Below are 53,720 nucleotides of genomic sequence, written 5' to 3' on the forward strand. Positions count from 1 at the left end.
TCCTCACGAACACGGGCAACGTCACGCTGACGGATGTCGGGGTGGACGAGGTCTCGTTCACCGGCACCGGCACGGCGCCGGTGGTGACCTGTCCCGCGGGGGCGGAGTCCCTCGCTCCGGGAGCGGAGGTGACGTGTACCGCGCCGTACGTCGTGACGCAGGCCGACATCGATGCGGGTGGCGTCACGAACACCGCTACCGGCACGGGGACACCGCCGTCGGGGCAGCCGCCGGTCTCGCCGCCCTCGACGGTCGAGGTGCCCTCGGACGGGTCGCCGGCCCTCACGGTGGCGAAGACCGCGGACCTCACGCGGATCAGCGCCGCAGGGCAGACGATCACGTACTCGTTCCTCATCACCAACACGGGCAACGTCACGATGACGGATGTCGGCGTGGACGAGGTGTCGTTCTCGGGGACGGGAACCGCGCCGGTGATCACGTGTCCGGCCGCGGCGGCCTCGCTGGCCCCCGGTGCGTCCGTGACCTGCACGGCGCCGTACGTGGTCACCCAGGCGGATGTGGATGCCGGGCGACTCACGAACACGGCCGTCGCGACGGGAGAGCCGCCGACCAGCGAGCCGCCGGAGACGCCTCCGTCGACGGTGGAGGTGCCCGGTGACCGGAACCCGGCGATCGCCGTGGTGAAGTCGGCCAGCCCCGACACGGCGGCGGCCTACGTCGTGGGCCAGGACATCACCTACTCCTTCGTCGTGACCAACACCGGCAACGTCACGCTGACGGATGTCGCGATCACCGAGGGCGACTTCTCCGGGACGGGTCCGCTGTCGGCGATCGACTGCCCGGCCGGGACCGCGTCGATGGCCCCCGGGGCCCAGCTCATCTGCAGGCGACGTACGTGCTGACGCAGGAGGACATCGACGCCGGCCAGGTGACGAACTCCGCGACCGCGACCGGTGTGCCGCCCGGGGACCTGCAGCCCCCGGTGTCGCCGCCGTCCGAGGCGCGCGTCCCCGCGCTGCCGACCCCGGGCCTCAGCATCGTGAAGTCCGCGACCCCGGCCGTGATGACCACCGTGGGGGAGACGCTGGAGTACTCCTTCGTCGTGACCAACACGGGCAACGTGACGCTGAGCGACGTGGCGGTCGAGGAGACCGAGTTCTCCGGAGAGGGCGACCTCTCGGCCATCTCCTGCCCCGATGAGGCCGCGCGCATCATCCCCGGGCAGACCGTGACCTGCACGGCGACGTACACGACGACGCAGGCGGACGTCGACTCCGGCCGGCTGACCAACACGGCCACGGCCACCGGCACACCGCCATCGGGCACGCCGCCGGTGTCGCCGCCGTCGACCGTCGAGGTGCCCTTCGACGGGACGAACGAGCTTGCGATCGAGAAGCGCGCGACGACCGTGGACGTGAACGGCAACGGGATCGTCGACCTCGGCGACCGGGTGGAGTGGACGATCGTCGTCAGCAACATAGGGGCGCAGACGGTCTCCGACATCGTCGTGTCCGATCCGACCGCGGGCCCGGTGACCTGCCCGGCGACCAGCCTCGCCTCCGGGGAGCGGATGACGTGCACCGTGCCGCCGCACACCATCGATGCCGCCGACGTGCGTCGCGGTGAGGTGCGCAACGTCGCAGCCGTGAGCGGGAACACGCCGGGCGGGCCGATCGATCCGCCGACCTCGCAGACGGTCACCCGCGTGGTGCCGACGCCGCCGACCGGGCTCGCGGTCACGGGTGGGACGCTCGCCGCCGGCGGCCTGCTGCTGGGCGGAGTGATGGTCCTCGCCGGCCTGGGTCTCGGCCTCACGCGGGTGCGACGGCGAGAGGAAGAGCAGGAACAGCGCTGACCGAGCGTCGTCCGTGGCGGGTGCGTCCACCCGCCACGGGCGATCCCGGTCGAAGGAGGAGCCCATGATGTCCACACGCCACCGCAGCACTTCGCGCCTCGCGGCACCGATCCTGATCCTCGGTCTCCTGCTCAGCGGTTGCTCCCCCGCCGCCGAGGAGCCGGCCCCGACGCGCACGGCCGCGGAGGGGGCGCCGCAGATCCCCGGTGAGGACGAGGGGGTCGTCGGAGCGACGAGCGTGCCGGAGGACGTGCCGGACGCCCCAGAGGTGCGCGCCGGGACCCAGATCACGACCTGCACCACGGAGGACGACGGCGGGACGGCGGAAGGCGTGGTCGGCAATCCCACGGACGCGGACGCGACCTACGTCGTGACCGTGTTCTTCACCACCGATGCGGCCACGGTCGTCGGGTCCGGTCAAGCGACGGTGGAGGTCCCCGCCGGCGAGGAGGCCGACTGGTCCCTCACCGCGGACTTCGTGCCGCCGAGCGACCTCCGCTGCGCGCTGCGCGGAGCGGGCGCCGCGTCCTGACCCGATCCCGGTCGCGGGGCCGCTACGACACGGGCACGTAGCGCGCGAGCGGCTCGAAGGGCGGCTGCGAGGAGAGGTCCGCGACAGCGGCCGCGCCGACAGCGCAGGCCGTCTGCAGGGCCGCTCGCGGGGAGAGTCCGCTCTGCAGGGCAAGCACGAGCGCGGCGCAGAAGGCGTCCCCCGCGCCCACGGTGTTGACGGCGCGGGTGGGCACGCCGTCCGCCCGGGCGATCTCCTCGCCGCCGCGGAACAGGGCCGCGCCCGCGGCGCCGTAGGTCACGGCGACGAGTGCGGCATCCGCCAGCTCCGGCATCAGCTCGCGCTCGGTCTCGTTCACGATGAACAGATCCACCCGCTCGAGCAGCGCGTCAGGGAGGGGCCGTGCGGGGGCGGCGTTGACCGCGACGAACCCTTCGGCGCGGGCGACCACGTTCTCGACGACGGACAGCGCGATCTCCAGCTGCAGCAGAACGGCCTCGTCCGGCGCGAAGGCGACGCCCTCGGGGGAGACGAGCTCGTTCGCGCCGGGACACACCGCGATCTGGTTCTCGGCCTCGGCGTCCACGACGATCAGCGCGGTCCCGGTGGGTGCGGCGACCTGGCGGAGATCGGTGGTGTCGACGCCGGCCCTCGCGAGCTCCTCGCGCATCCAGGCGCCGTCGGCGTCCGCCCCCACCGCGCCCACCATGCGGACCCGCCCTCCCAGCTTCGCGGCGGCGACGGCCTGGTTGGCGCCCTTGCCGCCGAGGTCGCGGGAGAGTCGGCCCCCGGCGACCGTCTCCCCGGCGGTCGGGAGCCGATCGACGAAGGCGGTGAGGTCGACGTTCGCGCTTCCGACGACGACGAGGGCGGGGGCGAGGACGGCGTCCGGCTTGACGTTCATGAGAAAGAGTGTAAACGTTTACGCACACCCGATTGCAAAGGAGCACCCCATGCCCGTCCCCGTCCTCCTCGACTGCGACCCCGGCCACGACGACGTCTTCGCCATCTGGCTGGCGGCCGGGAACGAGCAGATCGACCTCCGCGGCGTCACCACCGTCGGCGGCAACGGCTACCTGGAGCACACCACGAGGAATGCCCAGATCGCCCTCACGGTCGCGGGCGTGACCGGCGTGCCGGTCGCGGCGGGGGCCGACAAGCCGCTTCGCCGTGAGCTCACGCCGGGGGCCTGGATCCACGGCGACAACGCCCTCGGCGGACCCGTCCTCCCTGAGCCCACGGTCCCGCTCGACCCGCGGCACGCCGTCGACTTCCTCGCGGACACCCTGAACGCGTCCGCGGAGCCGATCACGGTGATCCCCACGGGGCCCCTGACGAACATCGCCCTGCTCCTCCAGCAGCACCCGGAGGCCGCCCGCAAGATCAAGGAGATCATCTGGATGGGCGGATCGACCGGGCGCGGCAACGTCGGCGCCTATCCCGAGTTCAACGCCTGGGCCGACCCCGAGGCGGCTGCGGTCGTGTTCGCGTCCGGTCTGCCGCTCACCATGGTCGGACTCAACATCTCCCATCAGGCCCTCATCACCGAGGAGGTCGTGCAGCGGATCGCGGCGGTCGGCAACCGCACGGCGGCGTTCGGTGTCGAGCTGCTGCGCTTCTTCTCCGCGTCGTACGACCGGGCCGAGGGGATGCCGGAGGGGCCGCTGCACGACCCGATCACCGTCGCCATCGCGATCGATCGCGCCGTCGCCACCGTGCAGCGCTGCCACGTCGACATCGAGACGGCGGGCGAGTTCACGGCCGGTGCGACCTGCGTCGACCTCCACGACATGCTGGGCAAGGAGCCCAACGCCGACATCGCGCTGACCCTGGACGTGCCGGCCTTCTGGAATCTGGTGACGGATGCCGTCGCAGCGCTGGCCTGACGATCACGCGCCCGGCGGGGGAGACGTCGACTCCGCCACGCGCAGAGTCGGCGTCACGCGCCGCAGGGCGTATGGCGTCTCCGGATCGTCCATCCGCCGCACGAGCGCTTCCACCGCTTCCGCGGCGAGCTCGTCGAACGGCTGGACCACGGTCGTGAGCCGCGGCTCGCACACGTCCGCCAGCATGGTGCCGTCGAACCCTGTGATGAGGATGTCGCCCGGGACGCGCAGGCCTGCGCGCTTCAACGCGGCGATCGCGCCCGCGGCGACCAGGTCGTCCCCCGCGACGATCGCATCGGGAAGCGGACCGCGGGCCCGCAGCCGCGCGACGGCGGACTCTCCGAAGGAGAGAAGGTACTCGCCGAACACGTTCTCCTCCACCGGCAGCGACCGCGCACGGACGATCGACTCGAACGCGGCGCGGCGCTCGCGGCCGACCGACGTCACGTCGTTGCCCGACACGAGGACGATGCGAGAGGCGCCGCGGGAGGCCAGATGGTCGACGGCGAGCCCGATGCCATGATCGTTGTCCACCCCGACAAAGTCGGCATCGAGGTCCAGCACCCGCCGGTCGACCTGGACCAGCGGGAGCCGCTGGGCGGTGTCGGCGACGGCGTCGAAGGACAGCTCCGCGTCGGACGGAACGACGAAGACCCCCTCGACACGGCGCTCGACGAGCATGCGCAGGCGGGCGCGCTCGCGGTCGACATCGCCGTGCGAGTCCGCGATGACGAGATCGAACCCGCGACGCTGCAGGTGGTCCTCGAGCCGGTGGACGAGTTCGCCGTAGAACGGGTTGCTGATCACCGGGACGACGACGCCGATGGTCGCGCCCGTGCCCTCGCGCAGACCGCGGCCGATGAGGTTGACCCGGTAGCCGAGCTGCTCGGCCACCCGCGCCACATGCTCCGCGGTGGCTCCGGACACGCGCTCCTTGCCGTTCAGCGCGCGGGACACCGTGGCGATCGACACCCCGGCCGCGGCTGCCACATCGTGCAGCGTCACCGACGGCTTCCTCATCCGCACCTCGACTCCCGACGGGCACCGACATCGGCGCCTCGACTCCCAAGATAAGCCGCGCGTAAAGGATTACGCATTCCGGCGCCCCCGCACCGACACGAAGAAGTGAGTACGACATGCACACCACCGCCCTCCGGCCCCGAACGGCCGTCGCGCCCCTGATGGTCGCCCTCCTCGCGGCCTGCCTCGCGTTCCAGCTCAACGCGAGCATGCTCAGCCCGGCGCTGGTCACGATGGAGCGCGAGCTCGACGCGACGGCCTCCGAGATCGCCGCCACCCAGACGGTGTTCTTCACCGCCGCCGCCCTGTTCACCCTCTTCCTCCCGCGGCTGGGCGACCTCATCGGACGGCGCCGGGTGCTCGTCGGCATGCTCGTGGTGATGGCGGTCGGCTGCGTGGTCGCGGCGCTCGCGACCAACGTCCCGATGCTCTTCGTCGGCCGCCTCATCCAGGGTGTCTCCGGTCCCGTCGTCCCGCTGTGTCTGATCATGCTGCGCGCGGCCGTCAGCGACCCGAAGATGTACGGCACCCTGCTCGGCGTCGTGACAGCCGTCAACGGCGGGATCGCCGGCGGCGACGCGCTGCTCGGCGGCTACCTCGCCACGAACCACGGTTTCGCCTCGATCTTCTGGACCATGGCCGGCGTCGCTGTGGTCGCGGCACTCGTCGTGCGCCTTCTCGCCCCGGAGACGATGGCGGAGGACCGCCCGCGCATGGACTGGTGGGGGTCGTTGCTCCTGGTCGTCTCCGTCGGATCGATGCTCATCGCCCTGAACGAGCTCGGGAAGCTCGCAGAGGCGGACGTGCTCCTGGTGGTCGTGCTGGCCGTCGTCTCCGTGGTGTCCTTCCTCGCGTTCTGGAAGCTCGAGGGTGCGCTGCGGGACCCGCTCGTCTCGCCCGCCCAGTTGAAGCAGCGTGCCACCTGGGCGCTCTCCGCGACATCGTTGCTGACACTCTCCGGGATCTTCGCGGTGATGAACGGCGTGGTCCCTGCACTGGCGCAGGACACCGCGATGGGACTCGCGATGAGCGCGGAGGAGGTGTCGTTCTGGATCCTGATGCCGTACGCGCTGGCGGGCCTGCTGATGGGACCCCTCACCGGACGGCTCGCCGCGACGGTGGGCTACCGGGCGATGCTGCGGATCGGGCTGGTCGGCACGATCGTGGTGCTCGTGCTGATGGTCGCGAACGTCGGAACCTCGTCGCGGATCATCCTGCTGTTCCTCTCGGTCGCCGCCGGCATCACCTACGCCGGCATCGGCAACATCATGTTGAACGGCCTGGGGGTCGTGCTGTCGCCCACGGAGAGGCCGGGCTCCCTCCCCGGGCTGAACACCGGTGCGATCAACCTCGGGGCCGGGCTGAGCTTCGTCGTGATCTACGCGGCCCAGACGTCGTTCGGCGGCAGCGGGGACGCGGCGGGTGGCTACGTCGCCGCGCTCCTCACCGGTGCCGTCGTGCTCGCCGGCGCGCTGACGTTCTCCCTCTTCATCCCGAAGCCCGTCCATGCCGAGCTGACCCGCTGAGGCGGCTCAGCTGAAGAGGATGAGGACGTAGACGGCGAAGGTCGCCAGGTGCGCCGCGCCGTGCATCGCGGTGACCCGCTTCGCCGCGAACGTCGTCACCGAGAGCAGCAGCGTCACGGCGAGCATGAGGAGGTTCGCCGGCGACTCGGCGAGCACCACCTCCTGGCCGGTGAGCATGCCGATCAGGAGGACCGCCGGGATGGTCAGGCCGACCGTCGAGACGAGCGCGCCGTGGCAGAGGTTGTTCACCCGCTGCGCCTCTCCGTTCAGGGCGGCGCGGATCGAGGTGATCGACTCGGGGAGGAACACGATGCCCGCGATCAGCAGTCCCGCCAGGGCGATCGGAGCGCCGAGCCGGCCGAGACCATCGTCGAGCAGGGCCGCCATGTCGTGCGAGAGCAGCACGATCGGGACGACCGTGACGACGAGGAGCACGAGGCGGGTCAGCACCTCGACGCGGTGGGCCGCGAGCACCTCGCGAATGGGGGTCCGGGGTGCTTCCCTCTCCGCCGCGTGGGCGGCCGGTCGCAGCCGCTCGTCCACCTCGGTGAAGTCATCGGCCTGCGCACCCATCTGCCGGAACAGGAAGAACGCGTAGAGGGCGAGGGTAAGCACGATGATCGGGATCTCCTGGCCGATCGTGTACGCACCGTTGTCGCCGATGAGGCCGGGGAGCCCGAACGCCAGGGCGACGAGGACCACGAGCATCGACAGGTACGCGGACGTGCCGGTGCGGTTGTGCGCCATCCCCCGATGGCGGAGGCCGCCGAGGAGGAGGGCCAGACCGATCACGAGGTTGAGGATGATCATCGACACGGCCATGACCGAGTCGCGCGCGATCGTGGCGTGCTCGCCCGGTCCGAGCATGACCGCCGAGATGAGGATCACCTCGATGAGCACGATCGACAGCGTCAGCACCAGAGAGCCGTAGGGGTCGCCCAGTCGGTGGGCGAGGGCCTCGGCCTGCTTCACGACCCCGAAGGCGCACACGAGGATGACGGCGACGATCGCGAGGAGGGCCACCACCAGGAGCGGCCCGGGCACGGGCGGCGCGAGCAGCGGGTGCAGGGCGAGCAGGGCGGCGAACGCCCCCCACCCCAGCGCCACGCGCAGCACATCGGTGCGGGTGATGAACGACCGGATCATGACGGACTCCTTCATGAGTCAGTCGTCGTGTGCGGGTACTGCTCCCTCGTCCGCTGCTCCGGGTGCCGGAGACACCTCCAGGATACCCGCGCTCCCGGAACAGCGGCTGAGCAGAGCCGGACTCAGCCCTGCGGGGCGTCGTTCCAGGACCAGATGTCGTCGCCGCGCAGCACCGCGTCGGCCCCGCCGTCACAGTAGATCGTCTGTCCCGCCATGTGGGTGTTGGCCGGGCTGGTCAGCCAGACGAGCAGCTCCGCGATGGAGGACGCCGGCTGGTGGTAGTTCAGCGGCATCGGCACGGCGGCGTCCACCATGGCCAGGCCCTCGGGCGAGTCGAGCAGGCCGGCCGTCATCGCCGTGGTGACGGTGCCGGGGGCGACCGCGTTCAGCGGGATGCCCGCTCCCGCCCACGCCGGGGTGACGCTCTCGCGACGGACCCAGCGCGACAGGGCGCGCTTGCTGGACGAGTAGTTGAGGAACCCGGCCTCGGGGGTCGCCGCCAGACGGTCGCCGATCTCGATCGCGCGCGCCTCGTCGCCGGCGAGGGCGGCGTCGACGAGCTCGGGCGACACCGGCTGCAGCGAGGCCATCGACGACACCACGGCGGCGCGCGGCGCATCGGCCAGGCTCAGCGTGGGCTGCAGCGCGGTCAGGAACTCCGTCACGCCGAAGAAGTTGATGGACACCGTCTTCGAGATCGGAGCCGAGATGCCGGCGCAGGCGATGACGGCGTCGATCCCGTCGTCGGCCGCCTCCACCACGGCGCTGGCCGCGGCCAGACGGCCCTCGTGGGTGGACAGATCCCCGTCGACCTCGGCGCCGGCGAGGTCGACGCCGATCACGGTGTGGCCTTGGGCACGGAGCAGCTCGGTGGTGGCGGCGCCGATGCCGGATGCGGATCCGGTGACGACATAGGTGCGGGTCATGAGGTTTCCTCCTTGATGGACACGACCGGCGGCGTGCCGGACAGTGCGGTGACGAAGCGGCCGAGCTGGCGGCGGAATCCGTCGATCTCGTCCGGTGACCAGCCTGCGAGCGCATCGTCGACCATGCGATGGCCGGCCTCGACCAGGCGCGCATAGGCCGTCCGGCCCGCGTCCGTCAGGCGCACCTCGACCGTGCGTCCCGAGCGCACGGGGTCGACGACGCCGTGCGTCGCCATGCGGGCGACGAGCTTCGACGTGGTCGGCCGCGACAGCGTCGCGTGCGCGGCCAGGTCGCCGAAGCCCATCGCACCCCCGTTCATCCCGAGCAGGTAGAGCGCGCGGATGGCGGACGGATCAAGGGCGACGTCGACGGCTTCGGCGACCTGACGTTGCAGGTCGCTCTCACTCCACTCCGACACCACCCGGACGAGGGCCAGGTGGATGCCGGCGACGTCTTCGCCGGTGGTCATGTGTCCAGGGTACGCCTCAAAGTTGCCTCAGGCAACAGTTGTGATGTACCCCGCGCTCGCCGTGTCCTCCACGAGCGCGAAGAAGTGGCGACCGCCCGCGCGCCGCGCGCGTCGCCACCGGCGCTGCTGCCCGTCGGCGTAGTCGAGCACGATCCACGCGGGCGCAGGCGTGCCCTGCGGGCCGAGCACGAACGAGCACGCCCCGAGGCCGGGGGAGGCGAGCTCGGCGACGAAGCGGTCGTCACCGGGCGCGAACGGCGCCGTGTCATGGAGCTCGGCCGGCTGCAGGCGGAGGACGGTGTCGGCGTGTTCCTGGGTCTCCGTGCGGAGCCGGCGCCTCATGCGGCACCGCCCTGGCGTGCCGCCCACTCCCGGGTGTCCCGAAGGCCGTGCGCATCGAGGTAGGCGCGGATCACGTCCGCGGTGAGGCGGATCTGCGCCTCCGTGCCCATCGCCGCCTGCATGACGCCGATCGCGGGCGCCGGCTTGCCGTCCACCCGCTCGAGCGCCTCCCAGACGATGTCCTCGCGGCCACCGCGGCCGAGGGCGTGCGGCATCGAGGTGAACTCCGTCCTTCGCTGATCAGTGGGTCGTGTCTCTGGCATGCGTGTTCCTCTCTCGGGGCGGATGGGCAGGCTCGCGCCGAGGGACGGGGGTCCCTCGCGAGGCGCACGTCGGACGGCGGGGTGGTCTCCCCGGGGTCGGTGCGCGTGGTGCGGTGGCGCGCGCTCCGCCGGCGGCCCGGTGAGGGGCGTGCGGAGCGGTCGGCCTGGCCGGTTGCTGTCCTTCGACGGTACCACGTTATTTTGAGTCATTCAAAAGAAGTGGCGAATCGTCCGCACGCCGGATGGGGTCCTGAGCGATTGCCGCGTGCGTTTTTCTCCCGTTCAGCGGCAAATTTGACTTCCCTGTGCTTCCGGGTATGGTCGGGGGTTACGCCAGCCAGTCACAAAGGGGAAGCGCCATGTCAGGAAAGTCCACACCGGGTCGCGCAGGGAAGAAGGCGCCGCAGCTCTCACTCAAGGAGAAGCGGGCGGCGAAGCGCGCGAAGAACGCCCCGGACGAGTTCCTCAAGCCTCGCAAGGGCGCGAAGAGCTGAGGACTCCGGCCCGGTGGGGGTGGCGATGCTCCGCCGCGCCCACCGGGGCTACCGGGGCGACGGCGACCTGTCAACGGGCCTTGTCCTCAGCGCGGATCCGACGCACTCTGGAGTCCCCGCCACGAGAGGAGCGCGTCATGTCGAATCCGGAAGCCTTCATGTACCCGGACGAGCCGTTGCTGTCGGAGGAGGCCCTGCGGCTCGCGGAGGAGGACGACGTCGAATCCGACGAGCAGCCTTCCCGCGAGGGCGTCGCGGCGCACCTCGCCGAACGGGGCGGCGACGACCCCGACGCCCTGCAGGACGTGCCCGCCGGTGGCGCCGGTGCGGACGCCGGGGCCGGAAACGCGGCCCGCGTCGACCCGTCGTCGAAGAACCCGCCGGAGCCCGCCTACGAGTCGACCCACAGCAAGGAGCCGGGCGTCGGTCCGCGCCACGAGGGCGCCTGAGCCGGCGCTCAGCGGAAGAGGCGGGTGATCCCGCTCTCCACCTGCGCGAGCTGGATGAAGACGAGGCCGCGCCAGAGCGGACGCAGCGGTGCCCGCAGTGCCCGTCGCACCGGACCGCGGGGCCTGGTCTCCCACGTCATCGTCGCGCGGAGCTGCGTCCCTCCCGCGGCCGGTTCGAGTGCCATCGTGAGGACGCGCGGATTGGCATGGGGCGCGTCGGGGTACTCGAAGCGCCAGGTGAGCGCCCCGTCCTTTTCGTCCCGGATCACGCAGAGGCGATGGAATTCGGGCTTGCGGCGCAGGGGTCGTCCGTCCGGCGCTGTGGTCGGGGCGAACGCCTCCCAGGGGCCGTCACTCCCGGCGGGGAGGACGCTGGCGACGCTCTGCTCCCACTCCGGGAGCCGTTCAGGATCGGCGAGCACCGCCCGGACCTCGGCGTCGGCGGCCGGCACGAACATCGAGCGGGACCCGGTGATCCCCCCGGCGGCCGGCTTTCGGCCCGGCTGAGGGGAGCGCGCGGTGCCCTCGACCTCGTCGAGCTGGGCCGTGAGGTCGTCTTCCGTCACGGCCAGCCGGCCGAGGATGGCGGCGATCAGGCCGCTGGGTTCCGCGAGCAGGGCGCGAAGCACGGCGGCGGAGTCCCCGCGGCGACCTCCTTGGGATGCGGCTCGGAGGACCGCGAGGGCACGCTCGGTCCAGTCGTAGCCGTCGGTCTCGTGGAAGACGATCCGACCCGGACCCACCGCCGGGGCATCGATCCCCATGGCGAGGAGCTGCCCCGCGTGCTGCGCCTCGACGGCGGCCCGGGCGGAATCGAGGCGGATCCCGGCCCTCCGGAGCACCTGCCCGCCGGTGTCCGCATCGAGCGTGAGAGCGAGCAGCAGATGATCGATGTCCGCGTCATGCACGCCGAGGCGCGACGCCTCCTCCATCGCCGCGAGCGACAGCGTGTGCATGGTGGCAGCCGCCTGCGTGAACCGGCTCATGCGTTCCTCCGCGGCACCGGGATGGTCGGATCGATGCGGCGGCTGTGCTTCTTGTGCACGGCCTGCCGCGTGACGCCGAGGGCATCCGCGATGGTCTGCCAGCTCATTCCGGCGCGGAGCGCGGCCTCCACCTGACGCAGCTCGAGCGCGTCGGCGAGGCTCCGCAGCGAGGCCACGGCGCGCAGCCCGGCACGCGGATCGGTCGTGTCCGCCGCGGTGCGGGCGATGTCGAGGGACTCCATGCTGTCAACCTACGTTGCTTGCCGAAGCCCTGTCAACCTAGGTTGCTCCGGGTCCCTCGACGGGCCCGTCAGGCGGCGGAGGGGTGCAGCACGACCTTGATGCAGCCGTCCTTCTTCTCCTGGAACGTCCGGTACAGCTCCGGGGCATCCTCCAGCGCCGCGTGATGCGTCGTCAGATCCATCACGCCGAGCGGGTCGGATGGGTCCTCGACGAGGGGAAGGAGGTCGTCGATCCAGCTCTTCACGTTGCACTGCCCCATCCGCAGGCTGATCTGCTTGTCGAACAGGGTCTTCATCGGCAGGATGTCGGCGTCGCCCGCATACACACCGCTCAGCGAGACTGTGCCGCCTCGGCGGACGGCGTCGATCGAGGCGTACACCGCCGCGAGCCGGTCGACACCGGCCTTGTCGAGCATCTGCCGCGCTGCGGGATCGGGCAGCAGGCCCACCGCTTTCTGCAGGAACTCCACTCCGCTGTTGCCGTGCGCTTCCAGCCCCACCGCATCCACCACGGCGTCGGCGCCACGGCCTTCCGTGGCATCGCGGATCTCCTCGACGGTCGTGTCGGTGAGGTCGAGCGTCTCGATGCCGTGCCGCTCGGCCATCGCGCGCCGCTCCGCCACCGGTTCGACCGCGATGACGCGGTGGCCGCGGTGGCGGGCGATCCGGCTGACGAACTGTCCGACGGGTCCGAGGCCCATCACCGCGAGGGTGCCGCCTTCGGGGAGCTGCGCGTACTCCACACCCTGCCACGCCGTCGGCAGGATGTCGCTGAGGAAGAGGTAGCGCTCATCGGGCAGGTCCGGCGCGACCGGGATGTGGTTGTAGTCAGCCAGCGGCACGCGGAGGTACTCCGCCTGCCCGCCGGGGACCTGGCCGTAGAGCTTGGTGTAGCCGAAGAGCGCCGCGCCGCTGCCGTACTTGCGCACCTGGGTCGTCTCGCACTGCGATTGCAGCCCGCGGAGACAGAAGAAGCACACGCCGCAGGCGATGGTGAAGGGGATCACCACGCGATCGCCCGGCTTCAGCTTCGTGACGTTCGCACCGACCTCCACCACGACGCCCATCGGCTCGTGTCCGAGGATGTCTCCACGGTCGAGGAACGGCCCCAGGAGCTCGTAGAGGTGCAGATCGGAGCCGCAGATGGCCGACGAGGTGATCCGGATGATGGCGTCCGCCGGCTGCTGGATCACCGGGTCGGCGACCTCCTCCACCGTCACGTTCCGCTTGCCCTGCCAGGTGAGTGCCTTCATCATGTCCTCCACGTCTCGATGTCCGTCGTCCCTCCACGCTCTCGGGCGCGCCGCAGCATGGCCACCCGGTTGACAGGCCCTGGACGACGTGCGACCCCGGGACTCAGTGGAACGGGCAGCCGCGCCCGGAAGCGGCGGCGCGCACCCGTGCTCCGGACGTGGGCTTGGTGGGCAGGCGGCGGCGATTCACGTCGAGCCCCTCGTCGAGCACCGTCAGCTCCGGGTCGCTCAGGACGGCGACGGCGGCGGAGAGCCCGGCGATGACGAGCTTCTCGCCGGGGCAGCGGTGACCGGTGGCGACGTCGCCCCCGCCTTGGGGGACTAAGGTCGTGATCTCCTCGTAGTCGTCCACATCGGTGAACCGCTCGGGGGCGAAGCGCTCCGGGTGGGACCACGACCGCTCGTCGGTGTTCGTGCCGAGGATGTCGAGGACGACCCGGCCGCCCTCCGGGATCGTGACGCCGTCGATCTCGACCTCGGCGACGGTGCGACCAGGCAGCATCGGCACGAACAGTCCGGTCCGCCGCACCTCCTGCGCGAACATCGTCGCGAGCGTTCCACCCACGAGCGATCCCCGCTCGGCGGTCTCGGCGGCGATCCGGGTACGCCACTCGGGGTGGTCGTGCAGCTGCTTCGCGGCGAAGGCCACGAACCGCGCGGCGGCGATCATCGGACGGATGCTGTTCTGCAGCTCGACCCCGGCGACCCGGGCGGGCAGCAGCTCGCCGTTCTCGTCGCGATGCGCGGCCCACAGGGCGAGCGCGGTGCCCTCCGGTGCCGTCAGATCGCCGGCGCGGACGGCTTCGATGAGGCGACGCGCGTGCCGGTCCGAGAAGATCCGGTTCGCGAAGGCCTCGACGTAGGCGGGGGAGTAGGGGGCGCCGAACCCGTCCACGATCTGCGCGAGGCGCGCGGCCCAGCGGGTCTGCGCCGCCGCCGTCCCCGGCAGTCCGGCCCAGCGCATCATGGCGCGCCCGAAGGCGCCGACGGCCGCGTCGTAAGCGCTGCGGGTGCCGCCGGCACGCCAGTCCTCACGCTCGGCCGCCCACTCCCGTTCGAGGAACGGTGTGAGCCGTTGGACCTGCGCATCCTCGTACGCGGCTTCGACGAAGGTGGCCTTGCGGTGGCGGTGGGCGGTGCCGTCGAGCGCGTGCACGGACCCGTGCCCGAACAGGGGCTCGCGGACGATCCCCGGCATGGCCCCGGCGCGGGCGATGCGGCTCTCGTCGTAGAACAGCTCCACCCCCTCGGCACCGCGGACGAAGGCCGCCGGGTGCCCGAGGAGGCGCATCGGGGCCGACCGGGCGCCGGGGCGGGCTCGGCGCCAGATGCGCTCGCCGAAGTCGTAGCCGCGGGTGAGCAGCGACGGCGAGTCCTCGTGCAGGACCGCGTCGACACCGTCGGACAGTCGGGAAGTCAGTCGCTGAAGCATGATCCGACCCTGACACGGGATCTCGACGGGGCCCAGGGGGAAGCATCCTCGAGACGCTTGTGCTAGCCGGACGGTCGGCTCTGCGGATGTCAAGCACCTGTCCGACCGTCTTCCGGAGCGCGCAGGATGAGGTCGGAACGGAGGAACCATGGCCACCAACACCCGCGACCTGACGTGCACCACCCATGACGTGTTCCGCGTGCTGGCGAACGGCTGGCTCTACCCCGCGTGGGTGGTCGGCGCCTCCCGCATGCGCGACGTGGACGACTCCTGGCCGGCGGCGGGCGCCCAGCTGCACCATTCGGTCGGCACGTGGCCCGCGCTCCTGGACGACACGACCGAACTGGTGGAGTGGCACCCGCCGCACCGTGCGGTCATGCGGGCGCGCGGCTGGCCGGTGGGCGAGGCGCAGGTGACGATCCGCGCGCGGACGACCCCGAGCGGATGCCAGGTGCGCATCGATGAGGAGCCGGTCAAGGGCCCGGCGACGATCCTGCCCCGGTTCCTGACCACGCCGATGCTCCGCTGGCGGAATGCGGAGACGCTCCACCGTCTCGGCTACCTGGCCGAGGGCCGCGCCTCCTGACGAGGGCTCTGCGCATCAGGCTCCGGCGCGCATGAACTCCTCGGCGGCGCGCACCTGCTCCGCCGAGGGGCGGATGCCGGTGTAGAGGACGAACTGCTCCAGCGCCTGTCGCGTCGCGACCTCGGCGCCCGTGATCACCGTCTTACCCGCGGCCCGACCGGCGGCGATGAGCGGCGTCTCGGCGGGCAGCGCGACGACGTCGAACACGACCGCGGCGGCGTCGATGGTCGGCTCCGGGAAGGCGAGGGCGTCGGCCTCCGCACCTCCGGCCATGCCGAGCGGGGTGACGTTCACGATCACGTCGGCCCTCGCGTCTCCGACCTCGGCGCGCCAGGCGAACCCGTACAGCTCGGCGAGGGCGCGGCCCGCCGTCTCGTTCCGGGCGACGATGGTCACGTCCGTGAAGCCGGCGTCGCGGAACGCGGCGGCCGTCGCCTTCGCCATGCCGCCCGAACCCCGGAGGAGGACCGACGACGCCGGGTCGAGGTCGTTCTCCGCGATCAGCTGCGCGATCGCCGAATAGTCGGTGTTGTGGGCCGTGAGGACGCCGTCGTCGTTCACGATCGTGTTGACGGAGTCGATGGCCTGTGCCGAGGGGTCCATGCGGTCGACGAGCGCGATGACGTCCTCTTTATAGGGCATCGAGATCGCGCACCCGCGGATGCGGAGGCCGCGCACCCCCGCGATGGCCTGCGCCAGATCGGTCGGCGCGAATGCCTTGTAGATCCAGTTCAGACCGAGGGCCTCGTACAGGTGGTTGTGGAAGCGCGTGCCGTTGTTGCTCGGCCGCGCGGACAGCGAGATGCAGAGCGTCATGTCCTTGTTCAGCATGGTCACCGAATCAGGCTACCCCTGCGTCTGTCAAGGTCCATGGCGGAAGATCGCGTCCTCCCCTATGGTGAAAGTGCATGCAAGGGGATCGATCGTCTACGCCTCTCCCCAGGAGGCGGAGGCCCTCCCCACGGGCCGGGCGATCCGTGCATGCGATTGGGCCCTCTCGAGTAGTTCAGTCCCCAATGAACTCCTCGAGAGGGCCGCTACCCGGCCGTCCGCCACGAAGATTTTCAAATTTGTCCCCCAAAAGGGGGACAAGAAGCGCGCGGAGGGGTTAGGCTGTTTCTGACGCACCCTCCGGTCGTCTTCGGCCCTCATCGCTCCCCCCGCGGTGAGGGCCACACCATTTTCCGGGCGCGTCCGCTCATGCAACATTTGGATTACCTTCTCGCAACGGCTATTCCGCCGGGGGTCCCCTCCACTAGCGTTAGCGATGTCGGTGCACCCCTGCGTCGGCTTCTACATCAGCAGAACAGGCAGTACATGAGCACCCAGGGCACGGTCAAGTGGTTCAACTCGGAGAAGGGCTTCGGCTTCATCTCCCCCGACGACGGAGGCGCTGACGTCTTCGCGCACTACTCCGCCATCCAGTCATCCGGCTACCGCTCTCTCGAAGAGAACCAGCGGGTCGAGTTCGATGTGGCGCAGGGTCCCAAGGGCCTGCAGGCAGAGAACATCCGCCCCGTCTGAGGCGGAAGCAACACCGGGAACTCCCCGTCGGATCCACGCGCAGGCGCTGACCCGGCGGGGAGTTTCGTCTTCCTGACGGCCTGGGGCCGGTCAGGGCAGCAGGAGTGCGCGCAGCTCGTCGACGCTCGTGACGCGGAACGCCGCGTCGTCGCCCTCGTGCGGGTCGCTGAATCCCCAGCCCACGAAGATCACGGGCACGCCGTTGGCGAGACCGCCCTCGACGTCGTGGTGCCGGTCGCCCACGAGGACCGGGCGTGAGGTGTCCGCACCGAGCGCGCGCAGCCGGCGCAGCGCCTCGGCCACGATGTCCGTCTTGGACGCGAGCGTGGCCTCGTCCGGCGTCGCGCCCACGGTCGTGAGGAACGACGGCCGGAGTCCGAAGTGATCGACCAGCGCGTCGACCTGGTTCTCGGGCTTCGAGCTCGCCGTCGCCTGGGGGACTCCCGCCGCGTGCAGGTCATGGATCAGCTCGGCGACCCCCGGATACGTCTGCACGTCGGTCGTGTACCCGTCCGCCTTGCCGAGGGTGCGGTAGAACGCCACCGCCTCGGCCGACTGCTCCGGCGTCATCCCCGCCTGGTCCTGGAAGGACTGGAACATGGGAGGGCCGATCCAGTGCACGAGCTCCTCACGCGTCGGCGCCGGGTGGCCGAAGTGCGTCAGGGCGATGTTCAGGCGACGCAGGATCCCGACCGAGGCGTCGACGATGGTCCCGTCGACGTCCCAGAGCACACACGAGTAAGGCGAAGAGGGCATGCCTCCAGCCTAGGGTCCCGCGAACGGGTGCCCGCCCGTCCTGCACAGGTGTGCACGAAACGGGTTCATCCACCGAACGCGTGAACACCCTTCACGCCGATCTAGAGTCGTGACAGCGGCGGGATCACGGGTGAGAATGGGGGCATGTACGTGTCGGTGGAAGTCATCACGATGCTGGCGACGGCCGCGACGACTCTCGTCGCGATCATCAGCGGATTCGGCTGGATGATCGGTCGGATGGACACGCGGTTCGCCGCGGTGGACGCGAAATTCGACCGGATCGAGCACGAGCTCACCGAGGTCAAGATCGCGATCGCGCGGCTGGAGGGTCCGCGGCCGCGACTGGTCTCGACGCGCTGAGGTCAGAAGAGGCGGGGGATGCCCGACTCGATGCCCTTCATGTCGTCGTAGTCGAGCACGAGGCACCGGATGCCGCGATCCTCGGCGAGGACGCGGGCCTGCGGCTTGATCTCCTGGGCGGCGAACACGCCCTGCACCGGGGCGAGGTGGGGGTCGCGTCCCAGGAGCTCGAGGTAGCGGGTGAGCTGCTCGACGCCGTCGATGTCGCCGCGGCGCTTGACCTCGACCGCGATCGCCACGCCGTCGGCGTCGCGCACCAGCAGGTCGACCGGGCCGATGGCCGTGGGGTACTCGCGCCGGACCAGGGTGGCGCCCTCGGCGACGCGGTCCACCTGTTCCGCGAGCAGGCGCTGCAGGTCGGCCTCGACGCCGTCCTTCTGCAGACCGGGGTCGATCCCGAGCTCGTGGCTGGAGTCGTGGATGACCTCGTAGATCTGCACGCGGAGGGCATCGCCGGTCTTCTTGTGGGTCACGCGCCACACCTCGACGACGCCGGCGCCGGCCTCCTCCTCGCCCGGTTCCTCGGTCGCGAGCACACACGGCGGGCTCATCCAGTTCAGCGGCTTGTAGCTGCCGCCGTCGGAGTGCACGAGCAGACTCCCGTCACCCTTGTGCACGAGCAGGCGGGTGGCGAGCGGAAGATGGGCGTTGAGTCGGCCGGTGTAGTCGACCGAGCAGCGGGCGATGACGAGACGCACCCGACGAGCCTACTTCGTCGTCGCCGGTCACGCGGTCAGAGGAACGCGTCGAAGAGTCCGAGCTCCGTCGCGGCCGAGCGGGCGATGAGGAAGCCGATGATGCCGATGATCCACGCCGTGTTCTCCGCGCCCGTCCGCTCCATCCAGGCGGCGAAGCGCTCCAGCGGACGCTGCACGAGCGGGGCCGCCACGAGTCGGAGCACGAGGAGCACGAGCGCCGGGGCGATCATCAGCGCGCAGTACCCGGCGAGGGAGAGCACCCGGAGCGGCGTGTCGACGCCGGCGTCCGCGAGCATCGTCATCGCCACGATGTACGGGAGCATCGTCGCGACCTCCACGAGCCCCGCGGCGATGGCGACGGCCATGACCGCGAACCCCCGAGTCTGCGGGTCGAGCAGGCGTTCCCGCCACCGAACGATCCGACCGGGACGCGCAGCGGCCGTCGCGGCGGCGGACGGAACGGCAGGGGATGCCGGGGCGTTCGGCCCGGACAGCGGTTCGCCGCCCGGTCCGCCGGGGCCGGTCGCCGCGGTGGTGGCCGCGGGCGCTCCGACCGGCGCCGCCTCCGCAGGCTTCGTCGGCATCACGAAGGCGGTGACGAGCAGCGCGGCACCGACGACGAGACGGGTGATCATGCCCGCGGGAGAGCTCAGGAAGTCGGAGGCGACGTCGACGAGGTTCACCAGCCCCCAGAGGAAGAGGAGCCCGACCACGAGATAGAACACGGCGATCGTCGCGAGATAGAGGAGGATCCGTCCGGCGCGTACGCGTCCGGGGTGCAGGAGGAGGAAGACCGGGATGAGCAGCGTCCCGACGCTCAGACCGTCGATGAGCGCGAGCACGGCGAGGGAGAGGGGCAGCGGCAGCCCGCCGAAGAGTTCCATGCTTCCACGATCCCGGCGGCACGCCGAGCGCGGATCGGGCGAAAGTCGGGGTCGTCCGGATGCCCTCATCCTTTGGTCGGATGCGACGCCGATCGCGCCGTGGTTGCATGAGGACATGCACGATCCGGCCGACGGAGGGCCCGCCGCCTGGTACCGGCGGCACCGGTGGTGGGTGGACCCGCTGGGCATGGCCGCTCTCGCGACGGTCATGGCGGCGCTCGGGTTCCACGGCATCTGGGGACCCTTCTCCCTTCTACCGGAGGACGTCTCGCCGTGGTGGGCCCTGGTTCTCGCGATCCCGGCCTGCGCTCTCGCGCTCGGCAAGCGGCGTCATCCGTGGACGGTGCTCGCGCTCGTCGCCGGGCTCTTCGTCGCCGACCTCCTCACCGTCGGCGGCGTCGGGACACTCGTGGTGCTGCTGGATGTGCTGTGGACGGCGGCCTTCCTCGCCGGCCCACGCGGGCGCCGCGTGCTGCTCGTGCTCCTGGGCGCGGCGACCGTCGTCCTCTTCCTCGCCGCCCTGCTCCTCTCGGCGGCGACGCCCGCGGTCGCGGTCCTGTTCGCGGTGCAGTTCGGCGCGATCTTCGGTACGGACTACTGGTGGGCGGTGGCGGTGTCGCAGGCGCACGAGTTGGCCGACCTGCACCGTCAGCGGGCGGAGGACGCCGCAGCGACCGCCGCCCGAGATCGGGCACAGGCCGTGCAGCGCGAGCGCGAGGCGATGGCGCGCGAACTCCACGATGTGGTGGCGGGGCACGTGATGGCCATGGCCATCCGGGCGGAGGCGGCGCTCGCCGCGCCCGCGGCACGGTCGGACGATCGCGCCGCGCTGCAGGCCGTGCGCGATGCCGGGCTGGACGCGCACGGAGCCCTGCGCACCATGATCGGGGTGCTGCGCCGCGGCGACGGGGCGCTCGCGCCGACCCCGGGATGGGCCGACCTCGAGGGCCTCGCCGCGGAGGCCCGACGCTCGGGCTTGGACGTGCGCCTCGCCGTCGAGGATCCGGGTGCGCTCGGCGGCGGCGGAGAGCAGGCGGTCGTGCGGGTGGTGCGTGAGGCGTTGGGGAACTGCGTCCGCCATGCGAACGGCGCCGTGGTCGACGTGGCCATCGGTCCTGTCGACGGTCAGGCGCACGTGACGGTGCGGTCGCGAGGCGGCGCGCCGACCGTCACCGCCGGGCAAGGCGGCGAGGGGTGGGGGCTGCAGATGCTTCGCGAGCGCATCACCGCGCTGGGCGGGACGTTCCGGGCCGGTGCGGAACCCGACGGCTGGCTGGTCGAGGCGCGACTGCCGGTGGGGGGCCGGGCATGACCGCACCGACCGTGCTGCTCGCCGACGACCACGGCGCGATCCGGGCCGGCCTGCGCATCATGCTGGAGACGCACGACATCACGGTCGTCGGGGAGGCCGCCGACGGCGAGGTGGCCGTGCGCAACGCCGCAGCGCTCCGGCCGGATGTCGTCCTCATGGATCTGCGCATGCCGGGACGCGACGGGGTCTCGGCCACCCGCGAGATCGTCGAGCGCGGACTGGGGGATGTGCTCGTCCTGACGAGCTTCGACGAGGACGAGCTCGTGCTCGCGGCGATCCGGGCGGGAGCGGTCGGATTCCTCCTGAAGACGGTCGACGCGCCGACTCTCGTCCAGGCGGTGCGTGCTGTCGCCGCCGGAGAGGGAGCGCTGGATCCGCGGGTCACACGCCGCGCGCTCGCCGCGGTGGCGGCGTCCACCCCGGAGCCGGCGCCGATGACGACGTTCGCGCTGCCGGAGCTGACGCCCCGGGAGCGCGACGTCCTCGACGGGATCCTGCAGGGGTGGTCGAACGCCCAGCTCGCCGCGCGCCTGCGGATCTCCGTCCCGACGGTGAAGACGCACGTCTCGAACGTCCTCACCAAGCTCGGCGCGCGCAGCCGGTCGCACGCGGCCGCGCTCGTCCGCGGGGTCGAGGACTGAGTCAGCCCTCGACGGTCGGAACCGCCGGTGCCTTCTCCTCCGCGCGGAGCGGGCGGGCGGCGCCGGAGAAGAGCCCCGAGAGCACCACGAGCGCGACGAGGATGAAGAGCGTGTTGAGCAGCCCGATGTGCTCGCTGATGACCCCGAGCACGGGCGGGCCGCCGAGGAACGCCACGTATCCGATGGTCGCCGCCGCGCTCACCCGTGCGGCGGCCTTGGCCGGATCGTCCGCCGCGGCCGACATGCCGAGGGGGAAGCCGAGCGACGCACCGATGCCCCACAGCGCCGCGCCGACGAGGACCAGCGGCAGCGTGGGCGCGAGGATGAACAGGAGGATTCCGGTGGCGGCGGTCGCGGCCAGGATGCGCAGCACCAGCACCCGGCCGAAGCGGTCGACCAGCGGTCCGCCGAAGAGGCGGACCACGGTCATGCCGACGGAGAAGACCGCCAGGGCGACGGCGCCTGTGCCCTCCGCGAAGCCGTGTCCCTGCTCGGTGCCCAGGGCGATCCAGTCGTTGGCGCCGCCCTCCGCGAAGGACATGCCGAGCATGACGGTTCCCAGCAGATACGTGCGCGGTTCGCGCCAGGCCTCGAGCGCGGTGTGCATGCGCTGGCGGAACGGGGGCTTCTCGTGGTCCTCGGGGTCGAGGGCGGCCTCGCGCACGGGCACCTGGAAGAAGCAGACGACAGCGATCACGGCGATGAGGACGCCCATCGACACCGCGTGCGTGCCGACGTCGACCTGGAGGGCCGCGGCGAGGGCGCCGATGCCGGCGCCGAGCACGGTGCCGAAGCTGAAGAACGCGTGGAAGACCGGCAGGATGGTGCGGCCCATCTGCTGCTCGATGGCGGTGGCCTCGACGTTCATCATGACGTCGACGCAGCCGTTGCCGAAGCCGAAGAGCACCATGCCGATGAGGACGACCGGCACGGAACCGAAGACGGTCGCGCCGAGGCCGACGAGCGCGATGCCCGTGGCGAACGTGAGCATCGCCAGGAGCATCCCGCGCCGCGCACCGGTCCGGGCCATGACGGCGGGGCTGGTCGAGATGCCGAGGATGGACGCCACGCCCATGCCCAGGAGGATCAGGCCGACCTGCGCATTGTCGAGGTCGAGCGCCTCCTTGATCCCGGGCACGCGGGAGGCCCAGGTCGCGATCGAGAGGCCGCTGGCGAGGAAGATGGCGAAGATCGCGGTGCGCCAGCGCACGAACTGCGAACGGGAAAGGGCGGTGTCCATGGCGGACAGCCTATCGAATCGATTCGACCTTGCGCGACCGAACCGGGCTATCCTCGGAGTATGACCAGGGAGACGCCGCGCCGGCCCACGATCGCCGATGTGGCTCGCGAGGCGGGGGTCGCCACCTCGACCGCGTCGGTCGTCTTCAGCGGCAAGGCCAAGGTCGCACCCGCCACCCGCGACCGGGTGCTGGCCGCCGCGACCGACCTCGGCTACACGGGGCCCGACCCGCGCGCCGCCTCCCTCCGTCGCGGACGCAGCGGCATCGTGGCGGTGGTCCTCGAGGGGCATCTGCGCGCGGCCTTCCTCGACCCCGTGACGACCGCCATGATGGACGGCCTCACCGACGGCCTGGCCGACCTCAGCGCCGGAATCCTCCTCATGCGCGACGAGCCGGGCGAGGACGGCTCGGCCATCGCGAGCGCCCCCGTCGACGCGGTGGTGCTCATCGGCTGCTCCGGCCGCACCCGCGCGTCTCTCGAGATCGTGCGCGGACGGGGCCTCCCGGTCGTCGTCATCGAGGGGGACGCGGGGCTCGACGTCCCGCGCATCACCCTGGACAACGTCGCCGCCTCCGCCGAGATCGCCCGGCACGTGCGCGACCTCGGACACCGGGACGTCGCGCTCGTCACGCTCTCGCTGGACGCCGAGCGCGAGCGCACCCTCATCACGCCGGAGCGTCTGGCCCACGCCACCGTCGACGTGACGGTCGACCGCCTCGCCGGCATGCGGGAGGTCTTCCCCGACGCACCGGCGATCTCGGCCTCGGGCAGCCTCATCGACGAGGGCATCCTCGTCGGGCGGATGCTGCTCACGGATCCCGACACCCGCCCGACCGCGGTGCTCGCGCAGAGCGACCTGCTGGCCGTCGGTGTGATCCGCGCCGCGGAGGAGCTCGGACTCCGCGTTCCCGAAGACCTCTCGGTCGCGGGTTTCGACGGCATCCCCCTCGATGGCCTCGGCGATCTCACCCTCACCACGAGTGTGCAGCCGGCGGTCGAGAAGGGGAGGGCCGCGGGAGAGCAGGTCGCCAGGATGCTGCGCGGTGAGCCGGGCATCACGCAGGACCTGCACTGCGTCTTCCGCGCCGGCACCACGACCGCGCCGCCTCCGTCGCGCTGACCGCGCGCACCCGTCAGGAACGCGCCGGCCCGAGCGGAAGAGTCAGTGGCGCGTAGTCGAGGATGCGGTAGCGCCCGCACGCGACGACGGCCGTAGGCGCCGCGACGGTCGGCAGATTCCACGCCACCGTCTGCGAGTCCTCGATGAGGAACGACACCTCGCCCACCGCGAAGTCGCGGCGGTCCACCAGCCAGGCGTACCCGCGGAGCTCGTGATCGACCTGCACGAGCCGGGCCGGATCAGCCGCGTGCAGTTTCGGGAGCCGGACCGTCCAGAACTGTCCGGCGCCGGTGCGCCCCGACGAGTCCACCCAGTCCGTGACGCAGGCGAGGTCGGCGTCGGGAGCGCTCGTCGCCTGCACGATCCGCGGGACCGCCACGGCGCCACCGACGAGGAGGACGACGGCGACGCCGGCAGCGGCGACGCGGGTGCGCACGGAGGATCGCGAGCGGACGGACGGGAGGGCCACGAGGGCGAGGATGGGGGCGAAGACGAGCGGCTGCAGGTATCGCGCCGCGTGGGTTCCCGCCGCGATGCCGCCGACGAGCACGATGAGCGGGAGTGCCCAGGCGGCCGTGGCCACCAGGCGGTCACCGGCGTCCGACGCGTGAGCCGTCCGCAGGACCGCGAGCAGCGTCAGCGCCAGGACGGCGACCGTGCCGAGCACCCCGCCGGGGGGCGACAGCCGATCGATCGCGAGGTCGGCGTAGTACGCGGCGGAGTGGATCCATTCCGCGGGCTGGATGTAGCCCGCGCCGGAGTTCGCGATCCATGCCGAGAAGGGAATGCGAACGAGGAAGCCGAGGATGCTGCCCCCGACAAGCGAGGCGATCAGCGCGAGACCCCGGCGCCGGACCGCGAGAGTGGTGAGACAGAGGCCGCCCAGGACGAGGGAGAGCGGCACCGTGGCCCAAGCGGCGAACAGCGGATTGCTCAGGGTCGCCACCGTCGCGACCATCCCCAGAGACACGGGCAGTGCCGCACCCTTGCGGGGGCGATCGAGGAAACGCCGACACAGGCCGACGGCGAGCAACACGCCCACGACGGTCGCGGAGTAGTACGTGGTCGTCAGCATCAGCGATGCGAGTTCGAGCGCGTCGCGGGACGGCGAGGACTCCGTGACGATGAGGAGACAGAACACGGCGAGGGCGCCGACCGACCAGGCGACCGGTGCGCGACCCTCGACGCGCCGCCCGGCGACGAGCCGGATCGCCCCGTAGAGCGCGAGGACGTTGACCACCGCATTGACCGCCAGCACGCCGTTCACGTCGAACGGCAGCACGGCATCGAGGGCCGTGAACACCGCGATCTCGGGGAGGAAGAGCACGCTGGACAGCGCCCAGTCACCTCCGCCCCCGTCCAGGATCGATCGGCCGACGAGGGCAACGATCAGCGAGTCCCCGTCGTCGAACATCAGGATCGATCGGGGTGACGTCGCCAGGTGTCCCACGGCGAGGAGCGCCAGCGCCAGCGCGGCCGCCCACCCCGCCAGCTCGCGCCCCCAGACCCGCCGCATGCGACCACTCTGACACGCGATCTCGAAGCTCGCGGGGCCGACAGGCGCCTCGGCCCGGTAAACTGTACGGAGACCGCCCGCCTGAGCCACACGGCCGACGAGCCCCGAGGAGCCGCGTATATGCTGATGCTCCTCGCAGTGTTCCTTCTCGGGTCGCTCTTGATGCCCGTCCTGGTGCGCTGGCTGGGAGCTCAGGCTTTCGCCGTCGCCGCCCTCGTCCCGGCCGCCGCGTTCGTGCACGCGCTCGTGCTCACGCCGCAGGTGCTCGACGGTCCCGTGCCGTTCGTCTCCGTGCCGTGGATCCCGCAGCTCGGACTGAACCTGTCCATGAACATGGACGTCCTCGGGTGGGTTCTCACGCTCATCGTCACGGGCGTCGGCGCGCTCGTGCTCCTCTACTGCCGCTGGTACTTCCACGACGAGGCCGCCGGCATCGGGCAGTTCGCGGGCGTCCTCCTCGCGTTCGCGGGGGCGATGTACGGTCTGGTCCTCACCGACGACCTCGTGATGCTCGTGATGTTCTGGGAGGCCACGAGCATCCTCTCCTACCTCCTCATCGGTCACTACCGCCGCCGTGCCGCCAGCCGACGCGCCGCGCTGCAGGCGCTCCTCGTGACCACCCTGGGCGGACTGGTGATGTTCGTCGGCGTCGTGCTGCTCGTCGTCGACACCGGGACGTCGAGCATCCGGGAGATCCTCGCCATCGCGCCGACCGGCCCGATCGTCGATGCGGCGATCGTCATGCTCCTGATCGGCGCCATCAGCAAGTCGGCGCTGTTCCCCTTCCACTTCTGGCTTCCCGGCGCCATGGCGGCCCCGACCCCGGTCAGCGCCTACCTGCACGCCGCGGCCATGGTGAAGGCCGGCATCTACCTCATCGCCCGTTTCGCGCCCATCTTCGCCTTCAGCCCGACGTGGCGGCCGATCGTGCTCACGCTCGGCATCCTCACCATGCTGCTCGGCGGCATCCAGGCGCTGCGGGAGACCGACCTCAAGCGCGTGCTCGCGTTCGGCACCGTGAGCCAGCTCGGCTTCTTCGCGGTCGTCGTCGGCTACGGCACGCAGGCGGCGGCGCTCGCCGGCATCGCCCTCGTGATCGGGCACGCGCTGTTCAAGTCGGCGCTGTTCCTCATCGTCGGCGTGATCGACCGGCAGCTGTCCACCCGTGACGTGACGGAGCTCTCCGGCGTCGGCCGCCAGGCACCGGTCATGGCCACGGCCGCGTTCATCGCCGTGGCGTCGATGGCCGGTGTGGCCCCGACCATCGGGTTCGTGGCGAAGGAATCGACGCTCACGGCGCTCCTGGACGACGCCCTCGGCGGCTCGGTGTGGGGCCTCGTCGCCCTGATCGGCGTCGCTCTCGGATCCATGCTCACTGCGGCATATGGCGTCCGCTTCCTCTGGGGGGCGTTCTGGATCAAGCGCGATGCCGAGGGACAGCGGCAGCCGGACACGGTCTGGCCCGACCCCCCGGTGGGTTTCCTCTCCGCGCCGATCATCCTCGCCGGAGTGACGCTCGCCGCGGGTATCGGCGCCCCGGCCCTCGACGTCGCCCTCCAGCCGTATGCGCTGACCGCGACCCCGGGACTGGACCACGAGGGGGAAGCCGTCGAGGGACCTGGTCACCTCGCCCTCTGGCACGGCCTCGAGCCCGCTCTCGGCATCTCGATCCTGTCGATCCTGCTCGGCATCGGACTCTTCCTGCTCACGCGCCGGACCGGGTGGGACCGCCGCCCCCGCCTGCTGCCGTTCACGGCCGCCGACGCCTATTACGTGGTGATGCGCGGCATCGACCGGCTCTCGGTGCTGAGCACGACGCTCACCCAGCGGGGCTCGCTGCCCGTCTACGTGGGGACGATCTTCGTCGTCTTCGTCGCCGCCGAGGTCACCGCGCTCGTGGCGAGCGACATCGACCGCTATCAGCTCTCGCTCTGGCACACGCCGGCCCAGCTCGCCGTCGCGCCGATCATGGCCGTCGCCGGCGTCGTGGCGGTGCGGGCCCGCAAGCGCTACACCGGCGTCGTGCTCGCCTCGGTCACCGGCCTGGGCATGGTCGTGCTCTTCGCCACCAGCGGGGCACCGGACCTCGCGCTCACCCAGATCCTCGTCGAGACGGTGACGATGGTGACCTTCGCGCTCGTCCTGCGCCGACTGCCGGCGCGCATGGGCGAGCACAACGCCTCCGTGAGCCGCATCCCGCGCGCTCTCCTCGGCATCGGCGTCGGCCTCACCATGGCGTTCGTGGCCGTCGTCGCGACCCAGTCCCGCGTGGCCGACCCGATCTCGGCGATCTTCCCGGAGATCGCGTACGAGATCGGCCACGGCAAGAACGTCGTGAACGTGGCGCTCGTCGACCTCCGCGGCTGGGACACGATGGGCGAGCTCTCCGTGCTCGTGCTGGCCGCGACCGGTGTCGCATCACTCGTGTTCGTCACGCACCGCGCCGATCTCCTCGCCGCCACGAAGACACTGCCCCGCTCGGTGCGGAAGTCCGCGCGCAGTCGGCCACTCGTGGAGACTACGGACGGCGTGCGCTTCCAGACCGCGGAGAACCGCTCGGCGCCGCGCGCCTGGCTCGTCGGTGGCCAGAAGATGAAGCCCGAGAACCGGTCGATCCTGCTCGAGGTCATCGTCCGCATCCTGTTCCACACGATCATCGTCGTGTCGATCTTCCTGCTCTTCGCCGGGCACAACCTCCCCGGCGGCGGCTTCGCGGGCGGGCTCGTCGCCGGCATGGCGCTCGTCATGCGCTACATCGCTGGAGGGCGCTGGGAGCTGGGCGCTGCGGCGCCGACCGATGCCGGTCGCCTCCTCGGCACGGGTCTGATCCTCGCCGTGGGCACCGCGGTCGTGCCGCTGTTCTTCGGCCTCGCGCCGCTCACCAGCACCTTCTGGGAGTGGGAGATCCCCGGCATCGGGCACATGGAGTTCGTCACCTCGACCATCTTCGACATCGGCGTGTACCTCGTCGTGATCGGACTCGTCCTCGACGTGCTCCGCAGCCTCGGTGCGGAGGTCGACCGGCAGGCGGCGCTCCGCCCCGGCGAGAGCACCGCCGTCGACTTCTCCTCGCGGACCGGGGGGAACGGCTGATGGACGTCTCGCTCGCCCTCATCGCGATCATGGCCGTGCTCTTCGCGTGCGGCGTGTACGCGATGCTGGAGCGCAGCCTCACCCGCGTCCTCATCGGCTTCCTCCTGCTCGGCAACGCCACGAACCTGCTGCTGCTCATCGTCATGGGCGTGCCGGGCAACGCGCCGTTCTTCGGCACCGAGGGCGACCTGAGCGACCCGCTGCCGCAGGCCCTGACGCTCACCGCCATCGTCATCACGTTCGCGGTCTCCGCGTTCCTGCTCGCGCTCATCTACCGGTCGTGGCAGCTCGGCCAGGCGGACACGGTCGAGGACGACGAGGCCGACATCGCGCTGCGCGAGCGCACCGACGCCGACGAAGACCTCATGGACGACGAGTCCGAGTCGGGCGACGACGACGCCACCACCGACTTCGTGGGCGTGCAGACCGCTCCGATCACCGTCCTGCACATGCGCGACAACCCGGCGATCCACGATGACGCGCCGTACGACGCGCCCTTCGTCCCCGAGCCGGAGCCCGAACCCGATGGCGCCGCCGACGGCGCTGCAGACCGGGACGACGACACGACAGACGGGGAGGGCAGGCCATGACCACGCTCGTCCCGCTCCTCGTCGCCCTGCCGCTCCTCGGTGCGGCGATCACCCTGGTCTTCGGTCGCAATGCGCGCCTGCAGGTGTTCGTCACCGTCGCGACACTCGCGGTCGTGTCCGTCATCGCGGCGGTGCTGCTCGTCGTCGTCGACGCGGGCTCCCCGCTGGCGGTCTCGGTGGGCGGGTGGCCGGTGCCGTTCGGGATCGTCCTCTACGTCGACCGTCTCGCCGCGCTCCTGGTGCTCGTCTCCAGCGTGGTGCTGCTCGCGGTCCTCCTCTTCTCCATCGGTCAGGGCGTGGCCGACGGGGCGGACGAGACCCCGATCTCGATCTTCAACCCCTCGTACCTGATCCTCGCCGCCGGCATCTTCAACGCCTTCATCGCCGGTGACCTGTTCAACCTGTACGTCGGATTCGAGATCCTCCTCGTGGCCTCGTACGTGCTCATCACCCTGGGCAGCACGGAGTCGCGCATCCGCACCGGCGCGGTCTACATCGTCGTCTCGCTCGTGTCGTCGATCCTGTTCCTCGCGTCGATCGCGATGATCTACGGCGCCCTCGGCACGGTCAACATGGCGCAGATCGCCGAGCGGATGGCGGAGCTGCCGCAGGACACGCAGCTCGTGCTGCACCTCATGCTCGTGGTCGCCTTCGGGATCAAGGCCGCGATCTTCCCCGTGTCGTTCTGGCTGCCCGACTCCTACCCGACGGCCCCCGCGCCCGTCACGGCCGTGTTCGCCGGACTGCTGACCAAGGTCGGCGTGTACGCGCTGATCCGGACGGAGACGCAGCTCTTCGCCTCGAACAGCATCGACACGCTGCTGCTCATCATCGCGCTGGCGACGATGATCGTCGGGGTCCTCGGCGCCGTCGCGCAGGCCGAGCTCAAACGGATCCTGTCGTTCACGCTCGTCAGCCACGTCGGCTACATGATCTTCGGTCTCGCGATCGCGACCCCGGCGGCGATCGGCGCGACCGTGTACTACATCGTCCACCACATCGTCGTGCAGACCACCCTGTTCCTCGCGGTGGGACTCATCGAACGTCGGGCCGGCAGCACCTCCATCCTCCGGGTCAAGGGTCTGCTCAAGATCGCTCCCGTGATCGCCCTGCTGTACTTCATCCCCGCGATCAACCTCGGTGGTCTGCCGCCGTTCTCCGGGTTCATCGGCAAGTTCGCCCTGTTCGAAGCGGCCGCGTCCGTCGGCACCCCGCTCATGATCGTGCTCATCTTCGGCGGCATCATCACGTCGCTGCTCACCCTCTACGCGCTCATGCGCGCCTGGAACCTCGCGTTCTGGCGTGAGGAGGAGGACTCGACCGAGACCGAGGGGCGCATCTCGTACCTCACCGGAGCCCCCGCCGCGGATGAGCAGCAGGAGCGCCGGCACATCCCCAAGATCATGACCGTGGCCACCGCCGGGATGGTCACCGTCACGGTGGCCCTGACGATCTTCGCCGGACCGCTGTACGCTCTGTGCGACCGTATCGGGGCGGGCCTGCTGCAGCCGGTCAACCTCGTTCAGCTGGAAGACGAGGTGGAGGGATGAGCCCCGAGACCAAGAGCGTCTGGCGGGACATCGGCATGCAGCTGCCGTTCCTCGCCTGGCTGATCGTGCTGTGGATGCTGCTGTGGGCCCAGTTCACGGTGCTCTCCTTCCTCACGGGGCTCGTGGTGGCGATCTTCGTGACGCGGGTGTTCCGCCTGCCCACGGTCGAGCTCTCCGGGCGCATCAACCTCTGGTACGGCGCGCTGTTCGTCGTGCAGTTCCTCTTCGCGATCCTCCGTGGCGCGCTCTCGGTGACCGTGCAGGTGTTCGACTTCCGCCGTCAGCCCGGCACCGCCATCATCGCGGTGCCGCTCCGCTATGCCGACGACCTCGTCATGACGCACGTCGCCGTGGTGTCGTCGCTTATCCCGGGCTCCCTGGTGGTCGAGGCCGATCGCGACCGCGGGATCCTCTACCTGCACGTGATCGGCGTGCGCAGCCGGGAGGACGTCGAGAAGCAGCGGCAGGGCGTGCTCGGCTGGGAGAAGCGCATCGTCCGGGCGCTCGGCAATCCGACCCAGTACCGGGCGCTCAAGGCCGACGAACGTGCCGGCCGCATCGACCCCGCGACGATCGGCGGTGCCCGATGAACACCCTGCTCCTCATCATCCTCGCCGTGTTCGGTGTGGCCGCGATCCTCGCCGTCATCCGCATCGTGCGTGGTCCGTCGATCCTCGACCGTGCCGTCGCCGCCGACGTGCTGCTGACCGAGGTCATGTGCGTGCTCGGCGCCGAGATGGCCATCAACGGCCACACCCGCAACATCCCCGTGCTCCTCATCATCGCGGCGGTCGGTGTGTTCGGATCGATCGCGGTCGCCCGGTTCGTCGCGAGAAGGGACAACACGACACCATGAACGTGTTCGGTCTGATGATCCCTGACGCCGTCGTCGACGTGGCGGTGCTCGTGCTCATCCTGCTCGGGGCGATCCTCTGCCTCTCCGCCTCCGTGGGGCTCCTGCACTTCCGCGACGTGCCCACGCGACTGCACGCCGCGACGAAGCCGCAGGTGCTCGGGCTGCTGCTGATCTGCGTGGCGATCGCGCTGTCGCAGCGGTCCGTCGGCGGTGTGCTGTTCGGCCTCGTGCTCGTCGCCCCCGTGGTGCTCATGCAGTTCGCGACCGCACCCCTGTCCGCGCACATGGTGGGCCGGCAGGCGTACCGCAACGGCACGATCGAGCAGCGCGGTCTCGTCGTCGACGAGCTCGCCGAGTCGAAGCAGACCCCTCCCGCCGCCGGCTGACCGTTTCGAGTCGCGCACTGTGCTCCATTTCGGCCGCAGATGCCGCACAGTGAGCGATTCGAAGGGCTAGGTGCGGGCGGCGAAGGCCTCGATGAGGCGGGCGGCGGGCTCGGAATCGCTGATGAGGGTGCCGTGTCCGTGGTCCGGGATGACGGCGAGCTCCGCCCCCGGGATGGCGTCGAGGATGTCCTGGCACCAGCTCATCGGGGCCAGCGGGTCGTCCTCGCCGCGCAGCACCAGCACCGGGCAGGCGATACGCACGAACGCCTTCTCCGGCTGATGCACGATGGTCGCCCGCATCTTGCGGATCAGGTGCGGGCCGCCGCGGAGGTACTCGCGGGCACCGCGCCAGATCACGAGGGGGCGCTCGCCCAGGAGGTCCTGGAGGAGGTAGCGGGCCTGGGCGCCGATGTTCCGTTCGGCCTTGTCGACGGTCGGGCCCGCCAGCACGACCCCGGCCACGAGGGACGGATGCCGGGCGGCGAGTTCCGCCGCGATCTGACTGCCCATGGAGTGCCCGATCACCACGACGGGATCCGCGTCGACATGCCGGAGATAGGCGGCCACCAGGTCCGCGTGCCGCTGCATCGTCAGCGTCCGCGTGGGCTCCGGGGCCTCGCCGAAGCCGGGGAGGTCGAGCGCGATCACCCGCCCCTGCAGCCGCTGGGTGAGGTCGAGGTAGACGCTGCGGCCCATGCCGATGCCGTGCAGCAGCAGATAGGTGGGCGGGCCGTCGCCGAAGGTCTCGGCGATCAGGGTCGCACCGCCGTGCTCGAACTCGAGGAGGGTGGCCGGCGTCCCCTTCGGGGCGAGGTAGCTGGTGGGCATCTGTCCACGCTAGCCGAGCACCCTCCACCCGCCTCTCAGCCGGCGGGCGTGAGTGTCAGGGTGTCGACCGAGGCCGCCTTCACGGCCTTCGGCGTGAACGCCCAGCGACGCTGGACCCCCGTCGACCAGTCCTTCGTCTGATCGACGTAGTGCGCGTGGAACGCGTGACCGGAGGCGCCGGTGAGGTGGATCCAGGTCGAGTCGTCGAAGTCGGCGAGGTCGACGACCATGCGCATGGAGGGGACGGTGGTGGTGGCGTACGAGACGCCGAGCTGCCACCCCGTCGCATCGACCACGGAGGCCCCGCCGCCCACCGGATAGGGCCCACGGTTGAAGAGGGCCTCGATCGGGGCGATGCCGGAGGAGCCGAACGTGTCGCTCGTGAGGGTGAGGGCGTGCAGGTCGCCCCAGTTCCAGCGCGCCACGTCCGTGCCCTGGATCCCGGACAGCTCGTCGTACGCCTCCTCGGCCGACAGCGCGAGCATCTCGTCCCGGCCGTCGACATCGAGCTCGGGGTTGCTCCACAGCGGGTCGTCCGGGTCCTCCAGCATCGCGCCGACGACGGTGAACAGGCGGCCCTGGCCGTCGATCGGGAGAGGCTGCTCCCGCTCGGCGAAGATGTTCTGCACGAGGTTCGACCACAGCACGTTCGCGTACGCGGCCCCGGCGGACGACGCGCTGTTCTGCCCGTCCCACCCGCGCAGCAGCTCGACCGCGCGCTGCGGACCCGCTCCCTCGACCTCGACGTCGGCCATCGCGACCACGAGCTGCGTGCCGATCCACATCTCGCCGTCCATCTGGATCTCGCGCATGTCGTCGGCCGTCAGTGGCCCGGCGGCGGCCCGGCGCTCGATGAGATGCGCGATGCGGGCGGCGCGGTAGCCCTGGTCCCAGTCCCGCGAGAGGAAGTGCTCGTAGTCGTCGGTGACGATGGCGTTGTTGGCCGTGACGATGTATCCGGAGCGGGGGTTGTAGGACACCGGCAGCTCCTCGAACGGGATGTACCCGGTCCAGTCGTAGCTGCTGTCCCATCCGGGCTGCGGCATCCAGCCGTCGCCGGCCCCGCGGATCGGCAGGCGGCCGGGGGTCTGGTAGCCGATGTTGCCGTCGACGTCGGCGTAGATGAGGTTCTGCGCCGGCACGTCGAACAGGGAGGCCGCGCGGCGGAAGTCCTCGAAGTCCTGGGCGGTCGACAGCGCGAAGATCGCCGTCGCCGTGGTGCCGGGGTCGAGCGCCGTCCACCGCAGGCTCACGGCGTACTCGGCATCGTCGGACCCGGGGGCGTCGGGCACGGTGCCCTCCGCTGTGAGCCCGGGCGTCGGGTCGTCCGCGATCGCGGTGAAGTCGTCCGTGAGGCCGGAGATGATCGGTCCGTGCACGGTGGAGCGGATGGTGAGCTCGATGTCGTCCCCGCCGGCGACCTCGATGGTCTCCGTGCTCTCCTCCAGCGGCACGAGTTCGCCGTCGCGCCAGTAGGAGTCGCCCTCGATGCGCTCGACGTACAGGTCGGTGACATCGGTGGTGAGGTTGGTGAAGCCCCAGGCCACGCGCTGGTTGTGGCCGATGACGATGCCGGGCAGTCCGGAGAAGGAGAACCCGCCGACGTCGAACGGGCAGTCCTCGTCCACCGTCGAGCACTTGAGCTGCACCTGGTACCAGACCGACGGGAGCGAGGCGCCGAGGTGCGGGTCGTTGGCGAGCAGCGGCATCCCGGACTCGGTGAGGTCACCGGAGACCACCCAGGAGTTGGAGCCGATGCCCTCGCCGACGTCGCCGACGAGCATGCTCGCCGCTTCGATGACGGAGGACGTCTCCTCCCACTCCACCGTGGTGAGCGCCTGCTGCGCCTCGCCGTCGCCCTGAGGCGTGGGGAAGGCCGCAGGCTCGGCGCCGGGCTCCAGCGGCGGGACGGTGGAGATGGTGGGCACGATCACCGGGTTCCGGTCGAAGGGGTAGTCCGGGTAGAGCGTGCCGAGCAGGGCCTCCACGTCGGCGTCCGGGTCGTCGGCGAGCTGCCCGGCGAGCAGTGCGCGCTCGGTCTCGTCCTCGACGTTGGTGCGGAGATCCCAGGCCATCGCCTTCAGCCACGCCACCGAGTCCGCCGGCTCCCACGGCTCCGGCTCGTAGTCGGGGTTCTGCAGTCCGAGGACCGCGTACTCGAGCGACAGCTCCGCGCCCGAACGCGAGGACAGGTAGGCGTTGACGCCGGCCGCGTAGGCCTCGTAGTAGCCGCGGGTGACGTCGTCCATCGCCTCGACCTCGGCCTCGGCGGTGGTGCGCCAGCCCAGGGTGCGCAGGAACGCGTCGGTGCCGGCCTGGGAGGCGCCGAACAGCTCGGCGACCCGCCCGGAGGTGACGTGGCGGCGGAAGTCCATCTCGAAGAACCGGTCCTGCGCGTGCACGAAGCCCTCGGCGAAGAAGAGGTCGTCCGAGGAGTCGGCGGTGATCGTAGGCACCCCGCTGGCGTCGCGCTGCACGGTGACCTCCGCCTTCAGGCCGTCGAGCGTCGTGGTGCCGGAGGTCTGCGGGAAGGAGCGCTGGATCGTCCACGTCACGAAGAACGCGGCGGCGACGGCCACGATCACGATGGCGGCGACCACGAGGAACGCGATGCGTCCGATGCGGGCACCCAGGGAGGGGCGCGGGGGAACGGCGGACGCCGGCGAATCGGTCATCATCGTCGAGAACTCTTTCGGGTAGCCAGGTGGGACTCAGTCCCACCGAGCCCCAGTACGCGTTTCACGGGTACGCGCTCTCGCATCATAGCCGTCCCGCGCTCGCCGCGGGACGGACCGCGGCGAGCGGGAGGCTCAGCCGATGAGGCTGGGCTGCAGATCCCGCAGCGTGCGGCGATGCGTCATGCGGGTCACCCCGATCATCGCCAGCAGCAGCGCCCCCGCCAGCCAGGCGCCCAGCACCGCCAGATCCCAGCCGGCCCGGGCGTAGTCGCCGCCGTACATGAGCTGGCGCATGGCATCGACGACGTAGCCGAGGGGCAGCACGTGATGCAGTGCGGCGAGGGGAGCGGGCAGGGTCTGCCACGGGAACGTCCCGCCCGCGGTGACGAGCTGGAGCACCATGAGGACGAGCCCGAGGAACTGCCCCACGGAGCCGAGCCAGACGTTGAGGGCGAGGATGATCGCGGCGAACGTGGCCGAGGCGAACATCATCACCCCGAGGGTGCCCAGCGGATGATCGAACGTGAAGCCGAGTGTCAGCGCCAGGATGCCCATCAGCCCGAGCATCTGCACCGCGCCGAGCATCGCCGGCGTCAGCCAGCCCGCGAGCGTGATCCGGATCGGGGAGTGCAGCGCCGTGACGGCGCGGCGGGAGATCGGCTTCACGATGAGGAACAGCGCATAGATGCCGATCCACGCGGAGAGGGCGGCGAAGAACGGGGCGAGGCCCGCGCCGTAGTCCTCGGCGGAGGCGACCTTGTCGCTGGAGACCTTCACCGGGTCGGCGATCGTGTCGGCCTGCAGTGAGCGCAGGTCGGGGGTGGAGGCGGGGATGGCCTGCACGCCGTCGGCGAGGCCGTCCCGCAGCTCCGCGGTCCCGGAGGACAGGGTCTGCAGACCGTCGCGGAGCTGGGCCGCGCCCGCGTTCGCCGCGGCCGCGCCCGTCGCGAGGGTGCCGGCGCCGCCGGCGAGATCACTCGCCCCCGCGGCCAGCGAGGCGGAACCGGCGGCGAGCTGATCGACCTTGCCGACCGCGTCCTGCACCTGGGCGTTGCCCTCCTCGATCCGGGTGCCGAGAGGATCCAGGCGCGCGAGCACCGCGTCGATCTCCTCAGGCGCGAGTCCCTGCTCGGTGAGGACGTCGGTGATGTCCGCGCGCACCTGCGGCAGCGCATTCGTCGCCTCCTGCACTGCGGCTCCGGCCCGGTCGGCGACGTCGGCGAGTTGGCGGTTGCCGGCACTCACCTGCTGGGCGCCGTCGGCGAGGGTCTGCGCCCCGGAGGCGAGCTGCGCGGAGCCCTCGGCGAGCTGCGCTGTGCCGTCGGCGAGCGACGTGCTGCCGGAGGCCGCGGTGCTCGCGCCGTCGGCGAGCTGCGTGGCGCCGTCCGTCGCGGAGACCAGGTTGTCGCGCACGTCGCTGAGCCCGGTCAGCAGTCTCTCCGCGGCCTCGCTGCCGACCATCTCGGCGACGGAGCTGCGGATCTTCTCCACGGCCTGCGAGCCCATCGACGAGGCGAGGTAGTTGTTCGCGTCGTTCGTCTCCAGCTCGATCCGGGCCTGGTGCGGGTCGTCGCCCGCCGCGGAGGTGAGGGCGGCGGAGAAGTCGGCCGGGATCGTCACGGTGAAGTCGACCACGCCGTGGCGCAGGGCGTCGGCGGCCTCGTCCTCGGTCATGCGCTGCCAGTCGAAGGCGTTGCCCTCGATGAGGTTCTCCGCCACGTCCTCGCCGTAGTTGACGGTCTCGTCGGTCGCCGGCTCGGTACCGGTCGTGGGGGCGGGAGCGCCCTCGTCGTCGACCACGAGGGCCACGGGGACCTCGGAGAACTTGGCATACGGATCCTGGTTCGCCCAGAGGTAGAGGCCGCCGTAGAGGATCGGCACGCAGATCAGGGCCACGAGGGCGAGGATGCCCATCCGGCTCGCGGTCAGGCGGCGGAGCTCGGCGGCGATCATGGCGGGAACCTTCATCGCGCTTCTCCTTCCTCGTCGGTCGTGGGTTCGCCCTGGTCTGGGGCGTCATCGTCGGTCGCGGATTCGTCCGCCGCCACGCTCTCCTCCGGCGCGTCCGCCGCGGGTTCCGGACGTTCGAGCACCAGGGGCTCGATCGGTCCGGACGCGTTGATCGCATCGAACTCGTGCATCCGCTCGAGGGCGACGGCGGCGGAACCGCCGACGATCACGAGCATCGCGTACCCGCGGTCCGCGAACTCGGCCGCGATGCGCCACCATCCGTCCGGGCTGCCGCCGTGACGATCCGGGGCGACGAGGACGATGCCCTCGACGCCCTCGCGGAGCACCGCGAGCTCGCACAGGATGCGCACGCGCGCGGCCGGGTCGACCGAGCCGATGGGGACGGAGGCGAGCTCCTGGTACCCCACCCGGCCGAGCCAGCGCCGGGCGTGGAGCGGGGTCGCGCCGCGTCCGGCGAACATCAGCTCCTCGCCCACCACCCCGGCGACGGTGATGTCCGGGTGCGGGTCGCTCACGTCCGGGGCGTCCACGAGCGCGATGCGGCGGCGCAGCTCCTTCGGGCTCGCCGCCGCATCGATCGTGACGCGGCCCGTGTCCGGACGCATCCGCCCGCTCGCGATGAGGCCGAGCACGGTCGGCCGCTGCTCGGTCTCCGCGAGGGCGTAGCGGACGGCGCCGGAGTGGAACTCGAGACTCATGGACGGAAGCGCCTGGCCGGCGCGGCCCTTGCTGACCTCGTGCAAAGTGATCCTCATGCGCGGACCTCCTGGTCCTCGGCGGTGATGTCCTGGTGAGTGGAGAGCAGCTCGTCGGCCTCGCGCCAGGAGAGCCCCGCGATGCTGAGCACGGCCCGGACGGCGACGTCGCCCGCGCCGCGGCTCTGCGCGTCGGTGCGGGAGACGACGGTGCGCGCCATCTCCTCGATCAGTCGGGCGAGCGTCGGGGCGGCGAGGTCCGTGCGGAAGCTGCCGTCCTCCTGTCCCCGTCGTACGAGGGCGGCGACGCTCCGGCGCAACGGCGCAAGGGCCGCCGCGGTGTGCTCGACGTGCGCCTCGTCGAGGGCGAGCGCGGCGGCGACCTGGATGTGCCCCGCCTCCTCCCAGAGCCGGGCGGCCAGTCGGGCGAGAGCGAGGCGGGCGTCGGGGTCGTCGATCGAGGCGGCGATGGCGTTGAAGCGCTGGGCGCCGGTGGAGACGAGTTCGCGGATCAGGGCGTCCCGATCCTCGAAGTGCCCGTAGAGGGTGCGGCGGGACAGGCCGGCGGTGCGGGCGATCGCATCGAGGGAGGCGTGCGGGTCGGTGGCAAGGGCGCTGCGAGCCGCGGACAGGATGCCGGCGCGGTTCTCCGCAGCGTCGCGACGAAGGGCGCGAGTGGTCATCCCTTCATGGTAATAACGTGCACAGCTCTGTGCAAGATAACTCAGCAACCTCGCAGCGTTCCGGCCGTGCGGGAGGACGCGGAGGTTCCTCCGGGCCGCGCCGTGTTATGTTACGCGTCGCGCTTCGGCGCATCTCAGCGGAGAGACCGGTCCGGACCGGAACTCCGGCGGGATCGGTCCAGGGAACGGCGGGGGGACGCCATGATCGAGAAGAAGGATGATGTGCGCGCGGGGAGTGCGACATCGGTGGCAGGGGATCGGCACCGCAGTCTGCAGGACAGGCTGACGGACGCGATCGTCTCGGGGGCGCTCGCGCCGGGGACACGGCTGGACGAGCGAGACCTCGCTGTCGCACTCGACGCCCGGCCGGCCGAGGTGCTCCGCGCCCTCGACCGCCTCGCCGCGGTCGGGCTCGTCGCGGTGCGCCGCGATGGCACGCGGTGGGTGACCGCGCTCGACGGAGACCGGGCGCGTGACGTGGTGGCCTTGTTCGGCGACGTCTGGATCGGCTCCGTCCGGCGCACGATGACGGTGCTCCACGCCGACGACCTCGCCTACCTGGACGAGCTCGTCGACGATGTGGCCCTGGCTGTCCGGTGGCGGGACGGAGCCGCGTTCGGCGGAGGCCTGCGTGCTCTCGCCGTGGCCTTCGCCCGGATCGAGGGCAACACGGAGCGTGCCGAGCTGGTCGGGAACCTTGGCACGCTTCTCGCGTGCGTCGCCCGTCGCGCGGGAAGTGTCTTCGACTGGACGGATGTGCGCGCCGCGGTCGCACGGATCGCCGTCGTGCTCCCGGGACGAGACGCCGCGGCGATGCGCGCCGCCCTCATGACGCTGTTCGATGACGTGCTGCCGGGGATCGTCGACCGCGCGGTGGCACCGACGCGTCCGCTCGCCGCCGCGTCCTGATCGCGGCCCCAGGAAGGGGCGCCCGGTGAGCCGCGGCGCCCCGTGCGCTCAGTCGGTGCCGGAGTCGAAGGCCGCGCGCTCGGAAGCGGTGTCGACCGCGTCCGCGAGATTCTCGTCGGCCTCCGAGATCGAGCCGTGCACCGATTCGGTGATCTCGGCCGACTCGCCCGCGGTCACCCGTCCGACGAGCTCGCCCGTCGCGCCGCCGACGAGGCCGAGGCCCGCATACTGCTCCAGGCGGGCGCGGGAGTCGGCGATGTCGAGGTTGCGCATCGTGAGCTGGCCGATCCGGTCCACCGGGCCGAACGCGGCGTCGCCGACGCGCTCCATCGACAGCTTCTCCGGCCCGTACGACAGGTTCGGCGAGACGGTGTCGAGGATCGTCCAGTCGTCGCCGCGGCGCAGGCGGATCGTCACGGTGCCCGAGATCGTCGAGCCGACCCAGCGCTGGATGGACTCGCGGAGCATGAGCGACTGCGGCTCGAGCCAGCGGCCCTCGTACATGAGGCGACCGAGGCGGCGACCCTGCTCGTGGTAGGTGGCGAGGGTGTCCTCGTTGAGGATGCCGTTGACGAGGCGCTCGTACGCGATGAAGAGCAGCGCCATGGCCGGAGCCTCGTAGATGCCGCGCGACTTCGCCTCGATGATGCGGTTCTCGATCTGGTCGCTCATGCCCAGGCCGTGGCGCCCGCCGATCGCGTTCGCCTCCTGAACCAGGGCCACCGGGTCGCTGAACTCGACGCCGTTGATCGCGACCGGACGGCCGCCCTCGAACGTCACCGAGACGTCCTCGGTCTCGATGGCGACGGACGGGTCCCAGAACTTCACGCCCATGATCGGGTCGACGGTCTCCAGCGACACGTCGAGGTGCTCGAGCGTCTTCGCCTCGTGGGTCGCGCCCCAGATGTTCGCATCCGTCGAGTACGCCTTCTCGGCCGAGTCGCGGTACGGGAAGCCGTGCGCGACCAGCCATTCGCTCATCTCCTGGCGACCGCCGAGCTCCGTGACGAAGTCCGCGTCGAGCCAGGGCTTGTAGATGCGCAGGCGGGGGTTGGCGAGGAGGCCGTAGCGGTAGAACCGCTCGATGTCGTTGCCCTTGTAGGTCGAGCCGTCGCCCCAGATGTCGACGCCGTCCTCGCGCATCGCACGCACGAGCAGGGTGCCGGTGACCGCGCGACCGAGCGGCGTGGTGTTGAAGTAGGTCTTGCCGCCGGAGCGGATGTGGAAGGCGCCGCAGGAGAGCGCGACGAAGCCCTCCTCGACGAGCGCCGTCTTGCAGTCGATGAGGCGCGAGGCCTCGGCGCCGTACTCCAGCGCGCGCCCGGGGATCGAGGCGATGTCGTCCTCGTCGTACTGTCCGAGGTCACCCGTGTAGGTGAAGGGGACGGCGCCCTTGTCGCGCATCCAGGCGACGGCGACGGAGGTGTCGAGTCCTCCGGAGAAGGCGATGCCGACGCGCTCGCCGACGGGCAGGGACTGGAGGACCTTGGACATGGCTCCCAGTCTATCGGCGGCGGCGTGTCGTCCCGTCTCGCCTCAGACGAGCCGCGTCATGACGCCGAGCACCGCATAGGTGCCCAGCGCGCGGCGATCGCACGTGACGAGCGGGACGCCGGCATCCCGTGCGGCGAGGCCGACGAGGCCGTCATAGACCGCCCCGCCGGAGATCCCCGCATCGGCGAGAACATCGACGGCGGTGAGCGCGGTGTGCCCCGCGAGTGACGCCGAACGGGGAAAGGCGGTGCGGATGGCGAGCGCCGCGGCCGAGGGGGTCAGTCGATCGGGGGGCGGCAGGCGGGTCAGGACGGAGTACGTCTCTGCCGAGGCGTGTCCGGCGAGACCGAGGGCCGCACCGGCGCAGAAGGTCTGCACCGCGCCGTGCGCCGTGTGGTCTTCCACGAGAAGAGCGACCGCCGCACTCGTGTCGAGGACGAAGTCAGCGCTGGTCGGCAAGGCGGAGCTCGCGAACGTCATCAGGTGTGAGGGTGGTGCCGGAAGAGCGGACGACGAGGCGGCCGTCTTTCTCGACGAGGTTGTCGGGGGCCTCGATCTCGATCCGGATGCCGTTGCCGTCGAGGACGAGGTCCACCGGCCCGGGAACCAATCCGACACGCTCGCGGAGTGCGGCAGGGATCACGATTCGTCCTGCCTTGTCCATGGTTGCCTTCATGCCGAGAGAATACCATTCGGGTGGGTGGCACGAGTCTCAGCTGCGGGAAGTGAGAGAGTGGGCGCACGGGAGGTCGGACATGGGTGGAGCGATTCTGTGGGGAGCCGTCGCGGCGGCTCCGCTGTTCGTCGGCGCGGTGCTCGCGATGCTGCGCAGCTGGCCGCCGCGGTGGCTGGGCATCGTGCTGGGTTTCGGCGCCGGAGCGCTGATGGCCTCCATCGCCTTCGAGCTGTGGGAGGAGGGGCTCGACCGGGGTGGTCCGATCCCGCTCGTCACCGGCGTCGCCCTCGGAGCCCTCAGCTACTACATCGCCGCCCGCATCCTCGACGCCAGGGCCGCGAGGAAGAAGGGCGAGGCCGGGGGAGGCCAGCTCGCGGTGGGCGCCCTCCTCGACGGGATCCCGGAGCAGCTCGTCCTCGGCATCGGTCTCGCCTCGGGGGAGCCGGTGAGCATCGCGCTCGTCGTCGCCATCCTCGTCTCGAACCTCCCGGAGTCCATCGGCTCCGCCGCCGACCTGCTCGACGGCGGCATGCGACGGTCCAGAGTGCTGCTGCTGTGGGCCGGCGTCGCCGTGGTCTGCGCGCTGGCGACGGTCGCCGGCTTCGCGCTGGCCAGCGTGACCGGCGAGGTCTTCCGTTCGGGGGCGAGCGGTTTCGCCGCGGGCGCCCTGCTCGTCATGCTGGTGGACTCGATGGTCCCGGAGGCGCAGTCGAAGGCGAAGGAGTCCACGGGGCTGGCGACCGTCCTCGGATTCGCGCTCGCCGCCGGTCTCGCCTTCGCGTCCTGAGCGGAACGCGCGCTCGGCGGCTCAGACGCCGCCCGTGCGGGCGTCGCGGCGGACGCTGCGTCCGGTGATGCGCTCGATGCGGAACGACAGCGGGAGGTCGCGGTCGTCTCCGGCCCACGGATGCACCCGCGCCGCCGCCCCGGCCGCGTCCTCCTCGGGTACCTGCGACAGGACACCGTGCATCAGCACGCTCCAGCCCAGGCCGCCGATCGGATCGTGGTAGTCGACCTCGAACGACACCTCGGCCGACTCGCGGGAGAGGGCCGCCAGGTGGCCATCCGGAGATGTGCGCAGGAGCAGCTCGTGCCCCGAGACGACGAAGTTCACCGGATGGATCTGCACCAGGCCCTCGTCGACGAATCCGATGCGGCCCACCGTGGTGGTCGCCAGCAACTCGTAGGACTGCTGCTCGTCGAGTTCGTGGATCATGCGGACGCTCCCTCCCCCTGTGCCGCCAGTGTAGCCACGGCGCGTCGGATCATCGAGGGCGTCCGACCGGAATCACCCGGTGAGCGTCAGTCCGACCACCGCTCCAGCTCGGCGGTGAGCGCAGCGAGGTACGCGGGAGGGCCGGCCTCCGCGAACCACAGCCACAGCTCCGCGGCGTGCACCGGGTACCACGCGCGGACCCGGGCGGGATCGGCGCCGTAGCCGTCGATGAGCGCCCGCTCCGACCGCGGATCCTTCCGGGCGGCTCCCCACGCGGCTCGCGCCAGCTCCCGCAGCGGATCGCCACGGTGGGACGCCTCCCAGTCGACGATCCCGGAGATGCGGCCGTGCTGCGCGAGCAGGTTGCCGTCGGTCCAGTCGCCGTGGCAGAAGACGGTCCCAGACGACGGCGGGATGCGCAGCGGGAGGGGAGGCGCACCGGCGGCGCGATACCGCTCGATGATCATGGCGTCGTCGGGTGCCGGAAGAAGGTCGTCGGGTGGGTCGAGCCGATGCAGGGCGCGGAGCAGCGGTGCCGACGAACCGAGGCCCAGGATCCGGGCGTCGGCGGCGGCGTCGTCGAGGCGGGTGCCGGGGAGCGCCGTCATGAGGATCGCCCCCGGCCGCTCCTCGACCACCTCGGGCACCGGGAGCGCGGAGCCGACGAGTCCGCGGAGGGCCCGCAGCTCGTTGTCGTGCCGTGCCGGATCGGCGAGGCGCTTCTCGACCAGCCGGCGTCCGCCGTGCTCGACGAGCCGCACCGCGCCGACCGCTCCCTGCCTCATCCCGTCATCCTCGCACCGGGCGGGTGGTCACTCGAAGCCGGGATAGTCCTGCAGCCGCTCCTCGAACTCCGCGCGGTCGGCCTCGCTCAGCACCTTGCCGGCGATGACCACGAGCTGGAGCCCCTCGACCGGCTCGCCGGTGCGCGCACTCTGCGCCTCTCGCGAGGTGCGGAAGCCGCCGTCGGCATCGTTCGACAGGTCATAGATGTTCGCGTAGAAGCGCAGCGGGTCGGGGTAGTTCTCCGTGTAGTACTCCCACGTCGTCTGCGTGCGCGGGTCGTCACTGCCGTAGAGCTTGGCGATCATGGACGGGTCGATTCCGGAGTTCGCCGGGTCGTTGAAGGAGTACAGGTTCCACAGGCCGTGCGCGGCCACCACCTCGTCGATCGCGGCCATCACCTCGAGCTTGCGCGCGTAGCCCTGCACGGGCTGCTCGGTCGCCCAGGCCGCCGAGGTGTACTCCGACAGCATCGACTCACCCCCGTACCCGTTCCGCTCCGGTCGCACGTCCTCCTCGCCGACCTGGACCCAGGTGAACCCGAAGTCGGCGCTGAGCCGCTCGCGGATGTCGGCGAAGAGAGCCTCGGCCTCGGCGCGCACCTCCTCCATGGACTGCTGGGTGAGCGCTTCCTGCGGGGCCGTGCCCTTGATCCCGGGGTAGGCCTCCGCATGCCGCTGCTCCGCGGTCTTCACGCCTTCGTAGTTGCCGGACGCCGAGGTGCGCAGTGCGCTGAGCGCCCCGACGGTTGCGACGTTGAACAGGATGGTGAGGACGAGCGCGATGATCCCGAGCCGCCGTCCGCCCGGCGTGAAGAGCGCGGCCACGATGACGGCGAGCACCACGAGCTGCAGCGTGATCATCGTCACGCCGTAGAGCAGGTCCGTGCCGCCGACCACGAGCGTGCCGAACAGGATCAGGACGAAGAGGATCGCGGCGACCAGCGCGATCCAGCCCAGGGCATTCGCCGAGGGCTTCTTCTCCTCGGGCGGCAGCGGGGAGAGGGCGGGCGGCGTGGGACCCACCTGCTGCTGCCGCCGGGCGCCGCGATAGCCTCCGGGCGGCGGGACCGGCGGGGCGCCCTCGGTGCCGCCCACATACCGGGCGCGCTGTCGCTCGTGATCGCTCACCATGGCTTGTCCGCCCCGGTGCCGCCGGGCTCATCGCCCTGCTGCTGATCGCGTTCCTGCGTCCCCTGCTCGAGCTTGTCCTGAAGATCCTGCAGCTTGTCCTCCGACGGCTGCGGCTCCTCCTGCTCGTCCTGCGGCTCCTGCGGCTGCTGTTGCTGCTCCTGTTCCTGCTGCTTCTGCTTGAGGCGGTCCTCGGTGCTGTCGAGAGTGTCCGTCATGTCGCGCTCGGGATCGGGCGACTGCTGCTGCGCCTCCTCGCTGTGGCACTCCTCCGGGGTCTCGACGGTGATCGTCAGCGCCTCGCCGTAGAGGGCGGTCGCCCCGGCACCGTCGCCCTCGGCCCTGGCGGCATCGCCCATCCGCTCGACCACGAGGGCGAGATTGATCCGGACCGGGCAGACCTCGAGCCCGGTGGCGAGATCCAGGGCACGCTCCAGTTCTGCGCGGGAGGCGGGGAGTTCATCGGCCCCGGCCAGTGCGGTGCCGATGTTGTACGGCGCCTTGAACGGCTCGAACCAGTTCAGGACGTCCTGTCCTCGCGCCGAGGACTCGGAACCCGCGAAGTCGTCGACGACGTAGGCGGTGATGGCCTGATGGGCGAACGCGTACATGCTGAGCAGCTTGCCGACGAAGAGCAGCGCGGCGAGGGTGAGCGGGATCGTCCCGATCGCGACCCAGCGGCGGATGAGCCGGCGACGGCGGTTCGAGCGGAGGAGGTCTGTGGCGGCCTCGTCCCGGGCAGGCATCACGACGCACCTCCTCCCCTGTCGTCGGCGTCTGAACATCCTATCCGCGACGATCGGGCGCGACGGGTACGGCGAAACGACGGACGCCGACCCCGGCTGATCGAGGTCGGCGTCCGTCGCGCGCGCGGTCGGTTACTGCGCAGCCTTGACGCGGAACGTGTCGAAGGCCACGCCGAGCGGCGCGGTCGCGCTCGCGGAGCGGCTGCCGCTCAGCCCCACGCCACCCGCCGGCAGCGGGGCGGTGTCGGTCGCTCGGAGCTGCCAGTCGGCGGGCTCCGCGGCATCGCTCGCCCAGAGCTTCGCGACGAGGGAGACCTTGTCCGTCCCCGTCACGGCCGCCTTGAGGGTGTACGCGGTGCCCGGGGTGACCGTGACGCCGTTCAGAGTCCGGGTCGCGAGGACGGTGCCGTCGCGGTGCGCCACGAGCCAGACCGTGCCGTCGGGGCGGAGCCAGGCGCGCACGAGATACCGGCCGGCGGACGAGTCCCGGGCGATGACCCCGATGTAGGAGCCTCCCGTGCTCGACGGCTGATCGACGCGGAAGGTCGTCTCCAGCGCCGGGTTCGGCACCGACGGGGCGTTCAGCGTGGCGTGGCGGGTGTCTCCCGCGGCCAGCTTCAGCTGCCCCGAGCCGTCGGCGACGCTGGTCGCGGCGGCGGATCCGCCGGCGATCTTCCAGGCGCCGCCGGCGAGGGCTTCGCCCCAGCCGGGACCGGCCGTGCGGTCGAACTCGTCGCTCGCGAGCGGCGCGGGCTCCGCCACCACGGCTTCCCGGGTGGTCGTCGCCGAGCCCCCGACGTCGTCCGTCACGGTGAGGGTGACCGTCCGCGTGCCGGCGGTCGCGTAGGTGTGCGTCGCCGACGCGCCTTCGCCGGTCGTGCCATCACCCCAGTCCCAGCGGTAGCTGCGGACGGCGCCGTCGGCGTCCGTCGATGCCGACGCGTCGGCCGACACCGTCAGCCCCGAGGTCGAGAGCGTGAACGAAGCCGTGGGCAGCGCGTTGGCGCCCTGGACGACGACCGGTTTCGTGACCGATCCCATGAGGCTCTGGCTGTCGGTGATCGTGAGCGTGACCGCGTACGTGCCGGGCTTCGCGTACGTGTGCGTCGGCGTCTTGCCGGTACCGGTGGAGCCGTCACCGAAGTCCCAGCGGTAGCTCGAGATCGTGGCGGATCCTGGGGGCACGGAGGTGCTCGCATCGAACGCGACGTCGAGCCCGGTAGCGGTGGCCGTGTACGCGGCGACCGGGGCGATGGAGCCCGTGCCGACGGCGTAGTGGGTCTTGACCTGGGCGGCGCTCAGTCCGTACGGGTACACCGCGAACTCGTCGACGGCGCCGGTCAGAGAGACCGACTTCGGGATGTTCGGCCAGTTGGCGAGCTTGCCGCTGCCGATCTTCCAGAAGCCCTGGTAGTCCTGACCCTTGGTCACACCGGTGATCTGATCGTTCAGCTGCCCGTCGACGAAGAGCTTCATCCCTTCGGGACTCACGGATGCCACCACGTGGTGCCACCGGTTGTCGTTGTAGGCGGCCTTGGTCGTGATGACCTTCGTGCTGCCGTCGTAGACCCCGAAGTTGAGGCGGCCGTCGTTCGACAGGTAGACGTTCCGATCGTGGTTCCTCGAGAAGCCCGCTGCCGAGCTCTCGAAGTCGAAGAGCAGTCCGCCGCTGGTCGTCGATGTCTGGAACCACATCTCGGCCGAGTACGCCCCGGGCGCCGGCAGCTTGGTGGTGGTGTCGACGCGGCCCGTCTCGGTGCCGTCGAGCGCCGTGGCGCCCGCGACTCCCTTCGGGATTCCCGACGACTGCGGCTTCGTTCCCGCGCGGAGGATCGGGTTGTTCGTGCCCGCGACGTCCTGGGCGACGGTTCCCAGCGGGTAGTACAACTGCGGCTTGTCGGCGAGCACCGCGTCGGAGTACGGCGGAGTGGTCCCCGCCACGGTGACGGTCGCCGACGCGCTCGTGACGGTGTTGCCGTCGCCGTCCGTCGCCGTGAACGCGTACGTCTGCTGCGAGCCGACCGGGGCCGTCGTGTCCTCGAAGGTGACGGCGGGCAGGTTCCACCAGGTGGAGTCCACCTTCGTGGTGAGCAGCGGAGCGGGCGAACCGGCGCGGCGGAGCTCGTAGGTCAGCGTCAGGTCGTCCCGGTCCCAGTTGGCCGGGATCGAGACCTTCACGTGGCCGGGTACGAGCGAGGTCGCGGTCGGTTCCCACTTGTTTCCGGAGAGGCGGGGTCCGTCCTTCGGGCCGCCGGGAGGAGTCGTCGAGAATCGCACGAGTCCTTCGAACTGTCCGTTGTTGACCGAGCGGAACTCGCCGCCGATGGAGATCATGTTCCCGGTGCCGGTGATGGAGAGGCCGGCCTGACCCAGACCGGTCGTCACGCCGACCGCCCAGTCCGGAGACCACGCGTACGGCGACGGCGCCGGAGTGCCGCCCCAGTCCTTGCGGCCCGGTGCCGCGGGCTGGGGAGCAAGCGTCCCCCTGGCGTCGGCGGTGTAGGCCTCGGAGTAGCGGTGGATGCGAGGAGCCTGCTCCGGGTGGAGGCCGAGGGTCACGCAGGTGTGGGTGTGGCTGGTGGTGTAGACGACCTTGCCGGTGGAGTAGACGCCGTAGTGGTCGCCGATGCAGTCCGCGATCCAGCGCACCTTGCCGGTGCCGGCCTCGGCGGCGAAGGTGCCCTCGAGGCTGCCCGTCGCGGCGTCGGCGAAGCCCCACCCGGTGCCGTACACGCCGGTGGCATCGGCCGCGAGACCGAACGTCCCGGCCTTGCCGGCGTAGATGCCGGAGCCGGCGCCGTTCTTGACCGTCTTCGCCAGCTCCCACTCGGTGTTGAGGGCGCCCGTGGTCTTGTCGACGGAGGCGCTGCCGCGCATCTCGGTGTTGCCGTTGACCTGGGAGAAGCGTCCGCCCACGATCGTGTCCGCGCCGGCAGGGTCCATGACCATGGCATCGACCTGGAGGTCGGTCTGCGGGGCCCACGGACGGAGGGCGCCGTTGGTGGTGTCGAAGGCGGCCAGGTTCTTCCGCGGCGTGCCGTTGGCCTGGGTGAACAGGCCGCCCGCGTAGACCGTCGTGCCCGACGTCGCCAGCGCGTAGACGCCGGATCCGCCGATGGAAGGCACGAAGCCCGGGACGAGCTCGCCGGTCTTCGCGTCGATCGCGGCGATGTTCCAGCGGTCCTTGCCGTTCACCTTGTTGAAGGAGCCGCCGATGTAGATGCGGGTGCCGTCGGGCGAAGCGGCGACGGCTTTGATCACGCCGTTGACCTGCGGAGCGAACGGCAGGAGCGCGCCCGTGTCGATGTCGTAGGCGAGCACGTTCGCGCGCGCCGTCAGCGCGGTCCCCGGTGCCGCCTTCGGCTCGCGGGCGTTGTCGAACTTGCCGACCGCGTACACGGTCGAGCCGATCGTCGTCTGCGCCCAGACGTACCCGTTGTCGATCTGCACGGTCGGGATCGGATCGGATGTGACGACGTTCTCATCCCGCTGCAGCAGCGGAGGCAGTCCGCCCGGATCGTCGGCCGCCGCGGCGGCACCGCCGCCGAGGGCGACCAGCCCCGCGGTGACCATCACCCCCACGATCACCCCGGCCACGCCCGTGCGTGCGCGCTTCCAGACAGCACTGTTCCCCATGTGTGTTCCCCAGTCATTCGATGGCCGACCCCACGTCGGCACGTCATCGTCGGACGATCGACCGCGAGAGCTCCCCCAGAGATGCTCAGACCGCGGCGGTTCATTCCGACGAACCCCCGTCGAAGGCACAGAAGCCTCCGGCGGGTAACACAATACCATCACCGGACGCGGAGTACACGCCGTACCCGCACGGATGCCCGGGGTCTCGGGGCCTGTCAGGGGGTGTCGAGTGGAGCGGGCCGTGCCGAGCGGGGAGCGCGCAGCCCGCGGAGCCGGGCGACCAGGATCGTCGCGCGCGTGAGCTCCACGCCGAGCGCGGCGAGGACGACCAGCGCGGCGACCCAGTACAACTCGATCACGTTGCCCACCTCGCCGGCGTCCGCGTAGGCCGTGGTGCTCGACGGTGCGGCGGGGAGCGACGGGGCGACATCCGCCTCCCGGTGCTCGTACTCGACGCCGAGCTGCCCGGCGATCGTCTCGAGGTTGCCCTCGTCGATGACGGACAGCGCGTCCGCACCCTGGTACTGGATGTACTCGGAGTCACTCTGATCGAGGCCCCCCGTCGTCACGCGCATGGGCCCGCCCTCCGCCGTCCCGTATCCGAAGACGGCTCCGGCGTCGGTGTAGCGCGCGCTGTCGGCGAAGGACTCCGGGGCGGACCCCGTGGTCTGCTCGCCATCGCCGAAGTAGAAGACCATGCGCGAACGGTCCGGCGACGACTCCGCCGCGGCGGCGAGGGTCTCGCTCAGCAGCCGAGCGGCCACGCCGATCGAGCTGCCACGCGACTGGCTCGTGACCTCGGGGCGCAGCACGTCGAGTGAGCCGAGCAGGGCGGTGGTGTCGGTGGTCAGCGGGATCCTCAGCTGGGCTGCCGCATCCGAGGTGAGGAGGGCGAAGCGGGCGCCGGGGTACTCCTCCACGAGCGCGCGCACGTCGGCGCGCACACCGTCGATCCGGGGGGAGCCGTCGTCCCAGTCCTCGGCCACGATGCTCGCGGTGGTGTCGACGACGAGCACGATGTCGGTGTCGGTCGCCAGGGTCTGCGTGGAGCCTCCGGGGAGCCCCGGCCGCAGCAGCATCACGGCGCAGGCGAGCACCATCACGAGGCGCAGCGCCCAGAGGGACCGATGCACGGCGAGAGCGCGTCGGTCGGTCACGACCTCGCCCCCGGCCCGCGGAGCACGCACGAGCATCCAGACCGCCACGCCGGCGACGCCGGCGCACAGCAGCAGGATGAGGAACACGGGGAGCACGGGCTGGAAGATCACTGGCGCACCCTCCACACCAGCACGACGAAGCCGAGCGCGAGGACCGACAGGACGGCGATCCACAGGTTCGGGGTGTCCGTCCAGACCACCTGCGCCTCGCCGCGCAGCGCCGTGGCCTCCTGCTTCTGGACCTCGTCGATGATGTCCCCGACCGTGGTCGTGTCGCGGAGCCCGTAGGCGGCGCCTCCCGTGGCCTCGGCGGCGGCGGCCAGCTCGGCGCTGACGTCGGCGTCCTTGCCCTCGACCGGGTTGATCGCGAACACCCGCACGTCCTGGGACGCCGCATACGCCGCGGCCTCATCGAGCGTCACGATCGAGGCGCCGTTGATCTCGTTGTCCGTCGCGAAGATCACCGACCGGGATCGGTCGTCGTCCGGGTGATCGAAGCCCATGGTGCAGGCCGCGAGTCCGTCGCCGATGAGGGAGGCGCCGTCGCCGTTGAGCGTGCCCAGCCAGTGCTCCGGGATCTCGTCCACGTAGTCGAAGCTCGACATCATGCTCGCGAGGTGCTCGCGGATGAAGTCGTAGTCGTCGGTGAGGGGGAAGATCTGCACGGGAGAGCTGTTGAAGATCGTCAGGCCGATGCGCTCGCCCTCGAAGCCGTCGAGCAGCTCGTCGAACACGGAGAGCACCTCGACGTCGACCTCCGACATCGACCCCGAAACGTCCAGGCAGAGCATGATGTCGCGGCTCGTGTCGACGGGTTGGATCGTCTGGGCGGACATCGGACGCGCGGCCACGACGCCGGCGACCAGCGCGGCCCCCGCACCGAGGGCGAGCAGACCCGTCAGGGCGACGGCGCGACGGGACAGCGCCTGGCGGAAGGACGGCAGCGCTCGCAGCCGCTCCGCCCTGGCCACGCGAGCGGTGTCCGCCGCGCGCCGGTCCCGGTGACGGCGCAGGCCGACCGCGAGACCGATCGCCACCGCGGCGACGACGACCGCCGCGGCGAGGACCAGCATCCAGACGTTCGCTAGTGCCACGCGCGCACCACCGTCCTGGCGGCTTCGGCGCCGGCGACCGGATCGATGGCGGGTCCCTGCCGGAAGATGCTCGGATAGTAGTGGCGGCCCATCGCGTCGATGAGCGCCGGGTGCACGCCGCGGGAGACGAGGTCGTCGAGGGCGAGCACCGGTGCTTCCAAGCCGCTGTACTCGTTGACGAACGTGCGCACGACGCGGCTCAGCTCCAGGTTGGCCTGCCGCGCGGAGAGACGGCGGTCCCGGTAGTCGTGCTCGACGCGGTCGATGCGGTCGAGGTACTCCGAGCGCAGGGCGGACAGCACGTCGAGCGTGGACGGCTGGCCGGCATCCGCGGCCGCTCCGGAGGCGGCGGTGCGGGGGCGCGTGAGCCGGAACAGCAGCCACGTGCCGACGATCAGCAGGGCCAGGATGCCGAGCGCGAGCAGCATCCATCCCCACCCGTACTGCGCGGGCGGGTAGAGCTCGTCAGAACCGGGCATCGGACCTCCGGTTCAGCAGGTGCAGCAGCTGGGGAACGGCGTCGTCCTGACCGTCGAGCGCGGCGTGGCTGATCTCCATCCGCGTGAGCAGGTCGGCGAGCCGGGCGGCGTCGGCCGCCCGCTGCGCACCGAGCTCGTTCACGATCGTGCGGTCGCCCTGGATGAAATCGGGGACCTCCCAGAGGCTGTCGACGTCGGCGCGCAGCCGGGCGGAACGGTGGTCGAGTACCGGTTCGGCGTCGCGCAGGGTGAGCCAGAGCACGTCGTGCTGCACGCGCAGGCGGCGCAGCAGGCGCTCGGTCTCGGTGGTGACCGGGGCCTCGTCGGTGAGCACGACGACGATCATGCGCCGCGCGATCGTCCGCGTGACGAAGGACAGCAGGGCGTCGCGATCGCTGGGGGCCGCCGCGTCGTCGACCGCGCGGTCAATCGTCCGCAGTGCGTGTTCGAGGGCCCCTTCGCTGCGCCCCGGCGCCAGCCGGCGGACGCGCGAGGAGTCGCCGTAGACGACCGTGAAGTCGTCGCCGTGCCGGAGGGTCAGCACCCCGAGGGCTCCGGTCGCCAGGATCGCCAGGTCCTTCTTCGAGCGCTCGTCCGCGGCGAGAGCGGTCATCGACCGTCCCGTGTCGACGACGAACATCACCGTATGCATGCGCGTGGCCCGAGACCGCTTGACCAACGGTGTGCCGAGGCGGGCGGTCGCGCGCCAGTCGATGTCGCGCACCTGGTCGCCGTACTCGTACTTGCGCAGGTCCTCGAAGTCGAGGCTCCGCCCGTGCAGCAACGACGCGTAGGCGCCGTCGAGCGCGTGCAGCGACTTGCGGTTCGAGTGGATGAAGAGCTTGCTCTTCACCTGCGTGATGAGGCTGGGCATCGGGCGCGGGATCCCTGGACGTGTCGGCGGGTCAGGGGGTGGGCACGGCGGCGAAGATCTGGTCGATGATCTCCTCGCTGCGGATGCCCTCGGCGTCGGCCTCGAACGTCAGCAGCACGCGGTGCCGCAGCACGAGATGGCGCAGGGCGCGGATGTCCTCGGGAAGGACGTGGGTCCGGCCGCTGAGGAGGGCGAGGGCGCGGGAGGCCTGGAGGAAGGCGATGCTGGCCCGAGGGCTCGCGCCGTACTTGATGAAGCGGGCACGCTCCTCCCCGATGTACGGCGCGGGATTCCGGGTCACATACGCGATCGACACGATGTAGTTGCGGATAGCGGGGTCGACGTAGATGCGGCTCGCGACGTCCTGCAGCAGGTGCACGTCGTCCAGGGTGACGGCGCTGTGCACGTGCCGGTCGGGGTCGAGCACTCCCGAGTCGATGCGGCTGAGGATCTCGAACTCCTCCGCCGGGCTCGGGTACTCCACGATCTCCTTGAGGAGGAACCGGTCCATCTGCGCCTCGGGCAGCTCGTAGGTGCCCTCCTGCTCGATGGGGTTCTGCGTCGCGATCACGAGGAACGGCTTCGGCAGCGGGTGGATCTCGCCGCCGATGGTGGTCTGGTGCTCCTGCATCGCCTCGAGCATGGCGCTCTGGGTCTTGGCGCTGGAGCGGTTGATCTCGTCGAGCAGCACGAAGTTCGCGTGCACGGGGCCGAGCACCGTCCGGAAGCTGCCCGTCGCGGCGTCGTAGATCTGGTTGCCCGTGATGTCGCTCGGCAGGAGGTCGGGCGTGCACT

General features: G+C 71.1%; 56 protein-coding genes (2 of these 56 cut by a window edge). 21 read left to right on the plus strand and 35 right to left on the minus strand.

The window, feature by feature from the left end; translation table 11 throughout:
* From ACFU8V_RS02810 to ACFU8V_RS02820, 3 genes are all read left to right on the plus strand, one after another.
* Positions 1-863, plus strand: the end of a protein-coding gene (locus ACFU8V_RS02810) for a GEVED domain-containing protein (RefSeq protein WP_378871773.1). It extends 4,801 nt beyond the left edge of the window; only the last 863 of its 5,664 coding nucleotides appear in the window; its start codon lies off the left edge, out of view; its stop codon occupies positions 861-863.
* On the plus strand, positions 857-1,816 hold the full coding sequence (locus ACFU8V_RS02815; RefSeq protein WP_378868838.1) for a hypothetical protein: 960 nt from the start codon (positions 857-859) through the stop codon (positions 1,814-1,816). The genes ACFU8V_RS02810 and ACFU8V_RS02815 overlap by 7 nt, the downstream gene beginning before the upstream one ends.
* Before the next feature lie 64 nt (positions 1,817-1,880).
* Positions 1,881-2,348 (plus strand): hypothetical protein, encoded by a 468-nt coding sequence (locus tag ACFU8V_RS02820; protein WP_025105166.1) that lies wholly within the window; start codon positions 1,881-1,883, stop codon positions 2,346-2,348.
* 22 nt (positions 2,349-2,370) lie between these two features.
* Here the strand turns inward: ACFU8V_RS02820 and ACFU8V_RS02825 are convergent, their stop codons facing one another.
* On the minus strand, positions 2,371-3,231 hold the full coding sequence (locus ACFU8V_RS02825; RefSeq protein WP_025105167.1) for a ribokinase: 861 nt from the start codon (positions 3,229-3,231) through the stop codon (positions 2,371-2,373).
* Between the two features lie 49 nt (positions 3,232-3,280).
* On the opposite strand from ACFU8V_RS02825, the gene ACFU8V_RS02830 reads away from it, so the two are divergent.
* Positions 3,281-4,213, plus strand: a complete 933-nt coding sequence (locus tag ACFU8V_RS02830) for a nucleoside hydrolase (protein ID WP_062766041.1) — start codon at positions 3,281-3,283, stop codon at positions 4,211-4,213.
* 3 nt (positions 4,214-4,216) lie between these two features.
* Here ACFU8V_RS02830 and ACFU8V_RS02835 read toward each other — a convergent pair whose 3' ends face one another.
* Complete coding sequence (locus tag ACFU8V_RS02835; protein WP_161973058.1) at positions 4,217-5,218, minus strand: LacI family DNA-binding transcriptional regulator; 1,002 nt, start codon at positions 5,216-5,218, stop codon at positions 4,217-4,219.
* 131 nt (positions 5,219-5,349) lie between these two features.
* Here ACFU8V_RS02835 and ACFU8V_RS02840 point away from each other — a divergent pair, with 131 nt between their 5' ends.
* A complete protein-coding gene (locus tag ACFU8V_RS02840; protein ID WP_126893801.1) occupies positions 5,350-6,759 on the plus strand; it encodes an MFS transporter in 1,410 nt (469 codons plus the stop codon).
* Between the two features lie 6 nt (positions 6,760-6,765).
* On the opposite strand, the gene ACFU8V_RS02845 is transcribed toward ACFU8V_RS02840, so the two are convergent.
* The 5 genes from ACFU8V_RS02845 to ACFU8V_RS02865 all read right to left on the minus strand — a co-directional run bounded on the left by ACFU8V_RS02845 (position 6,766) and on the right by ACFU8V_RS02865 (position 9,906).
* Positions 6,766-7,905 (minus strand): calcium:proton antiporter, encoded by a 1,140-nt coding sequence (locus tag ACFU8V_RS02845; protein WP_378868841.1) that lies wholly within the window; start codon positions 7,903-7,905, stop codon positions 6,766-6,768.
* A gap of 122 nt (positions 7,906-8,027) precedes the next feature.
* A complete protein-coding gene (locus tag ACFU8V_RS02850; RefSeq protein ID WP_126893803.1) occupies positions 8,028-8,831 on the minus strand; it encodes an SDR family oxidoreductase in 804 nt (267 codons plus the stop codon).
* Positions 8,828-9,301, minus strand: coding sequence for a MarR family winged helix-turn-helix transcriptional regulator (locus tag ACFU8V_RS02855; RefSeq protein WP_025105173.1), 474 nt, complete (start codon positions 9,299-9,301; stop codon positions 8,828-8,830). Before ACFU8V_RS02855 ends, ACFU8V_RS02850 begins: the two co-directional genes overlap by 4 nt.
* 27 nt (positions 9,302-9,328) lie before the next feature.
* Complete coding sequence (locus ACFU8V_RS02860) at positions 9,329-9,643, minus strand: hypothetical protein (RefSeq protein WP_062766051.1); 315 nt, start codon at positions 9,641-9,643, stop codon at positions 9,329-9,331.
* Positions 9,640-9,906 carry a hypothetical protein gene (locus tag ACFU8V_RS02865; protein WP_303709565.1) on the minus strand — a complete coding sequence of 89 codons (267 nt, stop codon included), beginning with the start codon at positions 9,904-9,906 and terminating at the stop codon, positions 9,640-9,642. The genes ACFU8V_RS02860 and ACFU8V_RS02865 overlap by 4 nt, the downstream gene beginning before the upstream one ends.
* Before the next feature lie 359 nt (positions 9,907-10,265).
* On the opposite strand from ACFU8V_RS02865, the gene ACFU8V_RS02870 reads away from it, so the two are divergent.
* The gene (locus ACFU8V_RS02870; protein ID WP_255218720.1) at positions 10,266-10,400 is read left to right on the plus strand and encodes a hypothetical protein; all 135 of its coding nucleotides are present in this window, start codon (positions 10,266-10,268) and stop codon (positions 10,398-10,400) included.
* A gap of 137 nt (positions 10,401-10,537) precedes the next feature.
* A complete protein-coding gene (locus ACFU8V_RS02875) occupies positions 10,538-10,849 on the plus strand; it encodes a hypothetical protein (protein ID WP_303709566.1) in 312 nt (103 codons plus the stop codon).
* A gap of 8 nt (positions 10,850-10,857) precedes the next feature.
* Here the strand turns inward: ACFU8V_RS02875 and ACFU8V_RS02880 are convergent, their stop codons facing one another.
* The 4 genes from ACFU8V_RS02880 to ACFU8V_RS02895 all read right to left on the minus strand — a co-directional run bounded on the left by ACFU8V_RS02880 (position 10,858) and on the right by ACFU8V_RS02895 (position 14,762).
* Entirely contained in the window at positions 10,858-11,835 is a 978-nt protein-coding gene (locus ACFU8V_RS02880) for a Clp protease N-terminal domain-containing protein (RefSeq protein ID WP_378868846.1), read from the minus strand.
* Entirely contained in the window at positions 11,832-12,077 is a 246-nt protein-coding gene (locus ACFU8V_RS02885; protein WP_303709568.1) for a hypothetical protein, read from the minus strand. The genes ACFU8V_RS02880 and ACFU8V_RS02885 overlap by 4 nt, the downstream gene beginning before the upstream one ends.
* A gap of 68 nt (positions 12,078-12,145) precedes the next feature.
* Positions 12,146-13,330: a zinc-dependent alcohol dehydrogenase gene (locus tag ACFU8V_RS02890; protein WP_303709708.1), complete on the minus strand. Its 1,185-nt coding sequence runs from the start codon at positions 13,328-13,330 to the stop codon at positions 12,146-12,148.
* Positions 13,331-13,433: 103 nt separating this feature from the next.
* Positions 13,434-14,762: a cytochrome P450 gene (locus ACFU8V_RS02895; protein ID WP_303709569.1), complete on the minus strand. Its 1,329-nt coding sequence runs from the start codon at positions 14,760-14,762 to the stop codon at positions 13,434-13,436.
* Between the two features lie 148 nt (positions 14,763-14,910).
* On the opposite strand from ACFU8V_RS02895, the gene ACFU8V_RS02900 reads away from it, so the two are divergent.
* Positions 14,911-15,348, plus strand: coding sequence for an SRPBCC family protein (locus tag ACFU8V_RS02900; RefSeq protein ID WP_126893808.1), 438 nt, complete (start codon positions 14,911-14,913; stop codon positions 15,346-15,348).
* 15 nt (positions 15,349-15,363) lie between these two features.
* Here ACFU8V_RS02900 and ACFU8V_RS02905 read toward each other — a convergent pair whose 3' ends face one another.
* Entirely contained in the window at positions 15,364-16,185 is an 822-nt protein-coding gene (locus tag ACFU8V_RS02905; protein ID WP_303709570.1) for a shikimate 5-dehydrogenase, read from the minus strand.
* A gap of 480 nt (positions 16,186-16,665) precedes the next feature.
* Between ACFU8V_RS02905 and ACFU8V_RS02910 the strand changes: the two genes are divergently transcribed.
* The gene (locus ACFU8V_RS02910; protein ID WP_017203899.1) at positions 16,666-16,872 is read left to right on the plus strand and encodes a cold-shock protein; all 207 of its coding nucleotides are present in this window, start codon (positions 16,666-16,668) and stop codon (positions 16,870-16,872) included.
* A 90-nt stretch (positions 16,873-16,962) separates the two neighbouring features.
* On the opposite strand, the gene ACFU8V_RS02915 is transcribed toward ACFU8V_RS02910, so the two are convergent.
* The gene (locus tag ACFU8V_RS02915) at positions 16,963-17,628 is read right to left on the minus strand and encodes an HAD hydrolase-like protein (protein ID WP_217583319.1); all 666 of its coding nucleotides are present in this window, start codon (positions 17,626-17,628) and stop codon (positions 16,963-16,965) included.
* Positions 17,629-17,772: 144 nt separating this feature from the next.
* Here ACFU8V_RS02915 and ACFU8V_RS02920 point away from each other — a divergent pair, with 144 nt between their 5' ends.
* Positions 17,773-17,988: a hypothetical protein gene (locus ACFU8V_RS02920; protein ID WP_085604211.1), complete on the plus strand. Its 216-nt coding sequence runs from the start codon at positions 17,773-17,775 to the stop codon at positions 17,986-17,988.
* A 2-nt stretch (positions 17,989-17,990) separates the two neighbouring features.
* On the opposite strand, the gene nucS is transcribed toward ACFU8V_RS02920, so the two are convergent.
* Together nucS and ACFU8V_RS02930 are read right to left on the minus strand one after the other, a co-directional pair.
* Positions 17,991-18,686: an endonuclease NucS gene (gene nucS, locus ACFU8V_RS02925; RefSeq protein ID WP_060923428.1), complete on the minus strand. Its 696-nt coding sequence runs from the start codon at positions 18,684-18,686 to the stop codon at positions 17,991-17,993.
* Positions 18,687-18,721: 35 nt separating this feature from the next.
* A complete protein-coding gene (locus ACFU8V_RS02930; protein ID WP_303709571.1) occupies positions 18,722-19,570 on the minus strand; it encodes a GAP family protein in 849 nt (282 codons plus the stop codon).
* A gap of 115 nt (positions 19,571-19,685) precedes the next feature.
* On the opposite strand from ACFU8V_RS02930, the gene ACFU8V_RS02935 reads away from it, so the two are divergent.
* Together ACFU8V_RS02935 and ACFU8V_RS02940 are read left to right on the plus strand one after the other, a co-directional pair.
* Entirely contained in the window at positions 19,686-20,882 is a 1,197-nt protein-coding gene (locus tag ACFU8V_RS02935; RefSeq protein ID WP_025105187.1) for a sensor histidine kinase, read from the plus strand.
* Positions 20,879-21,523, plus strand: a complete 645-nt coding sequence (locus tag ACFU8V_RS02940) for a response regulator transcription factor (protein WP_025105188.1) — start codon at positions 20,879-20,881, stop codon at positions 21,521-21,523. The genes ACFU8V_RS02935 and ACFU8V_RS02940 overlap by 4 nt, the downstream gene beginning before the upstream one ends.
* Before the next feature lies 1 nt (position 21,524).
* Here ACFU8V_RS02940 and ACFU8V_RS02945 read toward each other — a convergent pair whose 3' ends face one another.
* On the minus strand, positions 21,525-22,763 hold the full coding sequence (locus tag ACFU8V_RS02945; protein ID WP_025105189.1) for an MFS transporter: 1,239 nt from the start codon (positions 22,761-22,763) through the stop codon (positions 21,525-21,527).
* 60 nt (positions 22,764-22,823) lie between these two features.
* Here ACFU8V_RS02945 and ACFU8V_RS02950 point away from each other — a divergent pair, with 60 nt between their 5' ends.
* On the plus strand, positions 22,824-23,885 hold the full coding sequence (locus ACFU8V_RS02950) for a LacI family DNA-binding transcriptional regulator (protein WP_025105190.1): 1,062 nt from the start codon (positions 22,824-22,826) through the stop codon (positions 23,883-23,885).
* Positions 23,886-23,898: 13 nt separating this feature from the next.
* Here the strand turns inward: ACFU8V_RS02950 and ACFU8V_RS02955 are convergent, their stop codons facing one another.
* Positions 23,899-25,401 carry a hypothetical protein gene (locus ACFU8V_RS02955; RefSeq protein WP_303709573.1) on the minus strand — a complete coding sequence of 501 codons (1,503 nt, stop codon included), beginning with the start codon at positions 25,399-25,401 and terminating at the stop codon, positions 23,899-23,901.
* Between the two features lie 120 nt (positions 25,402-25,521).
* Here ACFU8V_RS02955 and ACFU8V_RS02960 point away from each other — a divergent pair, with 120 nt between their 5' ends.
* The 6 genes from ACFU8V_RS02960 to mnhG are packed head-to-tail and all read left to right on the plus strand — an operon-like array spanning position 25,522 to position 31,876.
* Entirely contained in the window at positions 25,522-28,494 is a 2,973-nt protein-coding gene (locus ACFU8V_RS02960) for a Na+/H+ antiporter subunit A (protein WP_378868858.1), read from the plus strand.
* Positions 28,494-29,084 (plus strand): Na(+)/H(+) antiporter subunit C, encoded by a 591-nt coding sequence (locus ACFU8V_RS02965; RefSeq protein WP_025105193.1) that lies wholly within the window; start codon positions 28,494-28,496, stop codon positions 29,082-29,084. Before ACFU8V_RS02960 ends, ACFU8V_RS02965 begins: the two co-directional genes overlap by 1 nt.
* Positions 29,081-30,634, plus strand: coding sequence for a Na+/H+ antiporter subunit D (locus ACFU8V_RS02970; RefSeq protein WP_249521395.1), 1,554 nt, complete (start codon positions 29,081-29,083; stop codon positions 30,632-30,634). The genes ACFU8V_RS02965 and ACFU8V_RS02970 overlap by 4 nt, the downstream gene beginning before the upstream one ends.
* Entirely contained in the window at positions 30,631-31,224 is a 594-nt protein-coding gene (locus ACFU8V_RS02975) for a Na+/H+ antiporter subunit E (protein ID WP_062637626.1), read from the plus strand. The genes ACFU8V_RS02970 and ACFU8V_RS02975 overlap by 4 nt, the downstream gene beginning before the upstream one ends.
* Positions 31,221-31,490 (plus strand): monovalent cation/H+ antiporter complex subunit F, encoded by a 270-nt coding sequence (locus ACFU8V_RS02980; RefSeq protein ID WP_025105196.1) that lies wholly within the window; start codon positions 31,221-31,223, stop codon positions 31,488-31,490. The genes ACFU8V_RS02975 and ACFU8V_RS02980 overlap by 4 nt, the downstream gene beginning before the upstream one ends.
* On the plus strand, positions 31,487-31,876 hold the full coding sequence (gene mnhG / locus ACFU8V_RS02985; RefSeq protein WP_025105197.1) for a monovalent cation/H(+) antiporter subunit G: 390 nt from the start codon (positions 31,487-31,489) through the stop codon (positions 31,874-31,876). The genes ACFU8V_RS02980 and mnhG overlap by 4 nt, the downstream gene beginning before the upstream one ends.
* A gap of 66 nt (positions 31,877-31,942) precedes the next feature.
* Here the strand turns inward: mnhG and ACFU8V_RS02990 are convergent, their stop codons facing one another.
* The 5 genes from ACFU8V_RS02990 to ACFU8V_RS03010 all read right to left on the minus strand — a co-directional run bounded on the left by ACFU8V_RS02990 (position 31,943) and on the right by ACFU8V_RS03010 (position 38,731).
* Positions 31,943-32,704, minus strand: a complete 762-nt coding sequence (locus ACFU8V_RS02990; RefSeq protein WP_249521394.1) for an alpha/beta fold hydrolase — start codon at positions 32,702-32,704, stop codon at positions 31,943-31,945.
* Positions 32,705-32,739: 35 nt separating this feature from the next.
* Positions 32,740-35,382 (minus strand): penicillin acylase family protein, encoded by a 2,643-nt coding sequence (locus ACFU8V_RS02995; protein WP_378868865.1) that lies wholly within the window; start codon positions 35,380-35,382, stop codon positions 32,740-32,742.
* A 132-nt stretch (positions 35,383-35,514) separates the two neighbouring features.
* A complete protein-coding gene (locus ACFU8V_RS03000; protein WP_085604231.1) occupies positions 35,515-37,350 on the minus strand; it encodes a YhgE/Pip family protein in 1,836 nt (611 codons plus the stop codon).
* Entirely contained in the window at positions 37,347-38,108 is a 762-nt protein-coding gene (locus ACFU8V_RS03005; protein WP_194088849.1) for a hypothetical protein, read from the minus strand. The genes ACFU8V_RS03000 and ACFU8V_RS03005 overlap by 4 nt, the downstream gene beginning before the upstream one ends.
* Positions 38,105-38,731: a TetR/AcrR family transcriptional regulator gene (locus tag ACFU8V_RS03010; protein ID WP_025105202.1), complete on the minus strand. Its 627-nt coding sequence runs from the start codon at positions 38,729-38,731 to the stop codon at positions 38,105-38,107. Before ACFU8V_RS03010 ends, ACFU8V_RS03005 begins: the two co-directional genes overlap by 4 nt.
* A gap of 201 nt (positions 38,732-38,932) precedes the next feature.
* Here ACFU8V_RS03010 and ACFU8V_RS03015 point away from each other — a divergent pair, with 201 nt between their 5' ends.
* Positions 38,933-39,640 carry a GntR family transcriptional regulator gene (locus tag ACFU8V_RS03015; protein ID WP_161973076.1) on the plus strand — a complete coding sequence of 236 codons (708 nt, stop codon included), beginning with the start codon at positions 38,933-38,935 and terminating at the stop codon, positions 39,638-39,640.
* Positions 39,641-39,688: 48 nt separating this feature from the next.
* Here the strand turns inward: ACFU8V_RS03015 and argG are convergent, their stop codons facing one another.
* From argG to ACFU8V_RS03030, 3 genes are read right to left on the minus strand one after another with little or no spacing between them, the layout of a single operon-like run.
* Entirely contained in the window at positions 39,689-41,134 is a 1,446-nt protein-coding gene (argG, locus tag ACFU8V_RS03020) for an argininosuccinate synthase (RefSeq protein WP_025105204.1), read from the minus strand.
* Between the two features lie 42 nt (positions 41,135-41,176).
* Positions 41,177-41,614, minus strand: coding sequence for a PIN domain-containing protein (locus ACFU8V_RS03025; protein ID WP_253247366.1), 438 nt, complete (start codon positions 41,612-41,614; stop codon positions 41,177-41,179).
* Entirely contained in the window at positions 41,577-41,810 is a 234-nt protein-coding gene (locus ACFU8V_RS03030; RefSeq protein WP_249521388.1) for an AbrB/MazE/SpoVT family DNA-binding domain-containing protein, read from the minus strand. Before ACFU8V_RS03030 ends, ACFU8V_RS03025 begins: the two co-directional genes overlap by 38 nt.
* Before the next feature lie 79 nt (positions 41,811-41,889).
* Between ACFU8V_RS03030 and ACFU8V_RS03035 the strand changes: the two genes are divergently transcribed.
* Entirely contained in the window at positions 41,890-42,597 is a 708-nt protein-coding gene (locus ACFU8V_RS03035; RefSeq protein WP_085604240.1) for a ZIP family metal transporter, read from the plus strand.
* Positions 42,598-42,618: 21 nt separating this feature from the next.
* Here the strand turns inward: ACFU8V_RS03035 and ACFU8V_RS03040 are convergent, their stop codons facing one another.
* The 10 genes from ACFU8V_RS03040 to ACFU8V_RS03085 all read right to left on the minus strand — a co-directional run.
* A complete protein-coding gene (locus ACFU8V_RS03040; RefSeq protein ID WP_025105208.1) occupies positions 42,619-43,026 on the minus strand; it encodes a pyridoxamine 5'-phosphate oxidase family protein in 408 nt (135 codons plus the stop codon).
* Positions 43,027-43,112: 86 nt separating this feature from the next.
* Positions 43,113-43,811, minus strand: a complete 699-nt coding sequence (locus ACFU8V_RS03045) for a phosphotransferase (protein WP_315107066.1) — start codon at positions 43,809-43,811, stop codon at positions 43,113-43,115.
* A gap of 27 nt (positions 43,812-43,838) precedes the next feature.
* Positions 43,839-44,942, minus strand: coding sequence for a DUF4064 domain-containing protein (locus ACFU8V_RS03050; protein WP_378868875.1), 1,104 nt, complete (start codon positions 44,940-44,942; stop codon positions 43,839-43,841).
* The gene (locus ACFU8V_RS03055) at positions 44,936-45,685 is read right to left on the minus strand and encodes a hypothetical protein (RefSeq protein WP_126894406.1); all 750 of its coding nucleotides are present in this window, start codon (positions 45,683-45,685) and stop codon (positions 44,936-44,938) included. The genes ACFU8V_RS03050 and ACFU8V_RS03055 overlap by 7 nt, the downstream gene beginning before the upstream one ends.
* A 132-nt stretch (positions 45,686-45,817) precedes the next feature.
* Positions 45,818-49,321, minus strand: a complete 3,504-nt coding sequence (locus ACFU8V_RS03060; protein WP_378868878.1) for a PKD domain-containing protein — start codon at positions 49,319-49,321, stop codon at positions 45,818-45,820.
* A 215-nt stretch (positions 49,322-49,536) separates the two neighbouring features.
* Entirely contained in the window at positions 49,537-50,589 is a 1,053-nt protein-coding gene (locus ACFU8V_RS03065; RefSeq protein WP_378868881.1) for a VWA domain-containing protein, read from the minus strand.
* Positions 50,586-51,572 carry a VWA domain-containing protein gene (locus tag ACFU8V_RS03070; RefSeq protein ID WP_378868884.1) on the minus strand — a complete coding sequence of 329 codons (987 nt, stop codon included), beginning with the start codon at positions 51,570-51,572 and terminating at the stop codon, positions 50,586-50,588. The genes ACFU8V_RS03065 and ACFU8V_RS03070 overlap by 4 nt, the downstream gene beginning before the upstream one ends.
* A complete protein-coding gene (locus ACFU8V_RS03075; RefSeq protein WP_062637591.1) occupies positions 51,563-52,051 on the minus strand; it encodes a hypothetical protein in 489 nt (162 codons plus the stop codon). The genes ACFU8V_RS03070 and ACFU8V_RS03075 overlap by 10 nt, the downstream gene beginning before the upstream one ends.
* Entirely contained in the window at positions 52,038-52,925 is an 888-nt protein-coding gene (locus tag ACFU8V_RS03080; protein WP_303709585.1) for a DUF58 domain-containing protein, read from the minus strand. Before ACFU8V_RS03080 ends, ACFU8V_RS03075 begins: the two co-directional genes overlap by 14 nt.
* 31 nt (positions 52,926-52,956) lie before the next feature.
* Positions 52,957-53,720 carry the 3' portion of an AAA family ATPase gene (locus ACFU8V_RS03085; protein ID WP_374754523.1) on the minus strand. Its footprint extends 244 nt past the window's final position, so 764 of the gene's 1,008 nt are visible here — the last part of the coding sequence; its start codon lies off the right edge, out of view — the gene reads right to left on this strand; the stop codon is at positions 52,957-52,959.

The sequence above is a fragment of the Microbacterium sp. NPDC057658 genome, assembly GCF_042799975.1.
Lineage (GTDB): Bacteria > Actinomycetota > Actinomycetes > Actinomycetales > Microbacteriaceae > Microbacterium.

What these genes read in the sequence shown, in the direction of transcription:
- ACFU8V_RS03015 (WP_161973076.1), top strand. Translation starts at nt 38,933, where the DNA reads ATGATCGAGAAGAAGGATGATGTGCGCGCGGGGAGTGCGACATCGGTG.
- ACFU8V_RS02965 (WP_025105193.1), top strand. Translation starts at nt 28,494, where the DNA reads ATGGACGTCTCGCTCGCCCTCATCGCGATCATGGCCGTGCTCTTCGCG.
- ACFU8V_RS02895 (WP_303709569.1), bottom strand. Translation starts at nt 14,762, where the DNA reads ATGCTTCAGCGACTGACTTCCCGACTGTCCGACGGTGTCGACGCGGTC.
- ACFU8V_RS03060 (WP_378868878.1), bottom strand. Translation starts at nt 49,321, where the DNA reads ATGGGGAACAGTGCTGTCTGGAAGCGCGCACGCACGGGCGTGGCCGGG.
- ACFU8V_RS03000 (WP_085604231.1), bottom strand. Translation starts at nt 37,350, where the DNA reads ATGAAGGTTCCCGCCATGATCGCCGCCGAGCTCCGCCGCCTGACCGCG.
- ACFU8V_RS02955 (WP_303709573.1), bottom strand. Translation starts at nt 25,401, where the DNA reads ATGCGGCGGGTCTGGGGGCGCGAGCTGGCGGGGTGGGCGGCCGCGCTG.
- ACFU8V_RS02980 (WP_025105196.1), top strand. Translation starts at nt 31,221, where the DNA reads ATGAACACCCTGCTCCTCATCATCCTCGCCGTGTTCGGTGTGGCCGCG.
- ACFU8V_RS02970 (WP_249521395.1), top strand. Translation starts at nt 29,081, where the DNA reads ATGACCACGCTCGTCCCGCTCCTCGTCGCCCTGCCGCTCCTCGGTGCG.
- ACFU8V_RS03030 (WP_249521388.1), bottom strand. Translation starts at nt 41,810, where the DNA reads ATGAAGGCAACCATGGACAAGGCAGGACGAATCGTGATCCCTGCCGCA.
- ACFU8V_RS02830 (WP_062766041.1), top strand. Translation starts at nt 3,281, where the DNA reads ATGCCCGTCCCCGTCCTCCTCGACTGCGACCCCGGCCACGACGACGTC.
- ACFU8V_RS02900 (WP_126893808.1), top strand. Translation starts at nt 14,911, where the DNA reads ATGGCCACCAACACCCGCGACCTGACGTGCACCACCCATGACGTGTTC.
- ACFU8V_RS03035 (WP_085604240.1), top strand. Translation starts at nt 41,890, where the DNA reads ATGGGTGGAGCGATTCTGTGGGGAGCCGTCGCGGCGGCTCCGCTGTTC.
- ACFU8V_RS02935 (WP_025105187.1), top strand. Translation starts at nt 19,686, where the DNA reads ATGCACGATCCGGCCGACGGAGGGCCCGCCGCCTGGTACCGGCGGCAC.
- ACFU8V_RS03025 (WP_253247366.1), bottom strand. Translation starts at nt 41,614, where the DNA reads ATGACGTTCGCGAGCTCCGCCTTGCCGACCAGCGCTGACTTCGTCCTC.
- ACFU8V_RS02820 (WP_025105166.1), top strand. Translation starts at nt 1,881, where the DNA reads ATGATGTCCACACGCCACCGCAGCACTTCGCGCCTCGCGGCACCGATC.
- ACFU8V_RS02845 (WP_378868841.1), bottom strand. Translation starts at nt 7,905, where the DNA reads ATGATCCGGTCGTTCATCACCCGCACCGATGTGCTGCGCGTGGCGCTG.
- ACFU8V_RS02920 (WP_085604211.1), top strand. Translation starts at nt 17,773, where the DNA reads ATGTACGTGTCGGTGGAAGTCATCACGATGCTGGCGACGGCCGCGACG.
- ACFU8V_RS03050 (WP_378868875.1), bottom strand. Translation starts at nt 44,942, where the DNA reads ATGGTGAGCGATCACGAGCGACAGCGCGCCCGGTATGTGGGCGGCACC.
- ACFU8V_RS02960 (WP_378868858.1), top strand. Translation starts at nt 25,522, where the DNA reads ATGCTGATGCTCCTCGCAGTGTTCCTTCTCGGGTCGCTCTTGATGCCC.
- ACFU8V_RS02890 (WP_303709708.1), bottom strand. Translation starts at nt 13,330, where the DNA reads ATGAAGGCACTCACCTGGCAGGGCAAGCGGAACGTGACGGTGGAGGAG.
- ACFU8V_RS02975 (WP_062637626.1), top strand. Translation starts at nt 30,631, where the DNA reads ATGAGCCCCGAGACCAAGAGCGTCTGGCGGGACATCGGCATGCAGCTG.
- ACFU8V_RS02885 (WP_303709568.1), bottom strand. Translation starts at nt 12,077, where the DNA reads ATGGAGTCCCTCGACATCGCCCGCACCGCGGCGGACACGACCGATCCG.
- ACFU8V_RS03045 (WP_315107066.1), bottom strand. Translation starts at nt 43,811, where the DNA reads ATGAGGCAGGGAGCGGTCGGCGCGGTGCGGCTCGTCGAGCACGGCGGA.
- ACFU8V_RS03080 (WP_303709585.1), bottom strand. Translation starts at nt 52,925, where the DNA reads ATGCCCAGCCTCATCACGCAGGTGAAGAGCAAGCTCTTCATCCACTCG.
- ACFU8V_RS03010 (WP_025105202.1), bottom strand. Translation starts at nt 38,731, where the DNA reads ATGACCACTCGCGCCCTTCGTCGCGACGCTGCGGAGAACCGCGCCGGC.
- ACFU8V_RS02850 (WP_126893803.1), bottom strand. Translation starts at nt 8,831, where the DNA reads ATGACCCGCACCTATGTCGTCACCGGATCCGCATCCGGCATCGGCGCC.
- ACFU8V_RS02950 (WP_025105190.1), top strand. Translation starts at nt 22,824, where the DNA reads ATGACCAGGGAGACGCCGCGCCGGCCCACGATCGCCGATGTGGCTCGC.
- ACFU8V_RS02930 (WP_303709571.1), bottom strand. Translation starts at nt 19,570, where the DNA reads ATGGAACTCTTCGGCGGGCTGCCGCTGCCCCTCTCCCTCGCCGTGCTC.
- mnhG (WP_025105197.1), top strand. Translation starts at nt 31,487, where the DNA reads ATGAACGTGTTCGGTCTGATGATCCCTGACGCCGTCGTCGACGTGGCG.
- ACFU8V_RS02875 (WP_303709566.1), top strand. Translation starts at nt 10,538, where the DNA reads ATGTCGAATCCGGAAGCCTTCATGTACCCGGACGAGCCGTTGCTGTCG.
- ACFU8V_RS02870 (WP_255218720.1), top strand. Translation starts at nt 10,266, where the DNA reads ATGTCAGGAAAGTCCACACCGGGTCGCGCAGGGAAGAAGGCGCCGCAG.
- ACFU8V_RS02945 (WP_025105189.1), bottom strand. Translation starts at nt 22,763, where the DNA reads ATGGACACCGCCCTTTCCCGTTCGCAGTTCGTGCGCTGGCGCACCGCG.
- ACFU8V_RS02910 (WP_017203899.1), top strand. Translation starts at nt 16,666, where the DNA reads ATGAGCACCCAGGGCACGGTCAAGTGGTTCAACTCGGAGAAGGGCTTC.
- argG (WP_025105204.1), bottom strand. Translation starts at nt 41,134, where the DNA reads ATGTCCAAGGTCCTCCAGTCCCTGCCCGTCGGCGAGCGCGTCGGCATC.
- ACFU8V_RS02880 (WP_378868846.1), bottom strand. Translation starts at nt 11,835, where the DNA reads ATGAGCCGGTTCACGCAGGCGGCTGCCACCATGCACACGCTGTCGCTC.
- ACFU8V_RS02940 (WP_025105188.1), top strand. Translation starts at nt 20,879, where the DNA reads ATGACCGCACCGACCGTGCTGCTCGCCGACGACCACGGCGCGATCCGG.
- ACFU8V_RS02865 (WP_303709565.1), bottom strand. Translation starts at nt 9,906, where the DNA reads ATGCCAGAGACACGACCCACTGATCAGCGAAGGACGGAGTTCACCTCG.
- ACFU8V_RS02995 (WP_378868865.1), bottom strand. Translation starts at nt 35,382, where the DNA reads ATGATGACCGATTCGCCGGCGTCCGCCGTTCCCCCGCGCCCCTCCCTG.
- ACFU8V_RS03075 (WP_062637591.1), bottom strand. Translation starts at nt 52,051, where the DNA reads ATGCCCGGTTCTGACGAGCTCTACCCGCCCGCGCAGTACGGGTGGGGA.
- ACFU8V_RS03055 (WP_126894406.1), bottom strand. Translation starts at nt 45,685, where the DNA reads ATGCCTGCCCGGGACGAGGCCGCCACAGACCTCCTCCGCTCGAACCGC.
- ACFU8V_RS02915 (WP_217583319.1), bottom strand. Translation starts at nt 17,628, where the DNA reads ATGCCCTCTTCGCCTTACTCGTGTGTGCTCTGGGACGTCGACGGGACC.
- ACFU8V_RS02860 (WP_062766051.1), bottom strand. Translation starts at nt 9,643, where the DNA reads ATGAGGCGCCGGCTCCGCACGGAGACCCAGGAACACGCCGACACCGTC.
- ACFU8V_RS03040 (WP_025105208.1), bottom strand. Translation starts at nt 43,026, where the DNA reads ATGATCCACGAACTCGACGAGCAGCAGTCCTACGAGTTGCTGGCGACC.
- ACFU8V_RS03005 (WP_194088849.1), bottom strand. Translation starts at nt 38,108, where the DNA reads ATGAGGATCACTTTGCACGAGGTCAGCAAGGGCCGCGCCGGCCAGGCG.
- ACFU8V_RS02840 (WP_126893801.1), top strand. Translation starts at nt 5,350, where the DNA reads ATGCACACCACCGCCCTCCGGCCCCGAACGGCCGTCGCGCCCCTGATG.
- ACFU8V_RS02855 (WP_025105173.1), bottom strand. Translation starts at nt 9,301, where the DNA reads ATGACCACCGGCGAAGACGTCGCCGGCATCCACCTGGCCCTCGTCCGG.
- ACFU8V_RS02990 (WP_249521394.1), bottom strand. Translation starts at nt 32,704, where the DNA reads ATGCCCACCAGCTACCTCGCCCCGAAGGGGACGCCGGCCACCCTCCTC.
- ACFU8V_RS02825 (WP_025105167.1), bottom strand. Translation starts at nt 3,231, where the DNA reads ATGAACGTCAAGCCGGACGCCGTCCTCGCCCCCGCCCTCGTCGTCGTC.